The 56,238-nt window shown below is 72.0% G+C and carries 49 protein-coding genes and 1 pseudogene (1 of these 50 running past the window's edge); 37 read left to right on the top strand and 13 right to left on the bottom strand.

The window, feature by feature from the left end; translation table 11 throughout:
* Positions 1-4: 4 nt before the first annotated feature.
* The 14 genes and pseudogenes from AB0B33_RS32125 to AB0B33_RS32060 all read left to right on the top strand — a co-directional run.
* Complete coding sequence (locus AB0B33_RS32125) at positions 5-589, top strand: CBS domain-containing protein (RefSeq protein WP_247022225.1); 585 nt, start codon at positions 5-7, stop codon at positions 587-589.
* Positions 586-1,110, top strand: coding sequence for a flavodoxin domain-containing protein (locus AB0B33_RS32120; RefSeq protein WP_360778514.1), 525 nt, complete (start codon positions 586-588; stop codon positions 1,108-1,110). The genes AB0B33_RS32125 and AB0B33_RS32120 overlap by 4 nt, the downstream gene beginning before the upstream one ends.
* The gene (locus AB0B33_RS32115; protein ID WP_360778511.1) at positions 1,107-2,486 is read left to right on the top strand and encodes a DUF4389 domain-containing protein; all 1,380 of its coding nucleotides are present in this window, start codon (positions 1,107-1,109) and stop codon (positions 2,484-2,486) included. Before AB0B33_RS32120 ends, AB0B33_RS32115 begins: the two co-directional genes overlap by 4 nt.
* 14 nt (positions 2,487-2,500) lie before the next feature.
* Positions 2,501-2,779: a DUF1918 domain-containing protein gene (locus tag AB0B33_RS32110; protein WP_360778508.1), complete on the top strand. Its 279-nt coding sequence runs from the start codon at positions 2,501-2,503 to the stop codon at positions 2,777-2,779.
* Positions 2,763-3,674, top strand: a complete 912-nt coding sequence (locus AB0B33_RS32105; RefSeq protein WP_360778506.1) for a universal stress protein — start codon at positions 2,763-2,765, stop codon at positions 3,672-3,674. Before AB0B33_RS32110 ends, AB0B33_RS32105 begins: the two co-directional genes overlap by 17 nt.
* Positions 3,671-4,078, top strand: coding sequence for a hypothetical protein (locus tag AB0B33_RS32100; RefSeq protein ID WP_360778503.1), 408 nt, complete (start codon positions 3,671-3,673; stop codon positions 4,076-4,078). Before AB0B33_RS32105 ends, AB0B33_RS32100 begins: the two co-directional genes overlap by 4 nt.
* Positions 4,075-5,193 (top strand): CHAD domain-containing protein, encoded by a 1,119-nt coding sequence (locus AB0B33_RS32095; protein ID WP_360778501.1) that lies wholly within the window; start codon positions 4,075-4,077, stop codon positions 5,191-5,193. Before AB0B33_RS32100 ends, AB0B33_RS32095 begins: the two co-directional genes overlap by 4 nt.
* 98 nt (positions 5,194-5,291) lie before the next feature.
* On the top strand, positions 5,292-5,897 hold the full coding sequence (locus AB0B33_RS32090) for a CBS domain-containing protein (RefSeq protein WP_360778498.1): 606 nt from the start codon (positions 5,292-5,294) through the stop codon (positions 5,895-5,897).
* Positions 5,894-6,799, top strand: coding sequence for a universal stress protein (locus AB0B33_RS32085; protein WP_360778495.1), 906 nt, complete (start codon positions 5,894-5,896; stop codon positions 6,797-6,799). Before AB0B33_RS32090 ends, AB0B33_RS32085 begins: the two co-directional genes overlap by 4 nt.
* Entirely contained in the window at positions 6,796-9,141 is a 2,346-nt protein-coding gene (locus AB0B33_RS32080) for a phosphoketolase family protein (protein WP_360778492.1), read from the top strand. Before AB0B33_RS32085 ends, AB0B33_RS32080 begins: the two co-directional genes overlap by 4 nt.
* 3 nt (positions 9,142-9,144) lie before the next feature.
* Positions 9,145-10,146 carry an inorganic phosphate transporter gene (locus AB0B33_RS32075; protein ID WP_360778489.1) on the top strand — a complete coding sequence of 334 codons (1,002 nt, stop codon included), beginning with the start codon at positions 9,145-9,147 and terminating at the stop codon, positions 10,144-10,146.
* The gene (locus AB0B33_RS32070; protein ID WP_360778486.1) at positions 10,143-10,748 is read left to right on the top strand and encodes a hypothetical protein; all 606 of its coding nucleotides are present in this window, start codon (positions 10,143-10,145) and stop codon (positions 10,746-10,748) included. Before AB0B33_RS32075 ends, AB0B33_RS32070 begins: the two co-directional genes overlap by 4 nt.
* Before the next feature lie 79 nt (positions 10,749-10,827).
* Positions 10,828-12,519 (top strand): GAF domain-containing protein, encoded by a 1,692-nt coding sequence (locus AB0B33_RS32065; protein ID WP_360778484.1) that lies wholly within the window; start codon positions 10,828-10,830, stop codon positions 12,517-12,519.
* Positions 12,520-12,703: 184 nt separating this feature from the next.
* A pseudogene (locus AB0B33_RS32060) lies at positions 12,704-14,030 on the top strand (cbb3-type cytochrome c oxidase subunit I); the annotation flags it as partial.
* 34 nt (positions 14,031-14,064) lie between these two features.
* Here the strand turns inward: AB0B33_RS32060 and AB0B33_RS32055 are convergent.
* Complete coding sequence (locus AB0B33_RS32055) at positions 14,065-15,036, bottom strand: SDR family NAD(P)-dependent oxidoreductase (RefSeq protein ID WP_360778481.1); 972 nt, start codon at positions 15,034-15,036, stop codon at positions 14,065-14,067.
* A gap of 63 nt (positions 15,037-15,099) precedes the next feature.
* On the opposite strand from AB0B33_RS32055, the gene AB0B33_RS32050 reads away from it, so the two are divergent.
* Positions 15,100-15,654, top strand: coding sequence for a TetR/AcrR family transcriptional regulator (locus AB0B33_RS32050; protein WP_360778478.1), 555 nt, complete (start codon positions 15,100-15,102; stop codon positions 15,652-15,654).
* Positions 15,655-15,675: 21 nt separating this feature from the next.
* On the opposite strand, the gene AB0B33_RS32045 is transcribed toward AB0B33_RS32050, so the two are convergent.
* The 4 genes from AB0B33_RS32045 to AB0B33_RS32030 all read right to left on the bottom strand — a co-directional run bounded on the left by AB0B33_RS32045 (position 15,676) and on the right by AB0B33_RS32030 (position 22,010).
* A complete protein-coding gene (locus AB0B33_RS32045) occupies positions 15,676-16,149 on the bottom strand; it encodes a GyrI-like domain-containing protein (protein ID WP_360778474.1) in 474 nt (157 codons plus the stop codon).
* Between the two features lie 68 nt (positions 16,150-16,217).
* Positions 16,218-19,577: a thiol reductant ABC exporter subunit CydD gene (gene cydD, locus AB0B33_RS32040; RefSeq protein WP_360778471.1), complete on the bottom strand. Its 3,360-nt coding sequence runs from the start codon at positions 19,575-19,577 to the stop codon at positions 16,218-16,220.
* Positions 19,574-20,593 (bottom strand): cytochrome d ubiquinol oxidase subunit II, encoded by a 1,020-nt coding sequence (gene cydB, locus AB0B33_RS32035; RefSeq protein ID WP_360778468.1) that lies wholly within the window; start codon positions 20,591-20,593, stop codon positions 19,574-19,576. Before cydB ends, cydD begins: the two co-directional genes overlap by 4 nt.
* Positions 20,594-20,609: 16 nt before the next feature.
* Positions 20,610-22,010 carry a cytochrome ubiquinol oxidase subunit I gene (locus tag AB0B33_RS32030; RefSeq protein ID WP_360778465.1) on the bottom strand — a complete coding sequence of 467 codons (1,401 nt, stop codon included), beginning with the start codon at positions 22,008-22,010 and terminating at the stop codon, positions 20,610-20,612.
* A 165-nt stretch (positions 22,011-22,175) separates the two neighbouring features.
* Here AB0B33_RS32030 and AB0B33_RS32025 point away from each other — a divergent pair, with 165 nt between their 5' ends.
* On the top strand, positions 22,176-22,814 hold the full coding sequence (locus AB0B33_RS32025) for a response regulator transcription factor (RefSeq protein WP_360778462.1): 639 nt from the start codon (positions 22,176-22,178) through the stop codon (positions 22,812-22,814).
* Between the two features lie 61 nt (positions 22,815-22,875).
* On the opposite strand, the gene AB0B33_RS32020 is transcribed toward AB0B33_RS32025, so the two are convergent.
* Positions 22,876-23,853: a nitroreductase family protein gene (locus AB0B33_RS32020; RefSeq protein WP_360778460.1), complete on the bottom strand. Its 978-nt coding sequence runs from the start codon at positions 23,851-23,853 to the stop codon at positions 22,876-22,878.
* Between the two features lie 146 nt (positions 23,854-23,999).
* Here AB0B33_RS32020 and AB0B33_RS32015 point away from each other — a divergent pair, with 146 nt between their 5' ends.
* From AB0B33_RS32015 to AB0B33_RS31985, 7 genes are all read left to right on the top strand, one after another.
* Complete coding sequence (locus tag AB0B33_RS32015) at positions 24,000-25,694, top strand: GAF domain-containing protein (RefSeq protein WP_360778732.1); 1,695 nt, start codon at positions 24,000-24,002, stop codon at positions 25,692-25,694.
* A 428-nt stretch (positions 25,695-26,122) separates the two neighbouring features.
* The gene (locus tag AB0B33_RS32010) at positions 26,123-26,530 is read left to right on the top strand and encodes an Hsp20/alpha crystallin family protein (protein WP_247022273.1); all 408 of its coding nucleotides are present in this window, start codon (positions 26,123-26,125) and stop codon (positions 26,528-26,530) included.
* A gap of 71 nt (positions 26,531-26,601) precedes the next feature.
* Complete coding sequence (locus tag AB0B33_RS32005; protein ID WP_360778456.1) at positions 26,602-29,253, top strand: GNAT family N-acetyltransferase; 2,652 nt, start codon at positions 26,602-26,604, stop codon at positions 29,251-29,253.
* Between the two features lie 19 nt (positions 29,254-29,272).
* Positions 29,273-30,358: an acetate kinase gene (locus AB0B33_RS32000; RefSeq protein WP_360778454.1), complete on the top strand. Its 1,086-nt coding sequence runs from the start codon at positions 29,273-29,275 to the stop codon at positions 30,356-30,358.
* Positions 30,359-30,362: 4 nt separating this feature from the next.
* Positions 30,363-30,758, top strand: a complete 396-nt coding sequence (locus tag AB0B33_RS31995) for a hypothetical protein (RefSeq protein ID WP_247022277.1) — start codon at positions 30,363-30,365, stop codon at positions 30,756-30,758.
* A complete protein-coding gene (locus AB0B33_RS31990; RefSeq protein ID WP_360778451.1) occupies positions 30,755-31,483 on the top strand; it encodes a hypothetical protein in 729 nt (242 codons plus the stop codon). The genes AB0B33_RS31995 and AB0B33_RS31990 overlap by 4 nt, the downstream gene beginning before the upstream one ends.
* A complete protein-coding gene (locus AB0B33_RS31985) occupies positions 31,483-34,110 on the top strand; it encodes a cation-transporting P-type ATPase (RefSeq protein ID WP_360778448.1) in 2,628 nt (875 codons plus the stop codon). Before AB0B33_RS31990 ends, AB0B33_RS31985 begins: the two co-directional genes overlap by 1 nt.
* Positions 34,111-34,128: 18 nt before the next feature.
* Here the strand turns inward: AB0B33_RS31985 and AB0B33_RS31980 are convergent, their stop codons facing one another.
* Complete coding sequence (locus tag AB0B33_RS31980; protein ID WP_360778445.1) at positions 34,129-38,436, bottom strand: COR domain-containing protein; 4,308 nt, start codon at positions 38,434-38,436, stop codon at positions 34,129-34,131.
* 100 nt (positions 38,437-38,536) lie between these two features.
* Positions 38,537-39,001, bottom strand: a complete 465-nt coding sequence (locus AB0B33_RS31975; protein WP_360778442.1) for a universal stress protein — start codon at positions 38,999-39,001, stop codon at positions 38,537-38,539.
* A 170-nt stretch (positions 39,002-39,171) separates the two neighbouring features.
* On the opposite strand from AB0B33_RS31975, the gene AB0B33_RS31970 reads away from it, so the two are divergent.
* From AB0B33_RS31970 to AB0B33_RS31950, 5 genes are read left to right on the top strand one after another with little or no spacing between them, the layout of a single operon-like run.
* On the top strand, positions 39,172-40,149 hold the full coding sequence (locus AB0B33_RS31970) for a nitroreductase (protein WP_360778439.1): 978 nt from the start codon (positions 39,172-39,174) through the stop codon (positions 40,147-40,149).
* A complete protein-coding gene (gene ppsA / locus AB0B33_RS31965) occupies positions 40,146-42,389 on the top strand; it encodes a phosphoenolpyruvate synthase (protein ID WP_360778436.1) in 2,244 nt (747 codons plus the stop codon). Before AB0B33_RS31970 ends, ppsA begins: the two co-directional genes overlap by 4 nt.
* Positions 42,386-43,294 (top strand): ABC transporter ATP-binding protein, encoded by a 909-nt coding sequence (locus AB0B33_RS31960; RefSeq protein ID WP_360778434.1) that lies wholly within the window; start codon positions 42,386-42,388, stop codon positions 43,292-43,294. The genes ppsA and AB0B33_RS31960 overlap by 4 nt, the downstream gene beginning before the upstream one ends.
* Positions 43,291-44,883: an ABC transporter permease gene (locus AB0B33_RS31955; RefSeq protein WP_360778431.1), complete on the top strand. Its 1,593-nt coding sequence runs from the start codon at positions 43,291-43,293 to the stop codon at positions 44,881-44,883. Before AB0B33_RS31960 ends, AB0B33_RS31955 begins: the two co-directional genes overlap by 4 nt.
* 21 nt (positions 44,884-44,904) lie before the next feature.
* Entirely contained in the window at positions 44,905-46,317 is a 1,413-nt protein-coding gene (locus tag AB0B33_RS31950; protein WP_360778428.1) for an MBL fold metallo-hydrolase, read from the top strand.
* Positions 46,318-46,321: 4 nt separating this feature from the next.
* Here AB0B33_RS31950 and AB0B33_RS31945 read toward each other — a convergent pair whose 3' ends face one another.
* On the bottom strand, positions 46,322-46,834 hold the full coding sequence (locus tag AB0B33_RS31945; RefSeq protein ID WP_360778425.1) for a DinB family protein: 513 nt from the start codon (positions 46,832-46,834) through the stop codon (positions 46,322-46,324).
* A gap of 173 nt (positions 46,835-47,007) precedes the next feature.
* Between AB0B33_RS31945 and AB0B33_RS31940 the strand changes: the two genes are divergently transcribed.
* Complete coding sequence (locus tag AB0B33_RS31940; protein WP_360778422.1) at positions 47,008-47,994, top strand: hypothetical protein; 987 nt, start codon at positions 47,008-47,010, stop codon at positions 47,992-47,994.
* On the opposite strand, the gene AB0B33_RS31935 is transcribed toward AB0B33_RS31940, so the two are convergent.
* Positions 47,927-48,385: a CBS domain-containing protein gene (locus AB0B33_RS31935; protein ID WP_247022290.1), complete on the bottom strand. Its 459-nt coding sequence runs from the start codon at positions 48,383-48,385 to the stop codon at positions 47,927-47,929. The two genes, AB0B33_RS31940 and AB0B33_RS31935, sit on opposite strands and share 68 nt — an antisense overlap.
* A gap of 186 nt (positions 48,386-48,571) precedes the next feature.
* Here AB0B33_RS31935 and AB0B33_RS31930 point away from each other — a divergent pair, with 186 nt between their 5' ends.
* From AB0B33_RS31930 to AB0B33_RS31920, 3 genes are read left to right on the top strand one after another with little or no spacing between them, the layout of a single operon-like run.
* Positions 48,572-49,171, top strand: a complete 600-nt coding sequence (locus tag AB0B33_RS31930) for a hypothetical protein (RefSeq protein WP_360778419.1) — start codon at positions 48,572-48,574, stop codon at positions 49,169-49,171.
* A 22-nt stretch (positions 49,172-49,193) separates the two neighbouring features.
* Positions 49,194-49,700, top strand: coding sequence for a universal stress protein (locus AB0B33_RS31925; RefSeq protein WP_360778416.1), 507 nt, complete (start codon positions 49,194-49,196; stop codon positions 49,698-49,700).
* Positions 49,701-49,741: 41 nt separating this feature from the next.
* Positions 49,742-50,410, top strand: coding sequence for a CBS domain-containing protein (locus AB0B33_RS31920; protein WP_360778414.1), 669 nt, complete (start codon positions 49,742-49,744; stop codon positions 50,408-50,410).
* 191 nt (positions 50,411-50,601) lie between these two features.
* Here AB0B33_RS31920 and AB0B33_RS31915 read toward each other — a convergent pair whose 3' ends face one another.
* Entirely contained in the window at positions 50,602-51,639 is a 1,038-nt protein-coding gene (locus AB0B33_RS31915; protein WP_360778411.1) for a zinc-dependent alcohol dehydrogenase family protein, read from the bottom strand.
* A gap of 73 nt (positions 51,640-51,712) precedes the next feature.
* Positions 51,713-52,309, bottom strand: coding sequence for a DoxX family membrane protein (locus tag AB0B33_RS31910; protein ID WP_360778408.1), 597 nt, complete (start codon positions 52,307-52,309; stop codon positions 51,713-51,715).
* Between the two features lie 209 nt (positions 52,310-52,518).
* Here AB0B33_RS31910 and AB0B33_RS31905 point away from each other — a divergent pair, with 209 nt between their 5' ends.
* Positions 52,519-53,367 carry a universal stress protein gene (locus AB0B33_RS31905; RefSeq protein ID WP_360778405.1) on the top strand — a complete coding sequence of 283 codons (849 nt, stop codon included), beginning with the start codon at positions 52,519-52,521 and terminating at the stop codon, positions 53,365-53,367.
* On the opposite strand, the gene AB0B33_RS31900 is transcribed toward AB0B33_RS31905, so the two are convergent.
* A complete protein-coding gene (locus AB0B33_RS31900; RefSeq protein ID WP_360778402.1) occupies positions 53,322-53,558 on the bottom strand; it encodes a PLD nuclease N-terminal domain-containing protein in 237 nt (78 codons plus the stop codon). The two genes, AB0B33_RS31905 and AB0B33_RS31900, sit on opposite strands and share 46 nt — an antisense overlap.
* A gap of 151 nt (positions 53,559-53,709) precedes the next feature.
* Here AB0B33_RS31900 and AB0B33_RS31895 point away from each other — a divergent pair, with 151 nt between their 5' ends.
* The 4 genes in view from AB0B33_RS31895 to AB0B33_RS31880 are tightly spaced (at most 14 nt apart) and all read left to right on the top strand, a layout consistent with a single transcriptional unit that may run on beyond the window.
* Positions 53,710-54,372 (top strand): CBS domain-containing protein, encoded by a 663-nt coding sequence (locus AB0B33_RS31895; RefSeq protein WP_360778399.1) that lies wholly within the window; start codon positions 53,710-53,712, stop codon positions 54,370-54,372.
* 13 nt (positions 54,373-54,385) lie between these two features.
* Positions 54,386-55,630: an FAD/NAD(P)-binding oxidoreductase gene (locus AB0B33_RS31890; RefSeq protein WP_360778396.1), complete on the top strand. Its 1,245-nt coding sequence runs from the start codon at positions 54,386-54,388 to the stop codon at positions 55,628-55,630.
* A gap of 7 nt (positions 55,631-55,637) precedes the next feature.
* Complete coding sequence (locus tag AB0B33_RS31885) at positions 55,638-55,955, top strand: TusE/DsrC/DsvC family sulfur relay protein (RefSeq protein WP_247022305.1); 318 nt, start codon at positions 55,638-55,640, stop codon at positions 55,953-55,955.
* Between the two features lie 14 nt (positions 55,956-55,969).
* A protein-coding gene (locus AB0B33_RS31880) for a DsrE/DsrF/DrsH-like family protein (protein ID WP_360778392.1) crosses the window boundary here: on the top strand, positions 55,970-56,238 show its 5' portion. Its footprint extends 199 nt past the window's final position; 269 of the gene's 468 nt are visible here — the first part of the coding sequence; it begins with the start codon at positions 55,970-55,972; its stop codon lies off the right edge, out of view.

The raw sequence follows: 56,238 nt of genomic DNA, 5'->3' as shown, positions 1-56,238 counted from the left end.
TGTCGTGAAGGCACGCGACATCATGACGAGGCCCGTGGTCCGGGTCGGCCCGGCGACGCCGGTCCGCGAAGCTATCGTGCTGCTCACCGAACACTGCGTCGCCGCGCTGCCGGTGGTGGGCGAGGACGACGCCGTGCTCGGCGTTTTCACCGAAGCCGATGCGCTCTCGAGCGGCGTCGCCGGGAAGGGACCGGCGCCGGACGTGCTGGTGGCCACGACGATGACCGCACCGGCCGAGACGGTCGGGCTCGACACCGACGTCGCCGAGATCGCCCGCCGCATGCTGGGCGACCGGCTGCGCAGCATCCCGGTGGTGGACGACGGTGTGCTCGTGGGCATCGTCAGCCGCCGCGACATGCTCACGCCGCTGGTGCGCCAGGACGACTCGGTCGCCTCGCACCTCAACGCCCTGCTCGCCGACTACTCCGGGCACCGCGACCGCTGGGCCGTCTCCGTCACCGGCGGCATGGTGACCATCCGCGGCGTGTTCACCGACGAGGCCGAACGCCGGGTCGTGACGGCATTGGCGAAGACGGTCTACGGCGTCGTGGGCGTCGAACTGTGGGAAGAGGCGACGGTGACGACATGAAGGTCCTCGTCGCGGTGGCGACCCGGCACGGGTCCACCAGGGAAATCGCCGAAAGCGTGGCCACCGCGCTCGGCTCCGCGCTGACCGGCGCCGGGGCGCGGTCGGTCGTCGAGGTCCGCGACGCGGCTCTCGTGCACTCGATCGAAGGCTTCGACGCCGTGGTCCTCGGCAGCGCTGTCTACCTGGGACACTGGCTCGAACCGGCCAGGAAGCTCGCGGAGTCGTGCGCGGAGGAGCTGCGCCGGGTGCCGGTGTGGCTCTTTTCCAGCGGTCCGGTCGGTGAGCAGACGCACCCGGCCGAAGAGCCCGTCGTCGTCGACGACCTCGTGCGCCGGCTCGACGCCCGCGGCCACCGGCTGTTCGGCGGCCGGATCGACCGCCACACCCTGAATTTCCCCGAACGCGCCGTGGTGACGGCGCTTCGGGTCCCCGACGCCGACAACCGGGACTGGCCCTCGATCCGCGCCTGGGGCCGCGAGATCGGGACGAGCCTGGCCCACGCGGAACGGAGCGTGTCATGACCGACTACCCGGTCCGGGTCGAGGCGACCCTGGACGAACCGCTGTCCCGTGGGCTCTGGCTGGTGAAGTGGCTGCTGGCCGTCCCGCACTACGTCTTGCTGGCGTTCCTGTGGTTCGCCTACCCGTTCGCCACGATCGCGGCCTTCTTCGCGATCCTGGTGACCGGCCGGTACCCCCGGCCGCTGTTCGAGTTCACTTCCGGTGTGCTGCGCTGGAGCTGGCGCGTGCAGTACTACTCCTACGCCGCGCTCGGCACCGACCGGTACCCGCCGTTCACCTTCGCCGACGTCCCGGACTACCCGGCACGGCTCGAAATCGCCTACCCGGAACGGCTTTCGCGCGGGCTGGTGCTCGTGAAGTGGTGGCTGCTCGCGATCCCGCACTTCGTCATCGTCGGGTTGTTCGTCGGCGGTGGCAGCTGGCTGGCCTTCCGGGCCGACGATGGCGGCTTCGACTGGGCCGCCGGCGGTCTCGTGGGCGTACTGGTCGTCGTCGCGGGTGTGGTGCTGCTGTTCACCGGCCGCTACCCGCGCCCGATCTTCGACTTCGTGCTCGGGATGGACCGGTGGGTGCTGCGCGTCGCGGCCTACGTGTCGCTGATGACCGACGAGTACCCGCCGTTCCGGCTCGACATGGGCGGCGCCGAAGCCGGCCACGAGCCGCCGCACCCGCAGGCGCCCCACCCGCACGCGGCCGGCTGGACCGCCGGCCGGATCGTCGCCGCGGTGACCGGCGCGGTGCTGGTGTTCGGGTCGATGGGCCTGCTCACCGGCGGCGGGGCCGTGCTGTGGGCGGATCGCACCCAGCGCGACGCCGACGGGTACCTCACCGCGTCGGCCACCTTCGTCTCGGACGGCTACGCGGTCGCCACCGATCCCGTGGCGCTGCAGGGGGTGGCGGCACCCAAGGCGACGGCCGTCCTCGGCGACGTCCGGATCCGGGCCGCGGACACCGCCGGCCGCCCGGTCTTCGTGGGCATCGGCCGCACGGCCGACGTCGAGCGGTACCTGGCCGCCACGGAGTACACGACCGCCGGGAACCGCACGCACCCGGGCGGTGCTCCGGCGGTCCTGCCCGGTGACGCCGGGGTGTGGGTAGCGAGCGCGTCGGGCGCGGGCACGCAGACCGTCGGCTGGCCGGTGCGCGACGGGCAGTGGACCGCCGTCGTGATGAACGCCGACTCCTCGCGCGGGGTCTCCGTGCGCGCCGACGCGGGCGCCACCGCACCCGCGCTCGGCTGGATCGCCTTGGCCCTGCTGGCTTCCGGTGCCGTCACGCTGGCCGGCGGCGTCGTCCTGATCGCCGTCGCCGCGCACCGCGCCTCGCGGCGCCCCGGCACCCCGCACACCCCTGAGCCGTCCACTGTGGACGTTTGAGAAAGGAAGGGACGATGCACGCACAGCCGGGCGACTGGCTCGTCGTCAAGGGCCCGTGGGTCGACGTGCCGGAACAGCGCGGCCTGATCCTGGAGGTCCGCTCGGCCGACGGAGGCCCGCCCTACGTCGTCCGCTGGACGCACGACGACCACGTGTCGACGGTCTTCCCCGGACCGGACGCGATCGTGCTGACCGCCGAGGAGGAGCAGGCCGAGGAGAACCGCGCCCGCACCCGCTTCGACCGGGTCCAGCGGCTCATCCACGAGGAGGACGGCCATGCACGGGTTCGTTGACGGCGCCGTCGTCACCGGCATCGACGGCTCGGCCTCGGCGGTGCAGGCGGCCGTCTGGGCCGGGACCGAGGCCGTCCGCCGGGGCCGCCCCCTGCGGCTCGTGCAGGTTTACGCCCTGCCGCAGGTGAGCGCTCCGGTCGCGTTCGGCACGCACGAGCGAGTGCGCGAAGGCTTGGCGGCGAGAGCCGAAGAATGGCTCGCCGAGGCGAAGACCGCGGTGCTCGCCGAGCACCCGGGCCTGGAGATCACCACGGCCGCCCGGGAATGGAGCCCCGTCACCGCGCTGGTGCAGGAGTCGCAGCACGCCGAGCTGGTCGTGCTGGGCTCGCGTGGGCTGGGCGGGTTCACCGGCCTGCTCGTCGGCTCGACCGCCGTCTCGGTGGTGGCGCACGCGCACTGCCCGATCGTCGTGGTCCGCGGCCGGACGCCGCACGACCCGCCGCCGGCCACCGGGCCGGTGCTCGTCGGCGCCGACGGCTCGCCCGACAGCGACGTCGCGCTCGCGTTCGCGTGCGAGGAGGCCCGGCTGCGCGGTACCGCTCTCGTCGCGGTGCACACGTGGAGCGACGTCCTCGCCGACGGCATGCTCCGCGCGCACCCGCTCGAGGAGGATCCCGTCGCGATCGCGACGGCGGAGCGCGTCAAGCTCGCCGAGCAGGTCGTGGGCTGGCAGCGGAAGTACTCCGACCTGACGATCGAGCTGGAGGTCACCCGCGGGCGCCCGGTGCGGACCCTGCTGGAACGCGGCGAGCGCGCCCAGCTGATCGTGGTCGGCTGCCGCGGCCGCGGCGGGTTCACCGGCATGCTGCTCGGCTCGACGAGCCAAGCGCTCATCGCGCACTCGCCGTGCCCGGTCGCGGTCGTCCGGCCGCAGCGGACCGGGAGCGGGGCGTGAGCACGCTGCGGACGCGGGCCACGATGCGCCTGCTGGCCACGTTCGAGACGCTGCTGGCGGCGAGCGCGGTGTACGGCGGGATCTCGCTGGCCGCGGGCGCGCCGGGGTTCACGATGCCGGTCGATTGGCTGGCCCCGCTCGGGTTGACCAGCTGGGTGCTGCCGGGGCTCGCGCTGGCGCTGGGCATCGGGGGCACCCTGGCCGCGGCTTCGGTGTTCGCCTGGCGGATCGACTTCCGCGCGCCGGTCGCGGCACTGGCCGCCTGCGGGGTGCTGACCGGCTGGCTGGCGGTCCAGTTCGGCGTGATCGGCGTCCGGGCCCCGGTCCAGTGGGTGACCGCGGGCCTCGTGGTGGTGCTCCTCGGGCTGGCCTTGCTGGCCCGTCACCGGCTGGCCGGGTCATGACCACCACGGTCGCGGGCACCGCGTTCTTCGACACCGACGCCCTCCGGCTCCTCCGGAGCGGTTTGACACTGGGCGTCCGCGGCGGCGAATGGCGTCTCGAAACGCCGGACGGCGAGGTGCGCTTCACCGGCTCGGACCAGGCCGTCCCGCCCACCCTGTCGCGGCTGCTGCGGGCGTACACCCGTGACGCGCAGTTGGTGCCGGTGGCGCGGCTCGACGGCGGCGGTGCCGCCGGGCTGCGCGCGGCCGTGGGCGGCCGGATCGCCGAACCGCACCGGCCGCACGACGATTCGGCTCGGGGCGTGGTCCTGCGGTACGTGCGGACGCAGATCGCGGCCCTGGCCGCGGCGGACCTGGCCGTGCGGCAGGACAAGCCCGATGCGGTGCACCGCATGCGCGTCGCCGCGCACCGGTTGCGAGGTGCTTTCTCGGCCTACGCGCCCGTATTGGGTGGCACCAAGCTGGTGCGCGAAATCGGCGGCGCCCTGCGCTGGCTCGGCGGTGAGCTCGCTCCGGCCCGCGACGTCGAGGTCCAGTGGGCTCGCTCGCGCGCCTGGGCGGGGGAGCGGACGGACGCCTACTTCGCGGCGTTGGCCGGCGAGGCGCGGGAGCAGGTGCGGCGCGCACTGGACAGCCACCGGTACGCCCAGCTGCTCAACGCCCTCGACGTGCTCGAAGTGGTCTTGAGCGAACAGCCGCGCCGCGAGTGGCGCAAGGCCGCTCGCCGCCCTGCCGCGAAGGTGCTGCCGAAGCTCGCCCGTGCGGTGGCGGAGGACGTCGACGGCCGCGTGGCCCGGGTGGCCGGGCTGCCCGCCGGGCCGGCGCGCGACCGGGCCGTCCACGACGTGCGCAAGGCCGCCAAGCGACTGCGGTACGCGCTGGAGGCCGGGGGCCGGCCGCCGGGCGCCAAGCCGGCGCTCGAGGCCTTCCAGGACCTGCTCGGCGAGTTCCAGGACGCCGTCGTCGCGCAAGAGCACTTGAGCGCGCTGGAAGCCGGGGACGGCGCGCTCGCGGCGGCCCGGGCGGCCGAGGCGGCCGTGGCGGCCCGGTGCGCGGCGGCGCTGCCCGCGGCGTGGCAGCGGCTCCGCCGGGGCCTTCGTCCCTTGTGGACGTGAACGCGCGAAGGGACGTAAGTCCCCGCGACCGGTGACCGACGCCAGCGGTCACCGGGATCCCGCCTCCCTAGGTTGGGAGGTGACCGAAAGGAACCCCGATGCGCGCACGCGACCTGATGACCGCGCCGGTGATCACCGTGCACCCGTGGACGTCCGCCAAGGAGGCGGCCGGGCTGCTGTCCATGCACGGCTTCACCGCACTGCCCGTGGTCGACGACGACGACCGGCTGGTCGGCATCGTCACCGAGGCCGACCTGATCCGCGGCCGCATCCCGGCCGACTCCCGCTACTCCCACGAGCCCCGCGAATCCGTGGCCGGCAAGACCGCCGGCGACCTGATGACCACCCCGGTCACCGCCATGAGCTCCGGCACCGACGTCGCCGACCTGTGCCAGGCACTGGTGGACGCCCGGATCCGCGCGATGCCGATCGTCGACGGCTCGGCCGTCGTCGGCATCGTCACCCGCGGCGACGTCGTCCGCGTCCTCGCGCGGGAAGACGCCGAGATCGCCCGGGACGTGCGGCACCGCTTGGAGATCTACGGCGGCGGCCGCTGGGAGGTCGCGGTCCGCGACGGGTCCGTGCACATCACCGACCAGTTCGACGACGAATCCGACCGGCACGTCGCCCGGCTGCTGGCGCTCGCCGTGCCGGGTGTCGTCGCCGCCGACACCGCGTACGCGGGTGAGGAGCAGAGAAAATGAGCGCCATCGACCCGAGGATCACCGTGGGCGTGGACGGCTCGGCGGGTTCCTCCGCGGCCGTCGTCTGGGCCGCGAAGCTCGCGTCCCTGCGGCACCTCGAGCTGAGGGTCGTGCACGGCCTGCAGATCGCCGGGCTCTACTACGGCGGCGGGCTTTCCGGCGTCGGCGCGGCGACCTTGTTCGACGCGATCCGGGCCGACGCGGAGAAGCACCTCGCCGACGCCCGTGCCCTCGCGGCGGCGATCGACAAGGACCTGGCCGTCACGACCGACATGCCCGACGACCCCCCGGTTCCGCTGCTGATCGACGAGTCCCGCCACGCCCGGATGCTGGTCTTGGGCGCCACCGGCTCCGGCGGGTTCACCGGCATGCTGGTCGGCGGCACCGCCGGCACGGTCGCGGCGCACGGGCACTGCCCGGTCGTGGTCGTCCGCGGCCGCCACGGCTCCGCGGTCGTCCCGGACTCGGGCCCGGTCGTCGTCGGCGTCGACGGCAGCCCGAACAGCGAGCAGGCCATCGGAGTCGCGTTCGAGGAAGCTTCGCTGCGGGGGGTCCCGCTGGTCGCGGCGCACGCCTGGAACGACGTCGCCTACGAGAACACCCGCGGCACGGCCCGGATCCTGACCCAGCCGGCCACCCTCGAAGAAGACGAGGAGCGGCTGCTGGTCCAGCGGCTCGCGGGCTGGCAGGAGAAGTACCCCGACGTCGAGATCCGCCGCCTGCTCGTGCGCGAGCGGGCCCGGCACGTCCTGCTCGAGGCGAGCGAGACCGCCCAGCTCGTGGTCGTCGGCAGCCGGGGCCGCGGTGGCTTCACCGGGATGCTGCTGGGTTCCACCAGCCAGGCGCTCGTCCAGCACGCCCAGTGCCCGGTGCTCGTGGTCCGCCCGGAGAAGAAGGCGTGACCGCGCTCGGTACGCGGCCCGCGGTGCTCGGCGGCACCGAGCTCGCCCAGGTCGACGCTCTCTGGCGGGCCGCGAACTACCTGGCGGCCGGCCAGATCTACCTGATGGCGAACCCGCTGCTGCGCGACCCGCTGCGCCCCGAGCACGTCAAGCCGAGGTTGCTCGGGCACTGGGGCACCTCGCCCGGGCTCAACTTCGTCTACGCCCACCTCAACCGGGCCATCCTGGCCCATGACCTGAACGCCATGCTCGTCACCGGCCCCGGCCACGGCGGTCCGGCCCTGCTGGCCAACACGTGGCTGGAAGGCAGCTACACCGACGCCTGGCCCGAGGTCACCCGGGACGCGGCCGGGATGGCGGAGCTGTTCAAGCAGTTCTCCTTCCCCGGTGGCGTGCCCAGCCACGTCGCGCCCCAGGTGCCCGGCTCGATCCACGAAGGCGGCGAGCTCGGCTACTCGCTCGCGCACGCCTTCGGGGCCGCGTTCGACAACCCCGGGCTCCTGGTCGCGTGCGTCGTCGGCGACGGCGAAGCCGAAACCGGCCCGCTGGCGACGTCGTGGCACGCCAACAAGTTCCTCGACCCGGTCCGCGACGGCGCGGTGTTGCCGATCCTGCACCTCAACGGGTACAAGATCGCCAACCCGACCGTGCTGTCACGCATCGCGCCGGCCGAGCTGGACGCTTTGCTGCGCGGCTACGGCTACGCGCCGATCTACGTCGAGGGCAGCGATCCGGAGGTGATGCACCAGGTGATGGCCGCGGCGCTCGACTCGGCGGTCGCCACCCTCGCCGAGCGGCGCGGGGTGTGGCCGGTGATCGTGCTGCGCAGCCCCAAGGGCTGGACCGGTCCGTCCGTTGTGGACGGACTGCCGGTCGAAGGCACGTGGCGCGCGCACCAGGTTCCGCTCGCGGAGGTCCGGCACAACGCGGAACACCTGAAGCAGCTCGAGGACTGGCTGCTGTCGTACCGGCCCGCCGAGTTGTTCGACGAGGCCGGCCGGCCGGTCGCCGACGTCACCGCGCTGATCCCGGCGGGGGAGCGGCGGATGGGCGCGAACCCGAACGCCAACGGGGGCGTGCTCCTGCGGCCGCTAACGCTGCCGGACACCGCGTCCCACGCCGTGGCGGTCCCGGCTCCGGGCGCGACCGCGGCCGAGCCGACCCGCGTACTCGGCCGGTTCCTGCGGGACGTGTTCGCGCTCAACGCCGACCGGGCGAACTTCCGCCTCTTCGGCCCCGACGAGACCGCGTCCAACCGCCTCGACGCGGTCTACGACGTCACCGCCAAGGCGTGGCAGGCCGCGATCGAGCCGGTCGACGAGCACCTCGCGCCGGACGGCCGCGTGCTCGAGGTGCTCTCGGAGCACCTGTGCCAGGGCTGGCTCGAGGGCTACCTGCTTTCGGGGCGGCACGGGCTTTTCTCCTGCTACGAGGCATTCGTGCACATCGTCGACTCGATGGTGAACCAGCACATCAAGTGGCTGCGGGTGCACCGGCAGATCCCGTGGCGGCGCCCGGTGGCGTCGCTGAACTACCTGCTCACCTCGCACGTGTGGCGGCAGGACCACAACGGCTTCTCCCACCAGGACCCGGGGTTCGTCGACCACGTGGCGAACAAGAGCTCCGAGGTCGTGCGCGTCTACTTCCCGCCGGACACCAACACGCTGCTGGAGGTCGCGGCGCACTGCCTGCGCAGCCGGGACTACGTGAACGTCGTCGTGGCCGGCAAGAACGATTCGCCGAACTGGCTCGACGCCGAGCAGGCCGCGCTGCACTGCGCGCGCGGGGTGAGCATCTGGGAGTGGGCCAGCACGCACACCGACCGCGAACCGGACGTCGTCCTCGGCTGCGCGGGCGACGCCCCGACGCTGGAAATCCTGGCGGCCGCCCAGATCCTGCGCACCGAGCTGCCGGACCTGGCGGTGCGGGTGGTCAACGTCGTCGACCTGATGCGCCTGCAACCCGAGGCCGAACACCCGCACGGCTTGAACGACCGGGAGTACGACGCGCTGTTCACGCCGGACCGGCCGGTGATCTTCGCCTACCACGGCTACCCGTGGCTGATCCACCGGCTGGCCTACCGCCGCACCGGTCACCACGACCTCCACGTGCGCGGCTACACCGAGCACGGCACGACGACGACGCCGTTCGACATGCTGGTCCTCAACCACGTGGACCGGTTCCAGCTGGTGATCGACGTGATCGACCGGGTGCCGGGGCTGGTGGCGACAGCCGGGGTGCTGCGGCAGCGGATGACCGAAGCACAGGGACGGCACCGCCGCTGGATCCGCACCCACGGGGAGGACCTGCCCGAGGTCCGGCACTGGACCTGGGCGGGCTGAGGCGTGAGCGCCGCGGTCGCGCTGGCCGTGGCGGTCGCGATCACCCTGGTCTTCGACTTCACCAACGGGTTCCACGACTCGGCGAACTCGGTGGCGGCGCTGGTCGCGACCCGCGCGGCCACCCCGGGCGCGGCCTTGCTGCTGGCGGCCGCGTGCCACGTCGCGGGGCCGCTGCTGGCCGGGACGACCGTCGCCGACACCGTCGGCGGGGTGGTCCGCCTGCCGGCCGCGGACGTGCTGCCCGCGGTCGGCGCGGCGGTCACCGCCGGGATCGCCTGGAACCTGCTCACCTGGTGGCGCGGGCTGCCGTCGAGCTCGTCCCACGCGCTGGTCGGCGGGCTGGTCGGGGCGAGCGGCTTCGCCGGGGTGCGGTGGGGCGGGGTTGACGGGCTGCACGTCACCGGAGTGCTCGGCGTGCTGGCCGGCCTCGCCCTGTCACCGCTGCTCGGCGCCGGGCTGGGCGCGGCGGCCGACCGCGTGGCGCGCCGGGCCCTGCGCCGCGCCCGGCGGCGGGTGGACGTCGCGATCCGGCGCGCCGAGTGGGTGACCGCCGGCGCGCTGGCCTTCAGCCACGGCGCGAACGACGCCCAGAAGTCCATGGGCGTCATCACGCTGCTGCTGGTCGCGACCGGGCACCTCGGGGCTTTCGCGGTCCCGCTGTGGGTGAAGCTCGCCGCGGCGAGCGCCCTGACGCTCGGCACCGCCTCCGGCGGCTGGCGGGTGGTGAAGACCGTCGGCCGCGGCATCTACCGGATGCGCCCGGTCGACGGCCTGGCGACCCAAGGCGGCTCGGCCGCGGTGATCCTCGCCGCGGCCGGGGTGGGCGCCCCGGTCAGCACCACCCACGTCGTCGCCGCGTCCGTGGTCGGCGCCGGTGCCAGCCGCCACGCCCGCCACGTGCGGTGGTCCGTGGTCGGCGAAATCTGTTCCGCGTGGCTGGTCACCCTGCCGGCGTGCGCCGTGCTGGGCGCCGCCGCGCTCCCGCTCTGGAGGTGGTTCGCGTGAAGCTCCCGAAGACGTGGTTCCTGCCGCACAACCCGGACGTGCTGGGGTTGCTCCGGGACCAGGCGAGCACGGTCAGCGAGGTGATGACCGCATTGGCGGGCTGGGCCCGCGGCGAGCCGACCGGCGGGGAACTGCACACGCCGGTGCTGGTCCAGTCGGCCGAACGCCGTGAGGTGCTGATGGCGGTCCGCGAGGCGTTCAGCACGCCGCTGGAGGCCGAGGACGTGTTCGAACTCGCGGAACGGCTGGGCGAAATCGCCGAAGCGGCTTACATGCTGGTCCGCGAATCCGATTTGTCGCGCACTCCGCCGGACGACCACTTGAGCGCGATGGTGCTGACGTCGGTGACCGCGTTCGACCTGCTGCACGAAGCGCTCGACGCGTTGCCCGCCGCGAGCGCGGCGGTGGCGGCCGACACGGCGGTGTCCTCTTTGGACGCCGCGGAACACGCCTACCGGCGGGCGATCGCGGGTCTGGAGACCGAGCCGGACCCGCGCCGGGAGATGCGGCTGCGGGAGCTCTACCGCCGGGCCGAGCACCTCGCATCGGCTGTGCAACGGTTGGGGCGCCGCACCTGGTACGCCGTTTGCAAAATCTCGTGAAAGACCGGTGAACGATTCACCGGAATGACGCGCGCCGCGGCTTGACCCGCACCCCGTAGGGGGCGGGACACTGTTTCTCGTGAGCGGGACGGGCGAGGAGCAGGACCGGCTGACGTTCCCGGACCTGCCGAGGATGGAACTGGACCAGTTGCTGGGTCAGCTCGTGGAGCGGGCCCAGGAGGTCATGGGTACCCAAGGTCGCCTGCGCGGCCTGCTGCACGCGAGCCAGGTGGTGACCGGCGACCTCGCGCTGCCCACGTTGCTGCGCCGCATCGTCGAAGCGGCCCGGGAGCTGCTGGGCGCGCGGTACGCGGCGCTCGGGGTGATCGGGCCGGACGGGCAGCTCGCCGAGTTCGTCCACGTCGGCATGGACGACGAGACGGTCGCCCGGGTCGGACGGCTCCCCGAGGGAAAAGGCCTGCTCGGGGCCGTGGTGGAGGACCCGCGCCCGATCCGGCTCGCGAACATCACCGACGACCCGCGCTCGTCCGGGTTCCCCGCCGAGCACCCGCCGATGCGCAGCTTCCTCGGCGTGCCGATCCGGGTCCGCGGGGTCGTGTTCGGCAACCTCTACCTCACCGAGTGCCGGCACGGCGATTTCACCGCGGAAGACGAACAGCTGGCGCTCGCGCTGGCGGCGACCGCGGGTCAGGCCATCGACAACGCCCGGCTCTACGAGACCGCGCGCAAGCAGCAGGAGTGGCTGGGGGCGTCGGGGGCGATCATGCGCGAGCTGCTCGCGACGCGGTCCGGGCGGCCACTGGAGCTGATCGCCGAGCACACCCTCGACCTCGCGGACGCCGACCTGGTCACCGTGGTGCGGCCCGACGCCGATCGGCTGCGCATCGAAGTCGCGGTCGGCCTGGGCGCCGACGAGCTGGTCGGACGTCAGGTCGAGCGCACCGGAACGATGTCCGGGCAGGTGTTCACCACGGGCGCGCCGGTGCTGGGGTCGTGGGTCGACCGGCAGGGCCTGCCGGACGCGCCCCCCGCGCTGCGCACCGACCTCGACGCCGTGCTGGTGGTCCCGCTGACCGGGGCGGGGCAGGTGAACGGCGTGCTCACAGCGGCCAGGAAGATCGGCAGGCCGGGCTTCACGGGTGACGACCTGGAGATGGCGGCCGGCTTCGCGAGCCAGGCCTCGGTGGCGATCGAGCTGGCGGACGCGCGCGCGGAGCAGCAGCGCAACGAGCTGTACGACGAACGCGACCGGATCGCGGCGGAGCTGCACAGCCAGGTGGTCCAGCGGCTGTACGGGATCGGGCTTTCCCTGCAGACGTCCGCGGGCGCGGCGCGTTCGGAGGCGGTGGCGCGCCGGGTCCGTACGGCGATCGCCGACCTCGACGCGGTGATCGCGCAGATCCGCGACACGGTCTTCCAGCTGGACGATGTGCTGCCGCGGTCCTCGATCAGCGTGCACGACCGCGTCCTGGAGGTGCTGTCGGAGCTGGGGGACGAGCTCGGCCTCACGGCGTCGACGGAGTTTTCCGGCAAGCTGGACGGGATCTCCCCGCCGGACCTGGCCGACGAGCTGGTGACGGCGTTGCGGGAGGGGCTGAAGCTGATCGCCCGCGGCACCGGCGCCGGGTCGGTGCGGGTGGCGGTGCGGTCGGGGGCGGAGAAGCTGAGCGTGGTGCTGGCGCACGACGGCAGCCCGTCGAGCGCGGAACCGGAGGAGGATCTCGCGCGGCTCGCCGACTCGGCGCGACGGTGGGGCGGGGTTTCGGAGCTGCACGAGCGCGAGCTGACCTGGTGGGTGCCGATCCCGTAGCGCGGGGCCGCGGTCGACCTCCTCGGTCACCTCGCTTCTCGTTGCAGCCAGCGCGGGCGTTCCGCTTCCGCCGAACCGGAACGGAGGACTTCGGCCGCGTCCGCGGGGACTTTCGTCCCTAAGCGGAGCGACGGCATTCACGATCGACTGTGTCCCGGCCAGTACCCGGGAGACAGGAGTTTTCGTGGCGGCGACCGTTCCCGAGCCGATTGTCCTGCACCCGGCGCCGGCCCGGAGGCAGCTCAAAGGGGCCTGGCTGCTCCAGGTCTTCCGCACGACCGATCACAAGCAGATCGGCGTCATGTACCTGGTCACCACCTTCGGGTTCTTCCTGATCGGCGGGGCGATGGCGATGCTGTTCCTCTTCGGCGGGCTGCCTACACCCCGCTGTCGGACGCCATCCACTCGCCGGGCGTCGGTGCCAACCTCTGGATCGTCGGAGTCGCGGTCGGCGGCCTGGGCACCATCCTCGGCGCGGTCAACATGGTCACCACCATCGTCTGCCTGCGCGCACCCGGCATGACGATGTGGCGGATGCCGATCTTCGCCTGGAACATCCTCGTCACCAGCATCCTGGTGCTGATCGTGTTCCCGGTTCTCACCGCGGCCGGTTTCGGCCTGCTCGCCGACCGGCTCGTCGGAGCCCACGTGTTCGACCCGGCCAACGGCGGCGCCGTGCTGTGGCAGCACCTGTTCTGGTTCTTCGGCCACCCCGAGGTCTACATCCTGGCGCTGCCGTTCTCCGGTGTCGTCTCGGAGATCCTGCCGGTGTTCTCCCGCAAACCGTTGTTCGGCTACCGGAGCCTGGTCTGGGCGACGCTGTCCATCGCGGCCCTGTCGGTCGCGGTGTGGGCGCACCACATGTACGCCACCGGCGCCGTGCTGCTGCCGTTCTTCTCGTTCATGACGTTCCTCGTCGCCGTGCCGACCGGGGTGAAGTTCTTCAACTGGATCGGCACCATGTGGAAGGGGCAGCTGAGCGTCGAGTCCCCGATGCTGTTCTCCGTCGGCTTCCTGGTCACCTTCCTCTTCGGCGGCCTGTCCGGCGTGCTGCTGGCGGCGCCGGCGCTGGACTTCCACGTGTCCGACACCTGCTCGAAGGCCTGGCCCGCTGGCACTTCTGGACCACCTTCCTCGGCTTCCACACGACGTTCCTGGTCCAGCACTGGCTCGGCACCGAAGGCATGCCCCACCGTTACGCCGATCACCTGAGCACCGACGGCTTCACCGCGCTGAACACGATGTCGACGATCGGCGCGTACCTCCTCGGCGGGTCGGTGCTGCCGTTCCTGTGGAACGTCGTCAAGAGCCACCGGTACGGCGAGATCGTCACGGTGGAGGACCCGTGGGGTTACGGCAACTCGCTCGAATGGGCCACCATCTGCCCGCCACCGCGGCACAACTTCACCGAGCTGCCCCGGATCCGTTCCGAGCGGCCGGCGTTCGAGCTGCACCACCCGCACATGATCGACCGCCTCCGTGCCGAAGGTGACATCACCTTCACCGGCAAACCCAGGTCCCGCGGCGGCGCGGGGTGACTCGCGCTCAGCCGCGCGTCATGGCGGCCGAGACGGTCCAGAGGCGCTCGGCCGCGGCGGGGTCGAGCGCCCACTGCTTCACGCCGTGCGGGTGGTCGGCGAGCCCGGCGTCGTTGCCCACGGTGTACGCCTCTTGCCCGTCGTCGAGGTAGTGGCCGCCGGTGCGGGCGAACTGCGGGGCGACGGCGGCGACGATGCTCGTCGCGGCACCCTGCCCGACGGTCTTGTAGGCGAAGACGCCGGCGGCTTCGGCCGCGGCGAGGGAATCCTTCTGCGCCTGGGTGAAGTTCCGCTGCAGCCCGGTCGCGACGCCGCCGGGGTTCACGGCGTTGGCGAAGACGCCATCGGGCGCCCAGCGGCGGGTCGCCTCGACCGCGAACAGGGAGTTCGCCGTCTTCGACTGCGCGTACGCGATCTGCGGGTCGTAGGCGCGGCGCCGGAAGTGCAGGTCGGCGAAGTCGATTCCGGCGCGCATGTGCGCGGTGGAGCTGACCGACACGATCCGCGCCCCGCCGCGGTCGGCGGCCCCGCGGGCGAGCGCGCCGTGCAGCCCGGTGGCCAGTGCGAAGTGGCCGAGGTGGTTCGTCGCGAACTGCAGCTCCCACCCCTGCGCCGTGTGGGCCCGCCCGCCGGTGACGAGACCTGCGTTGGCGACGAGCAGGTGCAGCGGACCGTCCCAGTCCTCGGTGAAGCGCCGGACGGCCGGCGGATCGGCGAGGTCCAGCGGGGAGACGCGGGGGCGGTGCGCGACGCCCGCGTCCGCGATGGTGGCGGCCACGGCCTCGCCGGCGGCGGTGTTCCGGACCGCGAGGGTCACCTCGGCGCCGGCCGCGGCCAGCGCCCGGGCCGTCTCGGCGCCGATGCCGGAGGACGCCCCGGTCACGATCGCCCGCACGCCGGCGAGGTCGACCCCGGCCAGCACGTCGTCCGCGGTCGAGGAGGCGGAGAACGGCGTGGTGATGAGCTGGCGTGCGGTCATGGCTCGGACTATACAGACTTGACAGAAGTTGTTCAGTAAGTCGGCGACGCGTACGGTAGCGAGATGACCGAGACGTCGAAGGTCGCCGAGCCGGCCCGCCGCGACGCGGTGCTCGAGTCGGCGCTGCTGACGTTCGCCCGGCACGGCTACCGGAAGACCGCCATGGAGGAGGTCGCGCGCACCGCCCGCATCTCCCGCCCGGGCCTGTACTTCCTGTTCGACTCCAAGGAAGTGCTGTTCCGCGCCGCGGTCACGCGGGCGCTCGAGCAGGACCTCGCCGCCGCCGCACGGCTCCTCGCCGACACCGGCAGGCCGTTGCGCGAACGCCTCGTCGACGCGTTCGACCAGTGGGCGGGCCGCTACGTCGGCCCGCTGGCCCGGGACGTCCCGGGCGTCATCGAGCAGAACCCGGACCTGCTCGGCGAGATCGTCCGGACCGCTCCGATGCGCTTCGAGAAGCTCGTCACGACCGCGCTCGCCGCGGCGCCGGGGCAGGCGTCGGCGAGCGCGGTCGCGCAGACGTTGATCAGCGTGTCGGCCGGGCTGAAGCACCAGGTGGAGACCCGCGAGGCCTATCTCGCGCGCTTCGCCACCGCGGTCGGCCTCCTGGTCACCTGACGAGCGCTCCGCGGCGCGGGATCAGTGGATCCGGTACGGCTGGACGACCGCGGTCCGCTGGGCACCGGGGTCCGGTCGAGCGTCCGGCGACGTCAGGTAGACCTCCCACGCCGCGCCGGCGAGCTCACCGTCGTGCTCGTGCACCCAGCAGGCGAGCGCGCCGTACGCGGGTTCCACCGTGTCGTAGGACCCGGTGTGGACCGTTTCCACGACGGGGCCGCCGGGCAGCGTCGACGGGCCGACACCACCGGCCGGCTCGATGGCGGTGGTGACCGGGAAGCCCGCTTCGACGTGGAACCGACCCTCGGACTCACGGTGGTGGTAGCGGGCGAACGGCGGACCCGACGGCACCGAGCCCTGCGCGGCCAGCACCTTGGCGATCGCACCGTATTGCCGCTCGAGCCAGGCCGCGATTTCCGAGACGTCGAGATCGGCCTCGGTCACCGCGGTCGGCTGTTCGTTGCGGTTACGGACCTGGATTTCGTAGGTCTGCATCCGGGTAGCTTCCCGGTGGTTGCGCAGCCGCGGCGAGGGCCGTTCGTCCCGGTCCGGCGGGCCCACGGTCACCTCACGGCCCCGGACGGCTCTTCGAGAGCGCTGTCGGCGCCGGTCAGGTGCACCACCGGCAGCCGGGCGAATTCCGCGGGCCGGTGGGTGACCACCAGCGTGGACCGGCCCTCGGTCGCGGCGAGCACGTCGTCCGCCAGGGCCGTCGCCGTGGGCGCGTCCAGGTGGGCGGTCGGCTCGTCGAGCAGGAGGATCGGGCGGTCCGACAGCAAGGCCCGCGCCACGCCGATGCGCTGGCGCTCGCCGCCGGAGACCGCGGTTCCGTGGGTGCCCAGTGCCGTGTCCAGGCCGTCCGGCAGCTGCGAGAGCCAGGCGCCCAGCTGGGCCAGCTCCAGTGCGGCCCGCAGGTCGGCATCGGGTGCGGCGGGGCGGGCGAGGCGGAGGTTCTCGCGCAGCGTGCTGTCGAACAGGTGCGTCTCCGGCCCGCACCAGGCGATCCGGTCCCGGACGGAATCCCCGTCGCAGGTCAGCGTGTCGGTGTCGGCGAGCAGGACCCGGCCGGCTGACGGGTCCAGGTAGCGCATCAACGCGGCGAGGACCGTGCTCTTGCCCGCGCCCGAGCGGCCGGTCAGCGCGATCCGGCGGCCGCGGCCGATGCGCAGGTCGACGTCCCGGACCGCGTCGGCCGAAGCTGCCGGCCAGCGGACCGACAGCCGCTGCGCCGCCAGCTCGGCCGCGGGCGGTGCGGTCGCGGCCGCGGTGGTGTGCGGCGCGGCGAGTGCGTCCAGCTCGGCCAGGCGGCGCGCGGAGCCGGAAGCCCCGAGCAACCGCTGCGCCGCCTCCGGCAGGCCGGCCACCAGTTCGGCCGTCGCCAGCGGCACCAAGGCGAGCACGGCGAGCGTGGGACCGGGGACCGTGGCCGCGATGCCCAGCACCAGGCACGCGACGGACGTCAGCCCGACGCCGAGGGTCGCGATCCCGCCGCCCGTTCCCCGCCAGGCCGCGGACCGGCGCTGCCGGGACGTCACGGCGAAGTCGAGCTCGCGCAGTCGCGAGTGCCGCCGGCCGGCCGCGTCGTGGGCGATCAGGTCGGCCGACGCCTGGAGCAGCTCCACCGTCCCCGCTGTGAGGTCCGCGCGCAAACGGGCCGTTTCGCGCTGGGCCCGGCGGGCCGCCAGCGCCGCCACCACCGGGGCCACCACGCCCGCGACGGTCAGGCCCAGAGCGGCCGCGAAGCCGGCGCCGGGCAGGAGCACGCCGAGGGTGACCGCGGTCGCGGTGAGGACCGCGAAGGTCGACACGCCGGGCACCAGCCCCCGCACCAGGACGTCCTGCTGACTGTCCACATCGGACACCAGCCGGTGCAGCAGGTCGCCGCGCCGCAGGCGGGCGGTGCCGGCCGGGCCGAGCCGGACGAGCTGCGCCCACACCCGCACCCGCAGCTCGGCGAGGGCGCGCAGGGCGACGTCGTGGGACAGCAGCCGCTCGGCGTAGCGGAAGATCCCCTTGGCCAAGCCGAAGGTGCGCACCGCGACGATCGCGACCACCAGGCTCAGCACCGGCGGGTGCAGCGCCGCACTGGCGATCAGCCACGACGACGTCGCGGTGAGGGCGACTCCGCAGCCCAGCGCGGCGGTCGCGGCGAGGCACGCCAACGCCAATCGCAGCCGGTGGGGCCGGATCGCTGCGCGCAACGGCCGCCACCTCGGGCCATCGAAGTCCACAGTGGACTCCGTGGTGACGGCGGGCGAGGTGGCGCGCACCGCCGGCCGGGCGACCGCGGCCGGCGCATCCGCCGGAGCCGGGATCGCGCCGCCCAGGGAAACGACGCGGTCGCAGTGCGCCAGTACCGCGGGGTGGTGGCTGACGATGACGGCGGTCCGCCCGGCGAGCACCTTGGGCAGCCGCTCCAGGATGGCCGCTTCCGTCTCCGCGTCGACGCCCTCGGTGGGTTCGTCGAGCAGGATCAGCGGCCGGTCGAGCAGCACCGCCCGGGCCAGCGCGACGCGGCGGCGCTGCCCGGTCGACAGCCCGGCACCCAGCTCTCCGACCACAGTGGACAGCGGGACCTCGAGGGCGGCGGTGTCGGCGGCGGCGAGCACGGCGTCGTCGTCGGCGCCGGGGGAGCCCAGGCGGATGTTCTCGGCCACGGTTCCGGCGACCAGGTGCGGCTGCTGCGGCACCCACGCGATGCGCCGGTGCCAGGTGGCGCGGCCGATGTCGGACAGGTCGGCGTCGCCGATCAGGATCCGCCCGGCGTCGGGGCGTCGCCAGCCGAGCAGGAGGTCGAGCAGGGTCGACTTGCCCGCTCCGCTCGGCCCGGTCACCCCGACCACTTCGCCCGGCGGCACTCGCAGGCTGAACCCGTCCAGGATCGGCCCGGAGCGGCCCTCGACCGTGACGTCTTCGCAGCGCAGGGCCACGCGGGTGAGGTCGGGAACCGTGCGGGTGCCGGTGTCGCCGGTGGGCGTGTCGGCGAGCGCGATGATCTCTTCGGCGGCGGCGAGCCCTTCGGCGCTGTCGTGGAACCGGGCGCCGACCGCCCGCAGCGGCAGGTAGACCTCGGGCGCGAGGATCAGCACGACGAGCGCCGTCTGCAGGTCGAGTTCGCCGGCCAGCAGGCGGAGGCCGATCGACACGGCGACGACGGCGACCGACAACGTCGCCAGCAGCTCCAGGGCCAACGCGGACAGGAACGCCACCCGCAGAGTGCGCATGGTGTGCGTGCGGTACTTCTCGGTGATCTCCCGCAACGACCGGATCTGCGCGCGCGCCCGGCCGAACGCGGTCAGCTCGGCGAGCCCGGCGACGAGGTCGAGGAAGTGGTTGCCCAGCACGGAAAGGGTCTTCCACTGCCGCCGGACGTCGCGCTGGGTGTAGAGGCCGATGAGGATCATGAAGATCGGGATGAGCGGCACCGTGAAGCCGACGATCACCGCGGCGACCCAGTCGGCGAGCAAGATCCGCACCCCGACCACCAGTGGCACGACCGAGGCGATCAGCAGCTGCGGTAGGTAGCGGGCGAAGTAGCCTTCCAGGCGGTCGACGCCGTGGGTGGCCAGCGCCGCGATCTCGGCGGGGGACCGGTCCGCTTGCCGCGGTCCGATGCGCAGCGCGGCCGTGATGACGGTGTCGCGCAGCTGCGACAACGCCCGGGCGGCGGCGCGGTGCGCGGTCGTCTCCGACAGCCAAGTGATCCCGGCCCGGGCGAGCACGACCAGCAGGAGAATCCCGATCGGCGCGAGCAGGTCCCGGACCGCCAGCCCGTCGAGGAAGGCCCACGTGATCGTCTTCGCCAGCAGCTCCGCCTGGGCTAGCACCAGCATCGCGGTGAGCACGCCCAGTGCGGCGCAGGCGAGGATGAACGGCCGGACCGCGCTCGCGTGGCGCAGCAGCCGCGGGTCGAGGGGCTTCACCGGCGGCCCGCGGGCAGGCCGCCACCGGCGGGGATCGAGGTGCGGCTGATCCGCTTGCGGAACACCCAGTAGGTCCAGGCCTGGTAGGCCAGCACGATCGGGGTGAACGCCACCGCCACCCACGTCATGATCTGCAGCGTGTAGTGCGTCGACGACGCGTTCGTGGTGGTCAGGCTGAACGCGGGGTCGGTCGTCGAGGGCAGCACGTCCGGGTAGAGCGACCAGAAGAGCGTGAAGGTCACCGCGACGATCGCGCCGGCGGTGCTCGCGAAGGCGAGCCCGTCCCGGTCGCCCGCGGCGAACAGCACACCCGCGACCAGCAGCAACGCCGCGACCAGCGACGTCAGCCAGGACCAGCCGCCGTGTTCGATCGCCGTGTAGCCGAGGAACACGCCGCCGAACACGATCGCGGCGCCGCCGAGCGAGCGGCTCAGCGTCCGGGCGCGGTCGCGCAGGGCGTCGGTCGTCTTCAGCGTGAGGAAGACCGCGCCGTGGAAGGTGAACAGGCTGAGCGTGGCCAGCCCGCCGAGCAGCGCGTAGGGGTTGAGCAGGGTGAAGAACGTCCCGGTGAAGTGGTGCTGCGCGTCGAGGGGGACGCCGTGGACGATGTTGCCGAACGCGACGCCCCACAGCAGGGCGGGCGCGGCCGAGCCGAAGACGATGATCCAGTCCCAGGTGTTCCGCCAGCGGGGGCTGTCGATCTTGCCGCGGAACTCGAACGCGACCCCGCGCAGGATCAGCGCGACGAGCACCAGGAGCAGCGCCAGGTAGAAGCCGGAGAACAGGCTGGAGTACCAGAGCGGGAAGGCGGCGAAGGTGGCGCCGCCGGCGACGAGCAGCCAGACTTCGTTGCCGTCCCAGACCGGGCCGATCGTGTTGATCAGCACGCGGCGGTCGGTGTCGTCGTGGCCGAGGACGCGCAGCAGGGTGCCGACGCCGAAGTCGAAGCCTTCGAGGACGAAGTAGCCGGTCCAGAGGACCGCGATGAGCAGGAACCAGATGTCGGTGAGGGCCATGGCGGGTCTCCGGCGCTTAGTAGGCGAAGGCCGCGGGCCGCGGCTCGTCGGAATCGGTGTCGTCGCGCGGTGCTTCGGGCGGCGGCGGCCCGGCCTTGGCGTAGCGGACCATCAGCACGCCGTCGACGACCGCGAGGACGCCGTAGAGCACGGTGAACACGATCAGTGACGTCGCCACGGTGCCCGCGGAGACGGTGGGCGACACCGAATCGGCGGTCTTCAGCACCCCGAACACCGACCACGGCTGCCGGCCCATCTCGGTGAAGATCCAGCCGACGCTGTCGGCCAGGAACGGCAGGGCGATCCCGGCGGTCGCGACGGGGAAGAACCAGCGGGCGCGCGGGGTGCGGCCGCGGCGGAACAGCCACAAGCCCACCAGCGAGATCAGCAGGCAGAGGAAGCCGAAGCCGATCATCAGGCGGAACGTCCAGTAGGTGACCGGGATGTCCGGCCGGTAGTCGCCGGGCCCGTAGGCCTGCTGCTCCTGGGCCTGGAGGTTGTTGATGCCCTCGACCCGGCCGTCGAACTTCCCGGTGGCCATGAAGGAAAGCACGCCGGGCACGCGGATGCTGAACTTCTCCTGCGAGCCGTCGAGCGAGCCGATGGTGAACAGCGAGAAGGACGCGGGCGCGACGGTGTCGTAGAGCGCTTCGGCGGCGGCCATCTTCATCGGCTGCTGCTCGGTCATCAGCCGGGCCTGCAGGTCACCGGTGACGATGACGCCGAGGCTCGCGATCAGGACGGTGACCAGCGCGAGCTTCATCGACGGCCGGTAGACGTCGGCGCTGGTGCCTTTTCGCAGCTGCCACGCGCTGATGCCCACGACGAACATGCCGGCGGTGAGGAAGCACGCGGTGAGGGTGTGGGCGAACGCGCCGACGGCGGTCGAGTTGGTGAGCACGGCACCGAAGTCCTTGAGCTCCGCGCGGCCGGTCGCGGGGTTCACGACCGAGCCGACCGGGTGCTGCATCCAGGAGTTGGCGGCCAGGATGAAGTAGGCCGAGAGCACCGTGCCGATCGAGGCGATCCAGATCGTGGCCAGGTGCAGCTTCTTCGGCAGCTTGTCCCAGCCGAAGATCCACAGCCCGAGGAAGGTCGACTCGAGGAAGAACGCCAGCAGCCCTTCGATGGCCAGCGGCGCGCCGAAGATGTCGCCGACGAACGTGCTGTAGTCCGACCAGTTCATCCCGAACTGGAACTCCTGCACGATGCCGGTCGCCACGCCCATGGCGAAGTTGATGAGGAACAGCTTCCCCCAGAACTTCGTCATCCGGCGGTACTTGTCGTTCCCGGTGCGCACCCAGGCCGTCTGCATCCCGGCGACCAGGAAGGACAGCCCGATGGTCAGCGGGACGAAGATGAAGTGGTAAACGGTGGTGATCCCGAACTGCCATCGGGCGATGTCCAGGGCGCTCATCCGGTTCTCCTGCTCGCGCGGACGGTGTTGTCCGGGGCAGCATCCGGTTCGGGCGACCTTTGGCGAGAGGGTCCTTGGTCACTTCCGCGACGGTCACGGGTCCCTGCCATCCGAGGGCCAATGGTCGTACGCTGATCTCCGTCGAACCGTTTTCGGGAGGTCGGAATGCTCCGCGTGTTTCTGGTCGACGACCACGAGGTCGTCCGTCGTGGCGTCGCCGACCTGCTCGACGAGGACGACAACCTCACAGTGGTCGGCCAAGCCGGCAGTGTGTCGCAGGCCTTGGCCCGCATCCCGGCGCTCAACCCCGACGTCGCCGTGCTCGACGTGCGCCTGCCGGACGGCAACGGCATCGAGCTGGCCCGCGAGCTGCGGTCCAAGCTGCCCGAGCTCAAGTGCCTGATGCTCACGTCTTACACCGACGAGCAGGCGATGCTCGACGCGGTGATGGCCGGGGCCAGCGGGTTCGTCATCAAGGACATCAAGGGCATGGACCTGGTCTCGGCGGTCCTCGACGTCGGCGCGGGCAAGTCCCTGCTCGACGCGCACGCGGCCGCCGCGCTGATGGCCAAGCTGCGGGACAGCCAGACGAAGAAGGGCCCGCTGGCGGACCTCTCCGACCAGGAGCGGAAGCTGCTGGAGCTGATCGGCGAGGGCCTGACGAACCGCCAGATCTCGGAGCGGATGTTCCTGGCCGAGAAGACGGTGAAGAACTACGTGTCGCGGCTGCTGACCAAGCTGGGCATGGAACGGCGCACGCAGGCCGCGGTGCTGGCCACCGAATTGCGCAACCAGAACAACTAGCCGCCCGGGGTCGTGAGTGGGAAGCAGGGTTCTCTAAACCTGTTTCCCACTCACGACCGGGCTAAGCCGTGGCCAGCAGGACGTCGTCCAGCGAGCGTCGCGGTGTCCACGGGACCGGCGCTCCCCGGCCCAGCCGCAGCACGATCTGCGGCCAGAGGCCGCCGCCGAGCAGCTGACGCAGCTCGGCCCGGATGGCCGGGACCTCGACCGGCTGGGAGATGAACGACGCGTCGAGTCCCGCGGCGGTCGCCGTCAGCAGGACGCGCTGCATGGCCTGGCCCGCCCGGACCCGGTCGGCCGGGCCGTCGTCGAAGGAACCGATGACCACGACCAGGGGCTCGGAGTGGTCGGTCCGGCCCCGCGGCCGGGCCCCGAAGTCGCGCAGGACCCAGCCCCCGTTGTTCGACGGCATCGCGCCGGCCGCGTACTCGGGGACGCCGTCGCGGGTGTCCGGGGTGCGTGCGGTCCAGTACTGCCACTCGGCGAGGAAGGCCGGGTTGCCGAGCTGGACGTGGTGGGCCTTGTGCACCAGCTCCCGCAGTCCTTCGAGCTGCTTCGCGTCCAGCCGCGGCAGCCAGGCCTGTTCGACCTCGGCGGCGTGGCGCAGCTCGGCGACCACCGAAGGCGGGATGACGCCCGCCTCGAAGGGGGTGCGGTTCGTGTGCCGGCGCGGGATCGCGTCGGCCAGCTCGACCGCGCGCGGGTCGGGTCGGCGGGCGCCGAACGGCCGCACCAGAGCCAGCAGCGTCGGGTCGTCGCGCCGGGGGAACAGCGTCGTCGCCGGGTGCGCACCGAGCGCCTGGATGGCGGTGCGCAGGTTGAACAGCGCGGCGCCGCAGGAAAGCAGGAGTTCCCGCTGGTCGGCGTCGGCCACCGGCAAGGCGCGGTCCGGATCGGCGTGCAGCTCGAGGCCGGCGGGACCGCAGCGGAACCGCCAGGGCTGCGTGTTGTGCGTCGACGGCGCGAGGACCGCGGCGCCGAGCACGGACTTCACCTGATCGGCGTCCAGCAAGCCGATCGAAGTGATGGGTAGTGTCATGGTTTCCCCTCGTGCCGCGGAGCGGCACACTGACGTTCCGAAAGCTTCCCCAGACGGTCTCTCGCGACGGAGCACGGCGAAAAGGGGACAAAGTCACCGATGATGCGGAGGCCTTGGTGAGTGAAGCCCGGCAGGAGCCGAGGCGGATGGCGGGCACGCTGTCCGGGCTGCGGCTGCGTGAGCTGCTGCGCGACCTGCAGGACCGGATCGAGCTGCTGATCGGCACCCGGGACAAGATGGACGGCCTGCTCGACGCCGTCCTGGCCGTCGCGTCCGGACTGGAACTGGACACGACGTTGCGGCGCATCGTGCAGGCGGCGATCGAGCTGGGCGAGGCGAAGTACGGCGCGCTCGGCGTCCTGGCCGAGGACGGGTCGCTGTCGGAGTTCCTCTACATCGGGATCGACGACGAGGCCCGCCGTCTGATCGGTGATCTCCCGGCCGGCCACGGTGTGCTGGGCGTGGTCATCGAGGAGGCGAAGCCGCTGCGGCTCGAGGAGATTTCCGAACACCCGGCTTCGGTCGGCTTCCCGGCCCACCACCCGCCGATGCACACCTTCCTCGGCGTGCCGGTCCGTGTGCGCGACGAGGTGTTCGGGCGGCTTTACCTGACCGAGAAGAAGAACGGGGAACCGTTCACCGACGACGACGAGGTCGTCGTGCAGGCGCTGGCCGCCGCGGCCGGGATCGCGATCGAGAACGCGCACCTCTACGAGCAGGCACGCATCCGGCAGCAGTGGCTGGCCGCGACCAGCGAGGTGACCACCGAGCTGCTGGGCGGCACGGACCCGGCCGAGGCGCTGAACCTGATCGCGAGCCGTGCGCTGGAGCTGACCGGCTCGGACGTGACGATGCTGGCGCTGCCGAACTCCGGTCGCCTGGACGTCGACGAGGACTGGGGCGAGGACGTCGACGACCTGACGGTCACGGTGTGCGCGGGGACCCGGGCGGCCGAGCTGTCGGGAACGCGCATCGACATCGAGGACAGCGTGCCGGGCGCGGTGTACCGGGACCGGACGCCGCGCAGCGTGCCCGAGCTCGCCCTGCGCGACCACCGCTTCGGGCCCGCGATGGTCGTTCCGCTGCGGGCGGGCGACCGGACGACCGGGGTCCTGATCGCGGCCCGGGAGGCCGGGGCGGGCTCGTTCGAGTCGGCTCAGTTGTCGGTGGTGGCGTCGTTCGCCGACCAGGCGGCGCTGGCGCTGCAGCTGGCGGCGCAGCAGCGGGCCGCGCGGGAGCTGGACGTCCTCGGCGACCGCGACCGGATCGCCCGCGACCTGCACGACCACGTGATCCAGCGGCTGTTCGCGGTCGGCCTGTCGATGCAGAGCACCCAGCGCCGCACGAAGTCGCCGGAGCTGCAGAAGCGGCTCGGCGACAGCATCGAGCAGATGCACGAGATCGTCCAGGAGATCCGGACCGCGATCTTCGACCTGCACGGCGGCGCGGCAGGGGAGACCGGCCTGCGCCTGCGCCACCGCCTGCACGACGCGGTCGCCGAGCTGACCGACGACGCCCCGCTCCAGCCCACGGTCAGCATGACCGGCCCGATCGACACGGTGCCGTCGCAGCTGGCCGAGCAGGTCGAGGCGGTGGTGCGCGAGGCGGTGAGCAACGCGGTGCGCCACGCGGACGCGTCGTCGGTGGTGGTGTCGGTCGCGGTGCAGGACCACGTGGTCCGCGTCGTGGTCGTCGACGACGGCAAGGGGCTGGCGGAAGGCATCTCACCGAGCGGGCTGGGCAACCTGCGGGACCGGGCCGAGGCCGCCGGCGGCACGTTCGCGCTGGGCCGCGGCCCGGAGGGCGGCGTGAAGGTGGAGTGGTCGGCCCCGGTCGGCTGAGCCCATCCCGGATCTCCCTCGTTCGCACGGCGGATCCGGTGACAATCCGATAGCGTCCGTCACGCGGGCCGGTGCGCTACCTCCCCCCTCGGTGCGCCGGCCCGCTCTTCTCCGCCGGTCGCGGGTTCCCCGCTCGCCCGGCTTCGCCGCGAGTTCGGTCGCCGCCACCTCCAGCTCCTCCGTCAGGCCGGACATCGCCCGGCCCGGCGCGAGGTAGCCCGCGATCCGCTGCGGGCCGGTTCGGTGGGCGGTGCCGGCGCGGCCGGCTCTTGCTCGTCCGGGTGCCCCCATGATCTGCGCCCGAGTCCGCGCGCCCGGCTTCGGTGACCAAGGTCCTCGCGGTTCGGGCAATCCGGCCGCGTCGCCGCGCCCCCGACCCGAGGTCTCCTTGTCCTGCGGCACCCGATGTCGCGGAGAGGAGAGAACGGATGACCACCCTGGTGCCGGGCTCACGCCTGGCGTTGCCGAGCATCGCGGCGTGGCTGGACAACCCCTGGCCGTTCGCCGAGCACAACCCGGTCCGGATCGAGGAGTCCACTGAGGACGGAAAGTACCTCGTGCGGGCCGAACTGCCCGGCTTCGACCCGGAGAAGCACATCTCCGTGACCACGCACAACGGTCTGCTCACCATCGCCGCCGAACGGGAGGCGAAGGAGCAGACGGAGGGCCGCAGTGAGTTCTACTACGGCACCTTCAGCCGCACGGTCAGCCTGCCGGCCGGGGCCGACCCGGCCAAGGTCAAGGCGACGTACACCGACGGCATCCTCGAGATCTCGATGCCGGTTTCGGAGCACCCGCGCGACAAGCACGTCAAGATCCAGGTCACCAAGGACTAGGTGACCCCTCCGCGGTGGGCGCGGCCCCTTGGCCGGCCGCGCCCACCCCCGCACGCCCCGGAAGGACAGAAATGAGCGTGGAGGCGGGCTCCCGGGCCCTGCTCGCCGGCGGTGACGTGGTGCTCGTGCGTCCGCTGCACCCGGCCGACACCGCCGAGGTGCTCGCCCTGCACACCCGGCTGACCCGGCAGGACACCTACTTCCGCTTCTTCGGCGCACCGTCCGGTTTGGACAAACTGGCTGCCGGGATGACCGTCGAAGCCGGCCCCGGCCACTACGCGGTCGGCTGCTACCGCCGCGGTGAGCTGCTCGGCGTCGCGAACTACGAAGTGCTGGAGGGTTCCACCGACGCCGAGGTCGCGCTCGTCGTGGACGCGTCCGTGCGCACCCAGGGCGTCGCGACCCTGCTGATGGAGCACCTCGTTTCCCACGCCCGCAAGACCGGGCTGAGGCGGTTCCTCGCCGAGGTGCTCGCCGAGAACGCCAAGGTGATCCACGTCTTCAAGGACCTGGGCCTCAGCTTCGAGGCCGGCATCGGCGGCCCCGAGCGCGACGTCGTCATGAAACTCGACGACGACCCCGCCTACCTGGAGGCCGTGCTCGAGCGCGACTCGGTCGCCGACGCGGCCAGCCTGGCGCACCTGTTCAAGCCCGCTTCGATCGCCGTGATCGGCGCCGGGCGGCGGCCGGGGTCGGTGGGCCACGCGGTACTGGCCAACCTGGCCGCCTCCGCTTACCGAGGTCCGGTCGCGGTGGTGAACCCGCACGCGCGCGTGATCCTCGGCGTGCCGAGCGTGCCCACCGTCGCGGAGCTGAGCCGCACCCCCGAACTGGCCGTCGTCTGCCTGCCCGCACCGGCCGCCGCCGAGGCGGTCGAAGCGTGCGGGCGACGCGGTGTGCGGGCGATCGTGATCATCTCTTCCGGGCTCACCGGCACCGAACACGGCGACCGGGTCCACGCGGCCGTGCGCGAGTACGGCATGCGGCTCGTGGGCCCGAACTGCCTCGGGGTGGTCTCCACCGACCCGGCGTGCCCCTACGACCTCACCTTCCTCGCCACCCGGATCCGGCCGGGCACCATCGGCGTGGTCACCCAGTCCGGCGGCGTCGGCATCGCCCTCGCCGAATCGCTCGACGACCTCGGCCTCGGCGTGTCCACGCTGGTCTCCACCGGCGACAAGTACGACGTCAGCGGCAACGACCTGCTGATGTGGTGGACGGCCGACCGCCGCACCGAGCTGGCGGTGCTCTACCTCGAGTCGTTCGGCAACCCCCGCAAGTTCAGCCTTCTGGCCCGCCGGCTGGCCAAGACGCGCCCGGTGCTCGCCGTCCGGTCCGGCAGCGGCGACACCGCCCAGCGCGCGGCCGCCTCGCACACCGCCGCGGCCGCGACCCCCGCTGTGACGAGGGACGCGCTCTTCGAGCAGGCCGGCGTCATCGCCGTCGACACCGTGGCCGAGCTGGTCGACGTCATCGCGGGGCTGTCCTGGCAGCTGCTGCCGGGCGGACCGCGCGTGGCCGTGGTCAGCAACGCCGGTGGCGCCGGGGTGCTGGCCGCCGACGCCTGCGAGCGCGAAGGCCTGGTCATGGCGGAGCTGTCCGACGACACCCGGGCCCGGCTCGCGAAAGTCCTTCCGCTCGAAGCGGCGGTGCGCAACCCGGTCGACACGACCGCGGCGGTCGCGCCCGGGGTGTTCGCCGACGCGTTGCGCGCGGTCCTGGCCGACGACGGCGTCGACGCGGTCATCGCCGCGACCGTACCCACCGCGGTCGGCGATCCCGGAACGTCGCTCGCCGAAGTGCTCCCGCCCGAGTACAAGACCGTCTTCGCGGTACGTCCCGGGCAACGCGCCCGCGTCGCGCCGCTGGTGCCCGGCACCGGGGTGACCGCCTGCTACGACGACCCCGCCGCGGCCGCGGCCGTGCTGGCCCGGCTCGTCCGCTACGAGCAGTGGCTCAACCGGCCCGAAACCGGGGAAGACCTGACACCGCTGGAAGAACCGGACGCCCTGCGCGCGTTCGCCGCCGGGCGCGGAGGCTGGCTGCCGCCCGCGGATGCCGCCGAACTGCTGCGCCTGGCCGACATCCCGATGGTGGAGACCCACTACGTCGAAGCCGGCGACTCGATGGCCGCCGCGGCCGCCGACGTCGGCTCGCCGGTCGTGCTGAAGGCCGACGCCGACGGCCTGCTGCACAAGACCGCCGGCGGCGGCGTGCTGCTGAACGTGCACGGCGCCGACCGGATCCTGGAGGCGTTCCGGACCCTCCGGTCCCGCTTCGGGGCCAAGCTGCGCGGCGTGACCGTCCAGCCGATGGCCGAACCCGGCCGTGAGCTGCTCGTCGGCGTGCGGTCCGACCCGGTGTTCGGGCCGCTGGTCGTGTTCGGCCTCGGCGGCGTCGACACCGACCTGATCGCCGACCACGCGGCCCGGCTGGCCCCGCTCACCGGCACCGACGCCGACCTGCTGCTCGACGGACTGCGCTCCTCGAAGGCGCTGTGGGGTTCCGGGCAGCTCGACCGCGCCGCCGTGCGCGACCTGCTGCTGAAGGTCAGCCGGCTGGCCGAGCTGGTGCCGGAGCTCGCCGAACTGGACCTCAACCCGGTGCGCGTGCGTGCCCGTGACAACCGAGACTCCGCCCCGGGCTGCCTGGCCCTCGACGTCCGCGCCCGGCTGGAGCCCTCCGCCGCACCCGACCCGTTCCTGCGCCGGTTGCGGGACTGACTTCGCCAGGAGGAATGCCGTGCGTGTGCTGACCCTGAACCCCGGCTCGTCCAGCATGAAGGTGTCGCTGATCGACAACGGCACGGGCGTCGGCTGGGCGGCCTGGGACCTGAGCGTCCCGGGCGCGATCGCCCAGGCGATCGGCCGGTGGTCCGAAGTGGACGCCGTCGCGGTCCGGTTCGTCCACGGGGGCTCGCAGAAGGACCCGGCCCAGGTCGACGACGCCCTGCTCGCGAACCTGGAGCGGCTCACGACGCTGGCGCCGAACCACCAGCCGCTGTCGCTGCGGGTGACCCGCGAGGTCCGCCGCCTGCTCCCGGACGTCCCGGTGGTCGCCTGCTTCGACACGGCGTTCCACGCCCGGATGCCCGAAGCCGCGGCGCGGTACCCGCTCCCGCGGGCGTGGACCGCGCAGAACCGGTTGCGCCGCTACGGTTTCCACGGCCTGTCGTGCCAGTACGCGCTGCGCCGGACCGGCGAGTTGCTGGGCCGGGTGCCGGCCGGGCTGCAGGTCGTGTGCGCCCACGTCGGTGCCGGGGTGTCGGTGACCGCGATCCGCGACGGCCACGGCGTCGACACCAGCATGGGGTTCACCCCGCTCGAGGGCGCGATGATGGCTACGCGGTCGGGTTCGATCGACCCCGGCCTGCTGCTGCACGTGATACAGACGGCGCCGATGAGCCCGGCGGAGATGGCCGACGCGCTGTTCCACCGCTCCGGGCTGGCCGGCATGACCGGCACCGACGGCGACCTGCGCCGGGTACTGGCCGCGGCCGCGCGCGGCGAAGAGGACGCCGCGGTCGCTCTCGACGTCTACCGGCACCGGCTTCGCCGCGAGATCGCCGCGGCCGCGGCCAGCTTGTCCCGGCTGGACGCGCTCGTGTTCACCGGCGGTGTCGCCGAGCACCAGCCGGAGCTGATCACGTCCGTGCTCGACGGACTGGGCGTGCTCGGCCTGCGCGCCGGTGCGGTGCCGCACACCGACGTGGACCGGATCATCTCCCGCGTCGGCTCGCGCGTGCCCGCCTTGATCGTCCGGCCCCGCGAAGACCTGGAGCTGGCCCGCGGCGCCGAAGCGGCGCTCGCCCGAGTGTCCGTGAGGTGACCCCGTGCACGTCCTGCTGACCGAAGCGTCCTTCGGCGACGCCGATTTCCTCGTCCAGTCCCTGCGGGACGCCGGCTGCCTGGTCAGCCGCTGCCACAGCCGCGCCGGGCTCTGCCGTGCCCTCGCGGTCGGGGGCCGGTGCCCGCTCGACGAACCGTTCGCCCAGCCCGACCTGGTCGTCGACGTCCGCGGCCAGGAAGCCGAGCTGACCGCGCGCGAGTTCGGCGTCGTCTGCGCCGTCCGCGACCACGTGCCGATCGCCCTGGTCTCCCCGGACCCGTGCGTTCCCGCCGAAGTGCCATCGGGCCTGGAGAACCGGGTCACCGTGATCGACGTCGACGGCCTGCTGGCCACCTGCCGGGCCGCCACGAGACACCTCGGCGTCCCCTCGAGCGGATGACCCGGCCCGCGTTCCGCTGGGACGTCTCGTCCCGGGCCGTCCTCGGCGACGCGTTGGCCAGGCTGGGGCCGAACCGGTGCGTCGCCGAGGTCCGGCCGGACGAAGTCGTGCTGACCGAGCCGCCCACCCGCCGCGAGCGTGCGGGCAACGCCGCTCTGCTCGAATGCGGCGCCGCGCTCTCGACCACCTGGACCGTCGTGCGGGTGCTGGGCCGCGACCCGGTCGTGGCCTTCCCGCACGACCCGGACCGGCCCGACGTCGCGGCCGTGGTCCGGATCGGCGGCCCGCGTCCCGCCTCGAGCGGGGAATGGGGGCGTTACACGGCGTTGCGCGAAGTGGCGGAGCCGGCGCGCGGCACGGTATTGCGGCCGGTCAGCCTCGCGCTGCTCGGCGCGGTGGCGGGCGACGACTTCTGGCCGGACACCGAGGTCCGGGTCGTCCGCCCCGCCTGGGTGCCGACGCTCGAGGGGCTCGGCGCCGACCTCGCCGGCCGGTCGGCCCTGCTCGTCACGACGCCCGGCCACAGCCGCCGCCACCACGTCCTCGCCGGGGCGGCCCTGCACGCGACCCGGCTCGCCGCGGCGGTGCGGGGGCTCGCGTCCGAGCGCGTCCCGCTGGCCCACCAGGCGATCGCCGAACGGTCCCGCCACGCCGAAGTCCTGCCCGGCGTCCCGCAAGGGCTGCTGCTGGTCGGCCTCGCCACCCCGAAGCGAAGGAAGGCATGATGACCACCCACCTCAGGACGAAACCGCCCGTCGCGGAGGAGCCCGCGGTCGACGCCCGCGAGCCGGTCGCCCGGCTGCTGCGCGACCTGCGGACGGCGCCGACCGGGTTGACAGCGCGCGAAGCCGCGCGCCGGCTGCAGGTGAGCGGCCCGAACGCGTTGCCCGCGCGGAGTGGCCACCAGTGGCCGCTCGCCCTGCTCCGCCAGCTGATCCACCCGCTGGCGCTGCTGCTGTGGGTGGCGGGCGGGCTGGCGTGGGCCGCCGGGACGACGAACCTGGCGATCGCCATCGCCGGCGTCATCCTGCTCAACGGCCTGCTGGCGTTCGTCCAGGAGCAGCAGGCCGAGAAGGCGGTCGAGGCGCTGGGCAAGTACCTGCCGGACCGGGCGCCGGTGCTGCGCGACGGCCAGGTGTGGCACGTGCCGGCGACCGAGCTCGTCCCGGGAGACGTGCTCGTGCTCGAGGAAGGCAACCGGGTGCCGGCCGACGCCCGGCTGATCGACGGCACGGTCGACGTCGACGCGTCGATGCTCACCGGCGAGTCGGTGCCGGTGACGCGGATGGCCGACGCGCACGACGACGCGACGCGCGCGCTCGACTCCCCGGTCCTGGTGTTCAGCGGCACGGTGTGCGTCGCCGGGGCCGCCCACGCCGTCGTCCACGCCACCGGGCGCCACACCGAGATCGGCCGGATCGCGTCGCTCTCGGCGCGCGTCGGGCGGGAGGAGAGTCCCCTGGAGCGGCAGGTGCGCCGGGTCGCGTGGCTGATCGCGCTCGTCGCCGTCGTCGTGGGGATCGGGTTCCTGCCGCTGGGCTGGCTGGCCGGGCTGTCGTGGTCGGCGGCGTTCGTGTTCGCGATCGGCCTGCTGGTGGCGAACGTCCCCGAGGGGCTGCTGCCGACGATCACGCTCGCGCTGGCCGCGGGCGTGCGGTCGATGGCGAAGGCGGGTGCGCTGGTCAAGCGGCTTTCCGCGGTCGAGACGCTGGGTTCCACGACGGTGATCTGCACCGACAAGACCGGGACGCTGACCCGCAACGAGATGCGTGTCGAGGAGATCCGGCCGGCGGGGGAGGAGGGGCCGCTGATCGCGGCGCTGGCTCGGTGCAGCACCGCCGACCTCGGTGGGGGCAGCGGCGATCCGACGGAACTGGCGTTGCTGCGCCACGCGGATTCCCACGGCGCCGATCTGTCCACCCGGGACGCGCTGAGGAAGACGTTGTACCCGTTCGACCCGCGGCTCAAGCGAATGTCCACTGTGGACACCGTCGGCGACGGGCTGTGGGTGTCGACGAAGGGCGCGCCGGAGCAGATCCTGCCGCGGTGCGTGCTGCCCGCCGGCGAACGGACCCGGCTGCTGGCCCTGGTCGACGAGATGGCCGGCCGCGCGTTGCGGGTGCTGGCCGTGGCCGGCCGCCCGGTCGAGGCGGTGCCGGCGGACCGGGAGGAGGCGGAGACGGAGCTGCGCCTGCTCGGCCTGGTGGGCCTGGTCGACCCGCCCCGCCCGGAGGTCGCGGCGGCGGTGGCGGACTGCCACACGGCGGGGATCAAGGTCCACGTGGTCACCGGCGACAACGGCCTGACCGCGGCGGAGATCGCCCGCCGGGTCGGAATCGGCGCGGACCGCGTGATCAGCGGCGAGGAACTGGCCGTCCTGCCGGAACCGGCGCTCGACGAGGCACTGACGGCCAACGGGGAGATCGTGTTCTCGCGCGCCGCACCGGAGGACAAGCTGCGCATCGCGGACGCCCTGCGCGACTGCGGCGAGGTGGTGGCGATGACCGGCGACGGCGTCAACGACGCACCGGCGCTGCGCCGGGCCGACATCGGCGTGGCGATGGGCGTCGGCGGCACCGACGTGGCGAAGGAAGCGGCGACGGTCGTGCTGACCGACGACAACTTCGCGACGATCGTCGCGGGCGTGCGCGAGGGGCGCCGGGTCTACGACAACGTCCGCAAGTTCGTGCTCTACATCTTCGCGCACGCGGTGCCGGAGGTGCTGCCGTTCCTGCTGTTCGCGGTGTCGGGCGGGATGATCCCGCTGCCGCTGACGGTGCTGCAGATCCTGGCGATCGACCTCGGCACGGAGACGCTGCCCGCGTTGGCACTGGGCCGCGAACCGGCCGAACCGGGCTTGATGTCCCGCCGCCCGCGCCGCCGGTCCGAAGGCGTCGTCACCGGCCGGATGCTGCTGCGGGCGTGGGGGATCATGGGCCTGCTGTCGGGAATCCTGGTGCTGGCCGCGTACTTCGCGGTCCTGTGCGCGGCAGGGTGGCACCCGGGGGCGGACGTCTCGTCGGGGGCCCTGCACCAGGCGTACCTCGAGGCGACGACGGCGAGCTTCGCGGCGATCGTGTCCTGCCAGGTGGGGACGGCGTTCGCATCCCGGACCGAGCGGGTGTCCCTGCGTTCGGTGGGTTTGACGACGAACCGGCTGCTGCTGGGCGGCATCGCGTTCGAGCTGGTCTTCGCGGCGGCGTTGATCTACCTGCCCCCGCTGCAGGACCTGTTCGGAACGACGGCGCTGCCGGCGTGGGTGGTCGCGATGCTGCTGCCGATGCCCGTGCTGGTGTGGGGCGCGGACGAGCTGTTCCGGTGGTTCACCCGCCGTCCCGTTCGTGCGCGCTGAGTTCTGCCGGACAGGCTGTCAGGGAATCCGCTCGGCACTGGTCTCGACGCGCCCATCAGACGTACTCGGCGTCCGGTACTGGGCGAGGTGCTCCTCGCAAAGGTAGAGAGTCAGACCCTCGGGCGTGTCGAATCGTGATAGGCCACCCCAGGCTTCGTCGGGGTCGAGTTTGGTGAGCATCGCCTTCAAGGCGCGGAAGTCGGCGTCCGTGTTCGCGCGCAGATCCGGCCGGCTGTCGGGAGACGAGCCACCGGGAAGCGATCGGTCGTGGTCGATGTCTTTCGGCAGCTGTGCGATCAGCTCCTTCATGAGGTCGCAATCCGCCTTCGTCTGCTGGCTCAGCACGTCAACGGTGATGCCGAGCACCGGGCCAGCCAGCGGTGCCGCGTGTTTGAGCACCCGGACGAGGTGGCCGAGGTAAGGACCGAGCTTGGCGAACCACTCGCGCGGCTGCGTAATCGGGTAATTTCCGAGGGGGTCGGGCAGACGGTGCCAGGAGCCCGGCTCCTCGCAGTACAAGTGAATCTCGTACGCGGCACCAGTAACCCGTGCCCGTCGGGTCGGCACCACCGCGAAAACGCTGGGGCATCTAGCCTCCTGCTGCTGCTGGGCGAGCCGCTGTAGTCGCAAGAACATGCGTTGAGAGAAATCGCTGTGCTCCTCAAGTCGATCACCAAGCTGGTCCAATGTCCTCGCCAGCCGCTCGATACTCTTCCCAGTCGTGTCGCGTTCGGACGGAGCCAGGCCGAGCACCAATTCCGGCACCGAAACCGATTCGCCGGAGCGATGACACTCGATCTCATACCTCGGTGGCGTGCGAGAAAGCCGAGCTTGCAGGTTGTCATAGTCGAACAGTTCGGGACAGCCTTCGGCACAGCGACACGGCACCCGGCGGGTGATGTGGAGACCGGGGAAGCGTTCCAGGGTCAGGTTCAACCCGTCATCCAGGACCATGAAAAACCCCACCGGCGCAGGTCCCCGGACCGCCAGCTCAACGCGATTGCGCTGGCGGTCTGCGCTGATCAACGCGAGATGGCTACCGTCCCCGTGCGCGAGCAGCGCTCCTGTTCGCCAGTGGGTGTCGCGACTGAATCTGTGTGACCTCGCGATGAACCACGTGGGAATGCCGGGTGGGGTGGTGTTCAGCTGGTAGATGACCTTGATTTCACGGCAGCCGACCTGGCGCCTGGCCGCCTCCCACTCCTGCTCGTACGCTGGCGGATCCCATTGCAGTCGCTCGACGACGAGGCTGACGTCGCCGGTTTGTGATCCGTCCACGCGGTAGGACAGATCATATTTATCCATCATGCTGAGAAAGTGGTCACGGACGCCTTTGTCCAAGTCCCTCCACAGCTCATTGAGGTGTTGCCGGGTCAGCAGGCCGTGGCGGGCGGCGACTTCGCCACTGTCCAGGACCCGGCTGATGTAGTCGTTGACCCAGGCAGGACGCAGCACGACGATCTCACTGAGCTCGGGGTCGTCAGAGTAATAGAGGATGTCGCCGAGTTCGTGCAGGGCTCGGGCGATGAAGCTGTGACGCTGCGAGTCCGCCACCCCGGCGGCGGTCATCACGTCCCACATGTGGCTGGGTGTGACGTGATTGTCTGGTATAGCCCGCACAGCGTCGGCGGCCGTGAGCCAGGTGCTGGGCCATTCGGAGCCCATCAACGGGAGCTGGGCTGCTTGTCGGGCAAGCAGCTCTCGTAGCTCTGCGATGCCTTGGCGGGAAGCGTTGTCAACCTGGCGGCTGTCCACGATCCGCGGATACTTCGAACGCAGCTCCGTTAGCGGGAGGTCGACGGGCCTGCCATGGATGTGGGTGGCGACCAGCACGATCGGCGATTCCGGTGCGCGGGCGGTGATGATGTCCAGCCAGTAGTGTAGTTTCCCCTGTTCCCAGCCGAGGCGAGAGTTCCATAGCAGAACGAACAGTGAGCGATTGGTCAGGAAGAATTGATGAGTCGCGTGGTATATTTGTTGCCCACCGAAGTCCCAGGTGCTCAGCTGCATCCGGGTACCGTCCCGGTCGGGGTGGTCGAGGGTCAGATCTCGGATCAACAGACCATGTGTCGAGGGCTCGTCCGGATCGTGTGTGTCTTTAGCCAGTGCTTTGACCAGGGAAGTCTTTCCGATGCCACCCTCGCCGACGATGAGCAGCTTGGACAGCCATTGGGCTGCGCTCCCGATCGCGCGCTCTCGGAGAAAGTCCAGTACCGACCGCGAACCGCCGGCGGTTATTTCCGGGGGAGGGCTGATCAGCGGATTTCCGGTCACCGCGAGTTCGGTCAGCCGCGGTAGGTCGACCAGGCAGTCGGGGAGGGCGTGCAATTCGTTGTCTGCCAGTTGGAGTGTTTTAATGCGTTTGATTTCGCCGATACTCTCCGGGAGGGACTCTATCCTGTTGCCGCTTACGTTCAGGGTTTCGAGCCGATGTAGTTTTCCGATGGTATCCGGGAGGGCGGTCAAGGTGTTTTTGGAGAGGGTGAGGTGAGTCAGTTCGGCGAGTCTGCCGATGTCGGGGCCCAAGTTCTTGAGCTGGTTGTCCGAAAGCTGGAGGGTTCTGAGGCTGGTCAGTCCGCCGATACTGGTGGGCAGATCGGTGAGACGGTTGTCGTTCACCGACAGTAAGATGAGGTCCTGTAGGCTGCCGAGCGCGGCCGGGAGTGATGCGAGTTGATTTTCTGACAAGTGCAGATGACTGAGGTGATGTAGCTTTGTGAAGTTGCTCGGCAGTGCTGAAAGTTCGTTGGAAGTCAAATAAAGGCGCCGAAGCTGTTTTAGGCTGCTGAACCAACCTGGCAATTTTCTCAGTTGGCATTCTGTCAGGCCAAGGTAGGTTAGTGCCTGAAGTTTTGCGATGCACGAGGGGACTTCTTTGAGAGGATTCTCGTCGAGATAAAGTGAGCGCAGGTCGGAGATTTCACCTAGCCAATCGGGAATTTCTTGGAGCTCGTTCTTCTCGAGGCGCAATGTGCTGATATTTGGTAGGTTGGGAAACCTGGGCGGCAACTTTCGAAGCTTGTTGTTGTGTAGCCACAGAAGATTAAGTCCGTCGAGGTTTTCTAGCCACGAAGGGAATTCTGCCAAACGGCAACTGCCGATCCCGAGAGCGGACAGTGTGCTCATCTCGCCTAGCCATTCTGGCAATTCGTGGAAGGGGTTGCTGTCGACATAAAGATGCGTAAGTTTGAGTTTTCGGAGGCATTCAGGTAACTTGACCAAGCGGTTATCGTTGAGCCAAAGTATTCTCAATTCGCCCAGTTCGCCTAGCCAGTTCGGTAAACTTTCGATTTGATTTTCGTGTAGATGTAGGGTCTTTAGGCTGGTGAGTGTGCGTACCCATCCAGGCACCTTGCCCAAGCTGCAGTGGCCGATACCCAGCCTCGTCAAGTCGGTCATCTCCGCCAGCTGTTCAGGTAGTGTGGCAAAGCGATTACCGTCGAGGCCCAAGGAGGTGACTCCGGGGGGTAAGGCTGGCAGTTCAATCAGCTGGTTTCCATCCACGACCAAGGATGTCAGCTGGGTGAGTTCACTCATCCAACCTGGCAATTTCTCGATCTGGTTGTCATCGAGATCGAGTCGAGTTAGCCTCGTCAAGCCCCGGACCCAATCCGGGACCATCGGCAGTCGTAACTTCCCGAGGCCCAGCTTCGTCAACGTCGTGATGGCACCGATCCAGTCCGGCGGGGTATCCAGACGGTTGTCATCAATGTCCAGCTCGGTCAAGGGAAGGTCGCCCAGCCATCGCGGCAGGTCAGTCAGACGGTTGCCGTGTAGACGGAGCTTCGTGAGTTCCGTCAGATCGGCGAGCCAGTCCGGCAACTCTGTTAGCCGGTTGCCGTCAAGATCGATGTGCGTCAACCGCTTCAGGCTGGCAAGCCACTCCGGAACACTAGAGAGTCGACAGGTTCCAATGCGAAGGGTGGTCAGACCCGTCATTGAGCCGATCCAGTCGGGAAGGGTAGACAGAGGATTCGAGTCGATGAACAACTCTCGCATGTCCATATTGCTGAGCCATCGAGGAAGCTCACTCAACCGGTTCTCGTCGATCTCGAGCCGACGTAGTGAAGTGAGACCACTCATCGAATCCGGTAGACGGCGCAACCGGTTGCGCCCGAGGTTCAGCTCAGTCAAGGGCAGAGCGGCGAGCCAGTCAGGGAGTTCGCGGAGGTAGTTGCCGTCCAAGTCCAGCTTTGTGAGGCTCTCGACTTCCGCCAGGCGCTCGGGGAGTTTGCCGAGTTGGAGATTACTGAGATCAAGAGTCGTCTCACCTCCTGCGAGTGCTCGATCGATGCGGAGGTCAGCTTCGTAGGCACCCACAGTCATGACGCCCAGTCAACCACGATGACCACCGTGGTTTTCGGACAATTAGTGGACACTGCCGAATCCGGTTTTCCGGATCATTGGTCACATCGTCACGAGACCTCTATTGCTTCGAGACCTGAACAGGAGTCAGGCGGTTCGCGGCTTCCGGGGTGATGACCACGACCGGGCACCGCGAGAACCGCACGCACTCCCGCCCGACGCTGCCCAGCACGAGATCCGCCATCGCCCCGCCGCGGTGGGTGCCCAGCACCAGCAGGTCCGCGTCCGCCGACGCGGTCACCAGCTCCGTCGCCGGGTCGCCGTGCACCGTCCGGGTCTCCACCGTGGCCGCCGACGAGATGCCCAGTTCCCGCATGTGCTCGTCGAGGGAGTAGCCCGCCTCCGGGACCCGGCCGTGCGGCTGGATCGTGAACGACGTGCCGGGCAGCAGCGTGTCCCGTGGCCGGACGAGGATCGCGCGGACCGTGTCGCCGGCGTGCGCGCCGATCTCGAGCGCCCACCTCAGTGCCGCGTCGCCGCGGGGCGTCCCGTCCGTTCCGACGACGATCACGCGTCCGATGCTCATGGCTGCCTTCTTTCTCTCCGGTGACGCCCTGATCGTGCGACCGACGCGGAGACCCCGGTAGGGGCCGAATTCCGCCGGACCGAGGGACTTTGTGCTCCGGTGCGCGCGCCCGCCGCGGACTCACCATGGCTTCGGCGGAGCGCCCGACTCCGCGCACGGGAGTGACCGCGATGACCGCCGCCGCACCGGCCGCACTGACCAGCGAACAGATCGGCGTCCTCGCCCGCGCGGTGAGCCGCGCGCCTTCGGTGCACAACAGCCAGCCGTGGCGGCTGAGCGTGCGCGGCACCGAGGTGGACCTGCTCGAACGCCGGGAGGTCGAGCTGCGGCGGCACGACCCGTTCGGCCGGGACCGGCTGTTCTCCTGCGGGGCCGCGCTCACCAACCTCGAACTCGCGGTCCGGGTCCTGGGCCGGGACTGCCACACCGCGTACGGGACCGACGTCGCGGCGACCGTGACGATCGGCCGTCCGCACGCCACGTCGGCCCGTGACTTCGCGCTCTACCACGCGATCAACCGCCGCCGCAGCCACCGGCGCCCGTTCTTCCACGGCCGGGTGCCCGCGGGGGTCCGCGCCGCTCTCGTGGCCGCCGGGGAGACGACCGGCGTGCACCTCGTCGAGCCCGGCCGCCTGGACAAGCTGGCCGAGCTGCTCGGCTTCGCCACGCGCGTGCTCCGCGACGACCGCGGTTACCAGCGGGAGCTGGAACTGTGGACCGCGCACACCCACGGCTGGGACGCGCTCGGCGACGGCGTCCCCGAGGACGCGCTGAGCCCGGAAGCCCTGCCGGTCGCGGGACTCGTCCGCGGCGGCACCCCGGTGCCGGACGACGTCGTGCTGGCCGAACGGCTGGCGGAAGAGAGCCTGCTGGTCGTCTGCACCGACCGCGACGACCGGGCCGATCACCTCGCCGCCGGTGCGGCGCTGCAGCGCACCTGGCTCACCGCGACGGCGAAGGCGCTGGTCGGCTCGGTGCTCACGCAACCCCTGCACCTGACCGGCTTCCGGGCACGGCTCGTCTCGGAGCTGGGCCTTCCCGGTGTCCCGCAGGCGATCTTCCGCTTCGGCTACCCCGCTGTCCCGGCGGCCCCCTCCCCACGACTTCCGCTCGGCGAGCTGTTCCCACCTCCAGGAGGATCCCGATGACCTACGTACGCGACCTGGCCGAGATCCGGCTGACCGACGACGAAACCGTCGGCGGCAAGGGCGCCAACCTCGGCGAGCTGATCTCGGCGGGGTTCCCCGTCCCCGGTGGGTTCGTCATCTCGCGCGACGGGTACTGGGCCGCGCTCGAGCAGGCAGGCGTCCGCGCCGAGGTCGCCGACCTGCACGCCAAGGCACTGGCCAATGTGGACGACGCGACGTTCCTGGCCGCGCAGTGCGACCGCATCCGCGACCTCGTCCGCGAGGCCGGGCTCACCGGCGAACTTCGTGCGGAGATCGCCAAGGGCTACCAGGAGCTCGGCGCGGCGACGCCGGTCGCCATCCGGTCCTCGGCCACCGGGGAAGACGGCGCGGAAGCGTCCTTCGCGGGGATGAACGCCACCTACACCAACATCTGGGGTGACCACGCGGTCGCCGAGCACGTCGTGGACTGCTGGACGTCGCTGTTCAGCCCGCGCGTCGTCAGCTACCGCGCCAGCCGCGGGTTCACCGGCGAACCCGCGATCGCCGTCGTCGTCCAGCGCATGATCCGTGCGGAGCGCGCGGGGGTCATCTTCACGGCGGACCCGCGCACCGGCGACCGCGACCGCGTGGTGATCGAAGGTGTCTTCGGCCAGGGCGAGGCGATCGTCAGCGGCGCCGTCGAGCCCGACACCTACGTCGTCGGCAAGCAGGAGCTGCTGATCCTCTCCGTCCGGGTCGGCAGGCAGACGCACAAGATCGTCGCGGGCGAGTCCGGCGGCGACGTCACCATCCAGCTGCCCGAGCCCGCCGGCGGCCGCCGCGTGCTCAGCGACACCGTCGTGCTCGAACTGGCCAGGATGGCCACCCGCGTCGAGGAGCACTACGGCGTGCCGCAGGACATCGAGTTCGCGATCGCCGACCACGAGATCTCCCTCGTCCAGTCGCGCCCGATCACGACGCTGCCCCCGCTCACGCCGGCGAGCACCGTCGCGCTGGTGACCGGGCTCGGCGCGTCGCCGGGTGAGGGCAGCGGCGCCGTGCGCGTGCTGCTCGACCCGGTGGAGGCGAAGCACCTGCGTGACGGCGAGATCCTGGTCGCGCCGATGACGAACCCGGACTGGGTGCCCGCCATCCGCCGGGCCGCCGCGGTCGTCACCGACGGCGGCGGGATGACCTGCCACGCCGCCGTGGTCGCCCGCGAACTGGGCGTGCCGTGCGTCGTCGGCACCGGGGACGCGACCCGCGTCCTGGCCGACCGCAGCCTGGTCACCGTCGACGGCACCCAGGGCGAGGTCCGGGCCGGCGCGGCCAAGCGCGAGGCCGTCCGCACCGCGCCGGTCACCGCACCGGTGGCACCGGAAGCGATCGGCACCAAGCTGTACGTCAACCTCGCCATGCCCGAGCACGCCGAAGAGGTCGCGGCGCAAGCGGTCGACGGCGTCGGCCTGCTGCGCGCGGAGTTCCTGCTCACCGAGGCGCTCGGGGGCCGGCACCCGCGGGACCTGCTCGCCAAGGGCGAGGAGCGATCCTTCGTGGACGAGATGGCCGAGTCGCTGCTGAAGATCACCAAGCCGTTCGGCACCCGCCCGGTCGTCTACCGCGCGACCGACCTGCGCACCAACGAGTTCCGCGGCCTGGCCGGCGGCGAGGAGTTCGAGCCGGTCGAGAGCAACCCGATGATCGGCTACCGCGGGTGTTACCGGTACGTCCGCGAGCGCGACCTGTTCGCCCTCGAACTGGAAACCCTGGCCCGGGTCCGGGAGCAGTCGCCGAACCTGCACCTGATGATCCCGTTCGTGCGCACCAAGTGGGAGCTGGAGGAGTGCCTCGAGCTGGTCGACGCGAGCCCGCTGGGCCGCCAGCGCGGCCTGCACCGCTGGGTGATGGCCGAGGTCCCGTCGGTCGTGCACTGGCTGCCCGAGTACGCGGGCATGGGCATCGACGGCGTTTCCATCGGCAGCAACGACCTCACCCAGCTGATGCTCGGCGTCGATCGCGACTCGGGCGTGTGCGCCGAACTGTTCGACGAAGCCGACCCGGCGGTGCTCGACGCCATCGAGCGGATCGTCCGCATCGCCCGGCACCGCGGCATCACGTCGTCGCTGTGCGGCCAGGCACCGTCGACCAAGCCCGGCTTCGCCGAGCACCTGGTGCGCTTCGGGATCACGTCGATCTCGGTCAACCCGGACGTCATCGGCAGCGCCCGCGCGGCGATCGCGTCGGCCGAGCGCCGCATCCTGCTGGAGGCGACCCGATGAGCCCGGCCATCGAGATCCGCGGGCTGCACAAGTCGTTCGGGCACACCCGTGCCCTCGACGGGCTCGACCTGAACGTCGAAACCGGCGAGGTGCACGGGTTCCTCGGCCCGAACGGCGCCGGGAAGACCACCACGCTGCGCCTGCTGCTCGGGTTGCTGCGCGCCGACGCCGGCGGAATGCGGCTGCTCGGCGGCGATCCGTGGCGCGACGCCGTCGCGCTGCACCGGCGGCTGGCCTACGTCCCGGGCGAGGTTTCGCTGTGGCCCAACCTCACCGGCGGGGAGGTCATCGACCTGCTCGGCCGGCTGCGCGGCGGTTTGGACCCGGTACGGCGCAAGCGGTACCTCGACCGGTTCGAGCTCGATCCGCGGGTCAAGGGCCGCGCGTACTCGAAGGGCAACCGGCAGAAGGTCGCCGTCGTGGCCGCCCTCGCCTCGGACGTCGAGCTGCTGCTGCTCGACGAGCCGACCGCCGGGCTCGACCCGCTGATGGAGGAGGTCTTCCGCGGGTGCGTCCGCGAGGAGCGCGAGCGCGGCCGCACGATCCTGCTGTCGAGCCACATCCTGTCCGAAGCGGAAGCCCTGTGCGACCGCGTGAGCATCATCCGCGGTGGGAAGCTGGTCGACTCGGGCAGCCTCGACGACCTGCGCCACCTCACCCGCACCACGATCACGGCCCGGTTGGCCGGCTCGCCGGACGGCCTCGCGACCCTACCCGGGGTGCACGACGTCGTCGTGGACGGCGCCGACGTCCGGCTGACCGTCGACACCGCCGCGCTGTCCCGGGTGCTCGAAGCGCTCGGCCGGTGCGGCGTGCAGAGCCTGGTCAGCCGGCCGCCGACGCTCGAAGAGCTGTTCCTCCGGCACTACCGCGCCGAAACCGCCGCGGAGGCGGTGCCGGTATGAGCGGCGCCCTCGCCGGCACCGGCGCGCTGGCGCGGCTCGCGCTGCGGCGCGACCGGATCCGGCTGCCGGTGTGGATCGTCGTGTTCGCGGCGACGGCGGCGTCCGCGGCCGCCGCGACGGCGGCGGTCTACCCGACCGCCGCCGACCTGCGCGCGGCAGCGGAGAGCATCAACGCCGTCCCGTCGCTGCGGGCGCTGTACGGACCGGTGCGCGAGGCGACGCTCGGGGCGACGTCGGTGTTCAAGCTGACCGCGTTCGGGGCCGCGCTGGCCGCCCTGCTGATGATCACCACCGCGGTCCGGCACACCCGGGCCGAAGAAGAGGCCGGGCGCCGCGAGCTGCTCGGCTCCGCGGTCGTGGGCCGCTACGCCGGGCTCGCCGCCGGGCTGGCCGTCACGGCCGGCGCGAGCGTCGCGCTCGGTCTGGTCACCGCGGTCGCGCTCGCCGCGACGGGGTTGCCGGTCGCCGGGTCGCTGGCTTTCGGGTTCTGCTGGGCGGGCGCGGGCCTGGTCTTCGGCGGCGTCGCCGCGGTGACCGCCCAGCTGACGAAGAGCGCCCGAGCCGCGTCGGGCCTGGCCGTGCTCGCCCTGGTCGTCGCGTACTTCCTGCGTGCGGTGGGCGATTCCGCCGGTCCTGCTTGGCTTTCGTGGGCCTCGCCGATCGGCTGGAGCGAGGAGGTCCGGCCGTTCGCGGGGGACGTCTGGTGGGTGCTCGTGCTCCCGGCCGGCACGGCCGCGGTGCTCGGCGGGGTCGCGGTGGCGCTGTCCCGGGTGCGTGACCTCGGCGCGGGCCTGCTGCCCGACCACCCGGGCCCGGCCGGTGCGGGGAGGGCGCTGCGGAGCCCGTGGGGCCTCGCGTGGCGGCTGAACCGCGGGACGCTCGCCGTCTGGGTGAGCGCGTACGTGCTGCTCGGGGTGGTGTGCGGCAGCCTGGCCGGCAACGTCGGCTCGATGCTGACGAACTCCCAGGCCCAGGCCATGATCACGGCGCTGGGGGGCGAGAAGGGGATTTCCGACGCGTTCCTCGCGGCGGAGCTGGCGATGGCCGGGGTGATCACGTCCGTCTACGCGATCACCGTACTGGCCCGGCTCCGGGCCGAGGAGCGGGCCCTGCGCGTCGAGCCGCTGCTGGCCGCCGCGGTGGACCGGCGCCGGCTCCTGGCCGGCTACCTCGTGTTCGCGGCCGCGGCGCCGGCGGTGCTGCTGGCCGCGCTGGGCCTGGCGGCCGGGCTCACGAACGGCGCCCACCTCGGCCGGGTCGGGCCCGAGGTGGCCCGGCTCGTCGGCGCGGCCTCGGCGCAGCTGCCGGCGGTCTGGGTGCTGACCGGGATCGCCACCGTCGTCTTCGGGTTGTTCGGCCGCGCGCTGACCGCGGCCTGGACGGCTTTGGTGGCCTTCCTGATGCTCGGTGAGTTCGGCACGCTGCTGAAGCTCGACCAGTGGGTGCTCGACCTGTCGCCGTTCACGCACTCGCCGAAGCTGCCGGGCGTGGCGGTGCACGCGACGCCGTTGCTCTGGCTCACCGCGCTCGGGGCCGCACTGGTCGCGGCCGGCGTCGTGGGGTTCCGCCGGCGCGACGTCGCGGGCTAGGACTCCGGAAGGGAAAGACCGATGGCCGATGGTTCTCGCGGTGCCGCGCTCAGCGCCGCCCGCCGCGCGTCCGCGCGCTACCGCACCAGCCCCTGGCCGGGGAAGCTGCACCTGACCGGGCATCGTGCCACCACGCGCCCCGCTCCGGTGCTGACCTTCCTGGGCGGGGACGGCTGCGCACGGTACCTCCTCGAGACGCCGGACGCGAAGCTGGTGATCGGGTGCGGGCTGTTCGCCGGCCCGGATGCCCGGTGGCGCCGCAACTTCTCGCCCGGTCCCGACGAGCTGCACGCGGCCGACGCGGTCATCCTGCCGGGCGCCGGCCTCGGGCAGGCCGGGTTCCTGCCGCAGCTGGCCGCCGAAGGCTGGCACGGCCCGGTGTTCGCGACGCCCGGGACGGCCGCGTTGCTCCCGATCGTGCTGGCCGACGCCGCCGCGCAGTTCGCCGAGGACGCGGAGCGGAGCCCGTTCGGCCCCGCGCTGCCACCGTTCCGGGCGGCGGACGTCACCCGGGCGGTCGCGCTCGTGCGGCCGGTCGAGTTCGGCACGCTCGGCCGGCTCGACGGCGCCGAGTTCGAGTTCGGCCGCGCGGGCGGACGGCTCGGGGCCGCGTGGGTGCGGGTCCGCGCCGCCGGCCGGTCGGTGCTGTTCGCCGGCCCGCTCGGCGCCGCCGGCCACCCGCTGCTGCGACCGCCGGACCCGAGGCCGCGCTCGGACGTCCTCGTGCTGGCCGCCCCCGGCCCACCCGGCGACGGCCACCTGGCCGGCCGGTTCGCGGCGGCGGTGCACCGCGCGGTCCGGCGAGGCGGCAGCGTCGTCGTTCCGGTGTCCGCGGCCGGCGGCGCCGAACTGGTGCTGACGACGGTGCGGGACCTCATGGCGGCCCAGGAGCTCCCGCGGCTGCCGGTCCTGCTGGACAGCCCGGCGGGCTCGGCCGGGATCGACGTCCACCGGCGGGCAGCGGCCGAACGGTGGCACGAAGTCCGTCGCGACGGTGTGGTGGGCGTGCCGCCTTCGCTGGTCGAGCGGATGCCGGACCGGTCGTCGCTCATCGTGGCCGGGCTGGAGACCGCCGACGCCGGTCGCGTGCTGCGGCAGCTGGAAACCCTGCTGCCGGATCCGCGCAACGGCGTCGTCCTGCTGGGGCACCCGGTGCCGGGGACGCGGGCCGCCGAGCTCGCCGGCGGGGCCCGTCAGCTGAAGATCCACGGCCGGTACGTGCCGGTCCGGGCGGAGGTGACGTCGCTGGGCGGAACCGGTGAGTTCGCCGGGCCGGCGGAGGTCCTGGAGTGGGCGAGCGCGACCCCGGCCCCGGAGACGGCGTTCGTCGTCGAGGGGGCGGAGGAGCCGTCGTCGGCACTGGCGAAGGCGTTGCACGCCGAGGCGGGCTGGTGCGCGGTGGTCCCGGCGGACGGTGAGCGGGTGCTCTGCTGAGCCGCTACCGGTCGAGGGTGAGCTGCTGCCGGTGGCAGGCGAAGTGCTGTGCCGGGTAGCGGTAGATGTCCGCCAACGTCATGTACGGCTCGAAGAACGGGTCCCAGCGGTCCGGGTAGTGCATCCCGCGTCCGAGGTCGGCTTCGGCGGCCCGTTCCAGGCTCCGGTGCAGCGAAGCGATGATGTGGTCGAGCCACGCGGCCGCGCGGCGGGGCCCGATCAGGCCGCCTCCGCAGGACCCCAGGTAGTTGACTACGTGGAAGGCGGGTGTGACCGCGTTCAGCGCGGCGGCGAACCGGCGGCTCACGGAGTCCGGCAGCCTGCCGAAGACCCGGACCAGGACCAGCAGAGCACGCACGATCTGATAGCCGAACACGAGGTGGAACACCAGCTGCCCATTGGTCCACCGGGTTCCGGCGGACGGCCGGCGCAGCTCGGCGGCGGTCGCGGTGGCCGCCAGTTCGTGGACGGTGGCCCGGTCCTGGTCCCACTGCTCGTGCACTGCCCGCCGATCCATGGTCCACCTCCGCGCGCCGTCGTCGAGCATCCCACGATCCGGGGAAGCCGGCGCCGGTCACGCGCACCCCGAAGGCCTTTGGTCCCTCCGAGACGTGACGCGAGGCCGTCGTCGCGAGGGGTGGGCGGCGGTGATGCTGGGTGTGCCAGTCCCTCAGGAACCGGAGCCCGACGATGAGCCGACCACTGCCCGACGTGCTCGACCAGGCGCTCGCCTCGGCCGTGCGCGCGCCGTCGCCGCACAACACCCAGCCTTGGCGGTTCGTCGTCGAGCACGAGGTGATCGAGGTGTGGCTGGACCGCGAACGCGTGCTCCCCGTCGCCGACCCGCACGGGCGGGAGGCCCGGCTCGCCTGCGGCGCGGCCGCCTTCAACCTGCAGATCTGCCTGCGCGCCAACGGGCTCGCCGCCGTCGTGCGGCTGCTGCCGGACCCGGCCGAGCCCGACCTGGTCGCCGTGATCCGGCTGGACGGCAACGAGAAGGCCTCCGCGACCGAACGCAAGCTCGCCGAAGCCGTGTTCCGCCGGCACACCAACCGCCGTCCGCTGCTGGACAAGGAGGTGCCCGCCGCGGTGCGGACCGCGCTCAAGTCCGCGGCGCTGCAGGAGGGCGGGCAGATCGAGTACCTCGACGCCTCGGGCCGCTACACGCCGGTCGCGTCGCTGGTCCGGCAGGCCGAAGCACTGCAGGCCGACGACTTCGACTTCAAGGCCGAGGCCGCGTTCTGGACCCACCGCGAGCCCGGAAGTCCCGACGGGGTGCCGAAGATCGCGTCCGGTCCGCCGCCGCACAGCCCCGGGATCGTCTCCCTGCGCGCCTCGCACGAGAACCCCGAGCTGCCGGACCGCGAGTACGAGCAGGAGCCGCTGCTCGGTGCGGTGCTGACCCGCGACCGGGGGCCGCACGCGGAAGTCCGGGCGGGCATGGCGATGCAGCGGGTGCTGCTGACCGCGACCGCGGAAGGGCTGGCGACGTCGTTCCTGTCGCAGCCGTTCGAGACCTCGCGGACGCGCGATTCGCTCGTCGGGCTCTTCGCCGGGCTCGGGCAGCCGCACACCCTGCTGCGCATCGGCTACGGCTACCCGACCCGGCTCACCGCCCGTCGTCCGGTCGGCGACGTGCTGACCCACCGGACCGGGCCGGACGTGCCGGCGAGCTGACGCCCCGGGCGCGCAGCACGTCCCGGAAGGTGACCATGCCGACCACGTGCCCGTCTTCGACGACCGGCGCCGAACGGACCCCGGCGTCGGTCATCAGCCGCGCCAGCTCGCGCACGTCGGTGTCGGCGGGTACCGCCAGACCGGACGTGCGCATGACCGCGCCCGCGGTGCGCTGCCGGCCGTCGAGCACGACGCCGGAGTCCGGATCCCCGGCCGGTCCGGGCGCCCGCAATATGTCCACTTCGGACAGCAGGCCGAGCAGCCGTCCGTCGGTGTCGACCACCGGCATCGTCGTGAACCCGCGCGAGGTCATCATTTCCGCGGCTTCCTCGAGCGTCGCCGACGGCGCGAGGGCGAACGTCGGGGTGGACATGATGTCGCGTGCGCGCATGGTGTTCGCTCCGTTTCCTTCGGCTGCCCCGACGATCTCGCGCCGCCCGCGGGGAGCACAGGGTCCTAAGTCCCCGGTGCGCCCGCCGAGGGGCTCCGGGCCGGGGCCCAAGGCCTCTTAGGCCCGGCTCGAAAGCGCGCGAAGCTGGACGTGCGAACGACTTCCGGCACCGAAGGGACAGGAACCATGAGCACGTCGTCGAACCCGCTCGCGCGGATGTGGCGCACCGTCCTGCCCCGGCGCGGTTCGGTGGCGCGCGCCTCGGACCGCGTCCAGGCCGCCGTCGGCGTCCTGGCAGTGCTGCTCGCGCTCGCCGCGCTGCCGGTCGCCGCCAGCGTCGGTTCGGAAACCTACGTGCGGCAACAGGGGGAGTCCGCGCAGCAGCTGGGGGAGCGCACGCCGGTGACCGCGACACTGCTCGCCGACGGGCCGGCCATCACGGTCAATTCGCGCTCCGGTGTCGCCGGCGGTGGCGAGCCCACCGACGCGACGTGGACGCTCCCCGACGGCACGCCACGGGTCGGGAAGGTCGTTGCCGACGAGGGCACCCTCAAGGGTTTGCAGTTCACGATCTGGGTGGGCCGCGAAGGCACGCCGGTGGACCCGCCGCTCAGCGGCGCGGCGGTCGTCATCGACGCCGCGGGCGTCAGGCTCGGCCTGTGGATCTGCGCGCTGGTCCTGCTGGCGGCCTGCTACCGGATCACGGTGTTCGCCCTCGACCGCTTCCGCTACGCCCGGTGGCAGCAGGAGTGGCTCCAGGAGCAGGACCGCAAGACCCGTTCTTGAGACAGAGGAAGGTGAAACCGAAATGACCACGGCAAACCAGGGCGACATCGTCGTCGGTGTCGACCATTCGGCGGTCAGCGTGGCCGCCCTGCGCTGGGCGGCGGCGGAGGCCGCGGAAAGCGGCCGCCAGGTCGTCGCGCTGCGGGCCTGGACGTTCGAGCCGGCCTACGACCTCGGCGCGGCCGTCGCCGGAACCCCGCAGACGGTCGCGGAGCGCGAGCGGCAGCAGCTCGACGAAGTCCTCGGCGAGGTACGGGCCCGGCACCCGGGCGTCGCCATCCGGGCGGAGCTGGTCGAGCACTCGGCCGCGGTGGCGCTGGAAGAGGCGTCGAAGACCGCGGCGATGCTCGTGCTCGGCAGCCACGGCCGCGGCCGGCTGCTCAAGCTGCTCGTCGGCTCGGTCGCCGAGCACTGCCTGCGGGAGGCGAGCTGTCCCGTGGTGGTGATCCCGGCGCGGACCGTCCCGGAGCCGGAGAAGGCGCCCGCCGGGGAGCCCGTGGGCACCTACTACCCCGGGCCGCTGCTGTGAAGGAGATCAGGATGCCCAGTCGCCGCAAAGTCGGTGCGGTCATGACGACCGACGTCGCCACGGTCGGACCGGACACGCCGTTCAAGGCGGTCGCCGTCCTGCTGGCCTCGTGGAACATCAGCGGGGCGCCGGTGGTGGACGAAGACGGACAGGTGCTCGGGGTCGTCTCGCAGGGCGACCTGCTCGAGCGCGAGGCCCCGCACGGCCTGCTCAAGCCCGGCTCGCGGCAGGCGAAGCGGAAGGCCGGCGCGGCGTTCGTCGCCGACCTGATGACCAGCCCGGCGGTGGTCGTGCGGACCGGCGACGACGTCGCCGTCGCCGCGAAGCTGCTGGAGGAGCACCACTTCCACCGCCTGCCCGTGGTGGACGAGGCCGGCAAGCTCGCCGGCGTCGTGTCCCGGTCGGACCTGCTGCGCGTGTTCCTGCGCACGGACGGCGAGATCCGGGAGGAGGTCCGTGACGAGGTGCTCCTGCGAGTGATGGCGCTCGACCCGTCCGCGCTGTACGTCGCGGTGCACAACGGCATCGTGACGCTCAACGGCACCGTCGAGCGCGAGAGCATGATCCCGGTCATCGTGGCCCTGATCCGCCGGGTGGACGGCGTGGTGGAGGTCCGGCAGACGCTGCGGGCCCGCTTCGACGACCGCGGCGTGTCGCCGGTACCGCCCGGGCCGACCGGGTTGCTCAGCCGGAAACGGCCCCTCGTCTGATCGGGGCGCGGAAGGGGCCACCGTCCGGAATGGACGGTGGCCCCTTCGTGTGCCTTGCGGGGGAGGGGGCGGAGGACCGGCCGCGCCGATCCGGCTCGGCCAGGCCACGTCGACGTTCCCTGCGCCGCCCGAAAGCGGCCACCACCCGGATGCGGCCACCACCCGATAGGGGGTGGTGGCCGCTTCGTGGTTCAGCTGCGGAACAGGGCGACCTTCAGCGCGTTGCTGTCCTGCGGGTGGGCGAAGACGTCGTACGCCTCGTCCATTTCGTCGAGCCCGAACCGGTGCGTGACGAACCGGCTCGTCTCCAGCCGGCCGGCCGCGAGCATCCGCAGCAGCATCGGCGTGCTGGATGTGTCGACCAGCCCGGTGGTGATCGTGACGTTCTTGATCCACAGCTCTTCGAGGTGCAGTGTCGCCGGGGCACCGTGGACGCCGACGTTCGCGACGTGCCCGCCCGGGCGGACCAGCTTCGCGCACAGCTCGAACGTCTCCGGGATGCCGACCGCCTCGATCGCGACGTCCGCGCCGAGGCCGCCGCTCACCTCGGCCACCGCGGCCGCCGCGTCTTCCGGTCGCACCATCAGGTCCGCGCCGAACGACTTCGCCGCGTCCAGGCGGGCGGGTTCCCTGTCCACCACGACGATCGTGCTGGGGGAGAACAGCTGCGCGTTCGTGATCGCGGCCAGCCCGATCGGCCCGGCACCGACGATCACCACGGTGTCGCCGGGCTTGACGCCGCCGTTGCGGACGCCGACCTCGTACGACGTCGGCACGATGTCGGCCAGCATCAGCGCGGACTCGTCGCTCACCCCGGACGGCAGCACGTACGTCGACGTGTCGGCGAACGGGACGCGTGCGTACTCCGCCTGGACGCCGTCGGTGGTGTGGCCGAGGATCCAGCCCCCGCCGCCGAGGCACTGACCGTAGGCCGCGATCCGGCAGTACTCGCACCGGCCGCAGGCGGAGATGCAGGACACCAGGACCTTGTCACCCGGCTTGACGGCGGTCACGGCGGACCCGGCCTCGACGATCGTGCCGACCGCTTCGTGGCCGAGGATGCGGCCGCGCTCGACCTCGGGGACGTCGCCCTTGAGGATGTGCAAGTCGGTGCCGCAGATGGTGACCGCGTCGACGCGGACGATCGCGTCGGTGGGCGCGGCGAGTTCCGGCTCGGCGTGGTCGGTCCAGCCGCGCCGGCCGGGGCCGTCGTACACGAGTGCCTTCATTTCTTCTCCTTCGTCTCCGGAACAGCGGAACGGGCGCCCGCCGGTCGGCGGGCGCCCGTGGAACGGATCGCTTTCAGCGCAGCCACGTGCGGTCGCCGGCGAGCTCGGCCCAGCGGCGGCCGAATCCCCACGTGTTCCCGGCCGACGCGGCGGCCAGCGCGATGAGGATCAGCGCGTAGATGATGTGGTAGTCGACGATCGGGTTGGTGGAGTGCGTCGCTTCGCCGGTGCTCATGCTCTGGGCGAACGGCCATTCGGCGGCCCACATCATGAGCATCATCAGCGAGCCCGCGATCGCGCTCAGGCGTAGTCCGACGCCGGCGATCACGGCGAGGCCGATCGCGCCGAGGCCGAGCATGAACAGCCAGTCGGCCCACCAGGTGCCGGCCCAGGTGTGGAACATCGACTCGAACGGGCCGACGTGCACGCTGCTGAGGAAGCCCTTGGTCGGCGAGCCGCCGTTGAGCCAGGCGCCTTTCGCCGGGGTCGCGTAGCCGAGGCCGAACAGCTTGTCCAGGAACGCCCACAGGAAGACGAACCCCGTGGCGACCCGCAGGACGGCCAGGGACTTCCCGGCGATGGTGGGTCCGGCGACGAAATCGGGGATCGGCGCCGGCTCGGTGGCCCGGTGAACCGGGGTGGTCTTCTTCTCATCCGGTCGGACGGACATGGGGAAACCTCCAATCTTTCGGTGCTGCGGTCAGTTTGGGCTGCTGCCATGGCAAGTTCTGGGGTCGAAGGTCCCCGGTCGAGAGGCCCTTGGGCGCCGATCGCCGGGGACCGCGCGGGAAGGACCGAAGTCCTCCCGGGAGGTGGCCGAAGCCTCGTGCCGCCGGCGGCTTCGGCCGGTTGACTTCCCGGTGACGAAAGGAGAAGCGGATGAGCGGCACGGAACTCGTGGTCGGCGTCGACGGTTCGGCCGGAGCACTCGCGGCGGTCCGGTGGGCCGCGCGCGTCGCACGCGAACGGAATCTCGGCATCCGGCTGGTCCGCGCGCTGCCGGGACTACCCGCGCTCTACCCGAGGAACGATCCGGGGTACGAGCAGCTGCTGGCGGCGGCCACGGGGGAGAGCCGTGCCTTGCTGGCCGAGGCCCGCGACGCCGTTTCGGGTGTCCGCGTGGAGACGGTGCTGCGACCCGAGCAGCCCGCGGACGCCCTGGTGGCCGAATCCGCCGACGCGGCGATGGTCGTGCTGGGCACGCCCGGTCTCCGGCCGCTGGGCCGGATCCTGCTCGGCTCGGTCACGGTGGCACTGTCCGCGCACGCGCGGTGCCCGGTGGCCGTGGTCCGCCCGCACGCGGGTGAGGACGAACCGCCTGCCGAGGGGCCGGTGGTGGTCGGCGTCGACGGCAGCCCGGCGAGCGAGGAGGCCATCGCGACCGCGTTCGAAGAAGCGTCCTGGCGGGGTGCCCGGCTGATCGCGGTGCACTGCCGCCGCGACGGCTGGTGGGACGCGGGCGAGCGGGCCGGGCAGTACGGGCACGAGCTGCTCGCCCAGCGATTGGCCGGCTGGCAGGAGAAGTACCCGGACGTCGCCGTCGACCGCGAGGTCGTCGCCGGGCGCCCGGCGGAACGCCTGCTCGACTTCGCCGACCGCGCGCAGCTGCTGGTCGCCGGCAGCCGCGGCCGGGGCGGGTTCAGCGGCCTGGCCCTCGGATCGACGAGCCAGGCGCTGATGTCCTACGCGCTCTGCCCGGTCGTCGTGGCCCGGCCCCGGGCGAAGTAGAGCACCGGACCCACGAAGTTCACGGCGATCACCAGGGCCCACAACCACTTCGGCCCGCGGACCCGCTCGGCGGGCCAGTGGGCCAGGTCCCACCAGGCGGCCGCGGCCAGCAGGAACTGCACGCTCGCCGCGGCCCGGATCCCCGCGCGCTGCCGGGTGTCGAGCTCACGCCACCGCTTGCGGTCACTCATCGGACTGCTCCTTTCCTCGGTCCTCCAGCCAAGGGCGGCCGGGGCCACGGGCAAAGGGGCGAAAGACCTCTCACCCGGGGACCGTCGCCCGCGGCGGGCGGCGGCACCGCGTTCCTATTGTGCGGCCGAAGCCCTTAGCCGGAGGTGTGCCATGCGCGGTCCGCTGGTGTCCGACCTGATGACCCGGCCGGTCGTGACCGCCGCGCCCGGGACGCCCTTCAAGGAGCTGGTCTTGCTGCTGGCCGAGCACGGCATCGCGGCGATCCCCGTGGTCGACGAGCACCGGCGCCCGGTCGGCGTGGTCGGCGAGAGCGATCTGCTGGCCCGCCACGGCCGGGACGCGCACCGGCCGCAGCCGGTGTTCCGCAAGCGCCGGGTGTGGACCAAGGCTCAGGGCCTGAGCGCGCGAGAGCTGATGACCCGGCGCGTGCCCACGGTCGGCAAGGACGAGCCGGCGGCCGGCGCGGCCCGGCGGCTGGTCGAGGCGGACCTGCGCTGCCTCTACGTCGTCGACGGTGCCGGCCACCTGGTCGGCGTTCTCGCCCGGCGCGACGTCCTGCGTGCTTTCCTGCGGCCGGACGACGAGATCAAGGAGACCGTCGAGCGAGAGGTGCTGCAGCGCTCCATCTGGGCGGATCCGTCGGCGGTGGCCGTGCAGGTCGACGACGGTGTCGTCACCCTGAGCGGGGTGATCGACCGGCGCAGCGAGGTGGAGCGCGCCGAGTGGCTGACCGGGGCGGTACCCGGGGTGGTCGCGGTGCGCAACCGCATGAAGTACACCCAAGACGACGGCGCGGCCGCCGAGCCGCGCTGACGGGAGCGAAGTGATGAAACGCATCGTGATCCTCGGTGGCGGAACCGGTGGGACCCTCGCGGCGAACCGCCTGCACCGTGCTTACGGCGACGGCGCGCGGATCGTCGTCGTCGACCGGGACGACGACCACGTGTACCAGCCCGGGCTGCTGTTCGTGCCGTTCGGCATGGCCGACGCCGAGGACCTCGTGCGCTCGCGCCCGCGGCAGCTGGCCGACGGGATCGGCTACCACCGCGGCGAAGTCGAACGCGTCGACCTCGACGCCGACCGCGTGCACCTGGCCGACGGCACCGTGCTCGGCTACGACGCACTGGTGATCGCGACCGGCGCCCGGCTGATGCCGGAGGAGACCGTAGGGCTCACCGGCCCGGGCTGGCGCGGGCACGTCGACACGTTCTACGACCTCGACGGTGCCGTCGGCCTGGCGTCGGCGCTCGCGGCGTTCGACGGCGGCAGACTGGTGGTGAACGTCATCGACCTGCCGGTCAAGTGCCCGGTCGCGCCACTCGAGTTCTGCTTCCTGGCCGACTGGTTCTTCACCGAACGCGGCATCCGCGACCGGGTCGAGCTGACGTACGTGACGCCGCTGGACGCCGCGTTCACCAAGCCGGTGGCCGCGCGGACGCTCGAAGGGATCCTGGAAGCGAAGGGCGTCGAACTGGTCACCGAGTTCACCACCGGCGAGGTGGACGGAGCCGGCGGCAGGCTGGTGTCCTTCGACGGCCGTGAGGTCGCCTTCGACCAGGCGGTGGTCGTCCCCCTGCACGGCGGAGCGTCCTATGTGGACCGGTCACCGGGTCTGGGTGACGAACTCGGGTTCGTCCGCGCCGACGAGCACACCCTGCGCTCCAAGGTGAAGGACAACATCTCCGTCCTCGGGGACGCCGCCTCGGTGCCGACGTCCAAGGCCGGCTCGGTCACGCACTTCGAGGGGGAGGTGCTGGCCCGCAACGTGGGGCAGTTCCTGGACGGCAGGCCGCTCGACGCGAGCTTCGACGGGCACACGAACTGCTTCATCGAGAGCGGCTTCGGCAAGGCGCTGCTCATCGACTTCAACTACGACACCGAACCGCTGCCCGGGCACTACCCGGCGGACGCGGGGCTGCCGCTGCTCAAGGAGTCGCGGCTCAACCACCTCGGGAAGCTGATGTTTTCGTGGCTCTACTGGCACAGCCTGCTCCCCGGCCGGGATCTGCCCGGCGTGTCGAGCGCGATGCCACGCGCGGGCAAGCGCTTCCCGGAAGCCTCGCGACGATAGGAGAACCATGTCCACGAAGGTCTACGCGGGTACCGAGGTACCCGTGAACGAAGAGGGGTTCTTCACCGATCCCGCGCTCTGGCGCGAGGAAATGGCACCGGCGATCGCCGCCGACGCCGGCGTCGGCGAGCTGGGCGAACGGCACTGGCAGGTGCTGAAGTTCGTCCGCGCCGAGTTCGCCGAGAAGGGTACCGGCCCGACGGTCCGCGTCCTCGGCAAGACGTCCGGGGTCCCGGTCAAGGAGCTCTACCAGCTGTTCCCGAAGGGGCCGGCCAAGCTCGCGGCCCGCATCGCCGGGATCCCCAAGCCGCGCGGCTGCATCTGAGACAGGAGCACATCGTGACCGAGAAGATCGAAAAGATCTCCATCATCGTGTCGAAGGGCTCCCTCGAAGGGATCTACCCGGCGCTGATCATGGCGAACGGCGCTCGTGCCGAGGGCATCGAGGCGAACCTGTTCTTCACCTTCTTCGGCCTGGACGCGATCCACAAAGCCCGCCACGAGCACATCAAACTCGCCACGGTCGGCAACCCCGGCCTGCACCTGGCGACGTGGGCGGGCGGCCTGCCCGGGTTGTCGTCGGTGATGACGCACCACCTGGCGCGCAA

This window comes from Amycolatopsis sp. NPDC049159 (assembly GCF_040648295.1).
Taxonomy (GTDB): Bacteria; Actinomycetota; Actinomycetes; order Mycobacteriales; family Pseudonocardiaceae; genus Amycolatopsis; species Amycolatopsis pretoriensis_A.
The sequence above is the reverse complement of the archived record's forward strand: the minus strand, read 5'-3'. Positions and strand labels throughout refer to the sequence as shown.

Excerpts from the sequence above, each read along its gene's own strand:
- AB0B33_RS32120 (WP_360778514.1), top strand. The coding sequence starts at position 586 with ATGAAGGTCCTCGTCGCGGTGGCGACCCGGCACGGGTCCACCAGGGAA.
- AB0B33_RS32115 (WP_360778511.1), top strand. The coding sequence starts at position 1,107 with ATGACCGACTACCCGGTCCGGGTCGAGGCGACCCTGGACGAACCGCTG.
- AB0B33_RS32110 (WP_360778508.1), top strand. The coding sequence starts at position 2,501 with ATGCACGCACAGCCGGGCGACTGGCTCGTCGTCAAGGGCCCGTGGGTC.
- AB0B33_RS32105 (WP_360778506.1), top strand. The coding sequence starts at position 2,763 with ATGCACGGGTTCGTTGACGGCGCCGTCGTCACCGGCATCGACGGCTCG.
- AB0B33_RS32095 (WP_360778501.1), top strand. The coding sequence starts at position 4,075 with ATGACCACCACGGTCGCGGGCACCGCGTTCTTCGACACCGACGCCCTC.
- AB0B33_RS32090 (WP_360778498.1), top strand. The coding sequence starts at position 5,292 with ATGCGCGCACGCGACCTGATGACCGCGCCGGTGATCACCGTGCACCCG.
- AB0B33_RS32085 (WP_360778495.1), top strand. The coding sequence starts at position 5,894 with ATGAGCGCCATCGACCCGAGGATCACCGTGGGCGTGGACGGCTCGGCG.
- AB0B33_RS32055 (WP_360778481.1), bottom strand. The coding sequence starts at position 15,036 with ATGACCGCACGCCAGCTCATCACCACGCCGTTCTCCGCCTCCTCGACC.
- AB0B33_RS32050 (WP_360778478.1), top strand. The coding sequence starts at position 15,100 with ATGACCGAGACGTCGAAGGTCGCCGAGCCGGCCCGCCGCGACGCGGTG.
- AB0B33_RS32045 (WP_360778474.1), bottom strand. The coding sequence starts at position 16,149 with ATGCAGACCTACGAAATCCAGGTCCGTAACCGCAACGAACAGCCGACC.
- cydB (WP_360778468.1), bottom strand. The coding sequence starts at position 20,593 with ATGGCCCTCACCGACATCTGGTTCCTGCTCATCGCGGTCCTCTGGACC.
- AB0B33_RS32030 (WP_360778465.1), bottom strand. The coding sequence starts at position 22,010 with ATGAGCGCCCTGGACATCGCCCGATGGCAGTTCGGGATCACCACCGTT.
- AB0B33_RS32025 (WP_360778462.1), top strand. The coding sequence starts at position 22,176 with ATGCTCCGCGTGTTTCTGGTCGACGACCACGAGGTCGTCCGTCGTGGC.
- AB0B33_RS32020 (WP_360778460.1), bottom strand. The coding sequence starts at position 23,853 with ATGACACTACCCATCACTTCGATCGGCTTGCTGGACGCCGATCAGGTG.
- AB0B33_RS32015 (WP_360778732.1), top strand. The coding sequence starts at position 24,000 with ATGGCGGGCACGCTGTCCGGGCTGCGGCTGCGTGAGCTGCTGCGCGAC.
- AB0B33_RS32010 (WP_247022273.1), top strand. The coding sequence starts at position 26,123 with ATGACCACCCTGGTGCCGGGCTCACGCCTGGCGTTGCCGAGCATCGCG.
- AB0B33_RS32005 (WP_360778456.1), top strand. The coding sequence starts at position 26,602 with ATGAGCGTGGAGGCGGGCTCCCGGGCCCTGCTCGCCGGCGGTGACGTG.
- AB0B33_RS31990 (WP_360778451.1), top strand. The coding sequence starts at position 30,755 with ATGACCCGGCCCGCGTTCCGCTGGGACGTCTCGTCCCGGGCCGTCCTC.
- AB0B33_RS31985 (WP_360778448.1), top strand. The coding sequence starts at position 31,483 with ATGACCACCCACCTCAGGACGAAACCGCCCGTCGCGGAGGAGCCCGCG.
- AB0B33_RS31980 (WP_360778445.1), bottom strand. The coding sequence starts at position 38,436 with ATGACTGTGGGTGCCTACGAAGCTGACCTCCGCATCGATCGAGCACTC.
- AB0B33_RS31975 (WP_360778442.1), bottom strand. The coding sequence starts at position 39,001 with ATGAGCATCGGACGCGTGATCGTCGTCGGAACGGACGGGACGCCCCGC.
- AB0B33_RS31970 (WP_360778439.1), top strand. The coding sequence starts at position 39,172 with ATGACCGCCGCCGCACCGGCCGCACTGACCAGCGAACAGATCGGCGTC.
- ppsA (WP_360778436.1), top strand. The coding sequence starts at position 40,146 with ATGACCTACGTACGCGACCTGGCCGAGATCCGGCTGACCGACGACGAA.
- AB0B33_RS31960 (WP_360778434.1), top strand. The coding sequence starts at position 42,386 with ATGAGCCCGGCCATCGAGATCCGCGGGCTGCACAAGTCGTTCGGGCAC.
- AB0B33_RS31955 (WP_360778431.1), top strand. The coding sequence starts at position 43,291 with ATGAGCGGCGCCCTCGCCGGCACCGGCGCGCTGGCGCGGCTCGCGCTG.
- AB0B33_RS31950 (WP_360778428.1), top strand. The coding sequence starts at position 44,905 with ATGGCCGATGGTTCTCGCGGTGCCGCGCTCAGCGCCGCCCGCCGCGCG.
- AB0B33_RS31945 (WP_360778425.1), bottom strand. The coding sequence starts at position 46,834 with ATGGATCGGCGGGCAGTGCACGAGCAGTGGGACCAGGACCGGGCCACC.
- AB0B33_RS31940 (WP_360778422.1), top strand. The coding sequence starts at position 47,008 with ATGAGCCGACCACTGCCCGACGTGCTCGACCAGGCGCTCGCCTCGGCC.
- AB0B33_RS31935 (WP_247022290.1), bottom strand. The coding sequence starts at position 48,385 with ATGCGCGCACGCGACATCATGTCCACCCCGACGTTCGCCCTCGCGCCG.
- AB0B33_RS31930 (WP_360778419.1), top strand. The coding sequence starts at position 48,572 with ATGAGCACGTCGTCGAACCCGCTCGCGCGGATGTGGCGCACCGTCCTG.
- AB0B33_RS31925 (WP_360778416.1), top strand. The coding sequence starts at position 49,194 with ATGACCACGGCAAACCAGGGCGACATCGTCGTCGGTGTCGACCATTCG.
- AB0B33_RS31920 (WP_360778414.1), top strand. The coding sequence starts at position 49,742 with ATGACGACCGACGTCGCCACGGTCGGACCGGACACGCCGTTCAAGGCG.
- AB0B33_RS31915 (WP_360778411.1), bottom strand. The coding sequence starts at position 51,639 with ATGAAGGCACTCGTGTACGACGGCCCCGGCCGGCGCGGCTGGACCGAC.
- AB0B33_RS31910 (WP_360778408.1), bottom strand. The coding sequence starts at position 52,309 with ATGTCCGTCCGACCGGATGAGAAGAAGACCACCCCGGTTCACCGGGCC.
- AB0B33_RS31905 (WP_360778405.1), top strand. The coding sequence starts at position 52,519 with ATGAGCGGCACGGAACTCGTGGTCGGCGTCGACGGTTCGGCCGGAGCA.
- AB0B33_RS31900 (WP_360778402.1), bottom strand. The coding sequence starts at position 53,558 with ATGAGTGACCGCAAGCGGTGGCGTGAGCTCGACACCCGGCAGCGCGCG.
- AB0B33_RS31895 (WP_360778399.1), top strand. The coding sequence starts at position 53,710 with ATGCGCGGTCCGCTGGTGTCCGACCTGATGACCCGGCCGGTCGTGACC.
- AB0B33_RS31890 (WP_360778396.1), top strand. The coding sequence starts at position 54,386 with ATGAAACGCATCGTGATCCTCGGTGGCGGAACCGGTGGGACCCTCGCG.
- AB0B33_RS31885 (WP_247022305.1), top strand. The coding sequence starts at position 55,638 with ATGTCCACGAAGGTCTACGCGGGTACCGAGGTACCCGTGAACGAAGAG.